Origin of the sequence: Pseudomonas sp. SWRI111, assembly GCF_014268555.1 — a bacterium.
Taxonomy (GTDB): domain Bacteria; phylum Pseudomonadota; class Gammaproteobacteria; order Pseudomonadales; family Pseudomonadaceae; genus Aquipseudomonas; species Aquipseudomonas hamedanensis.
Genome location: NZ_JABWQQ010000008.1, coordinates 1 through 54822, shown reverse-complemented (window position 1 = coordinate 54822; position 54822 = coordinate 1). Strand labels below are relative to the sequence as shown.

General features: G+C 61.3%; 57 protein-coding genes (1 of these 57 only partly in view). 20 read left to right on the top strand and 37 right to left on the bottom strand.

Features of this window, described 5'->3' with window-relative positions; translation table 11 throughout:
* Positions 1-163, top strand: the 3' portion of a protein-coding gene (locus HU755_RS11845) for a PLD nuclease N-terminal domain-containing protein (protein WP_186547970.1). Its footprint begins 65 nt before the window's first position; only the last 163 of its 228 coding nucleotides appear in the window; its start codon lies beyond the left edge, outside the window; its stop codon occupies positions 161-163.
* Between the two features lie 33 nt (positions 164-196).
* Positions 197-1126 carry a ZIP family metal transporter gene (locus HU755_RS11840; protein WP_186632726.1) on the top strand — a complete coding sequence of 310 codons (930 nt, stop codon included), beginning with the start codon at positions 197-199 and terminating at the stop codon, positions 1124-1126.
* Here the strand turns inward: HU755_RS11840 and HU755_RS11835 are convergent.
* The 5 genes from HU755_RS11835 to HU755_RS11815 all read right to left on the bottom strand — a co-directional run bounded on the left by HU755_RS11835 (position 1123) and on the right by HU755_RS11815 (position 4319).
* Entirely contained in the window at positions 1123-1362 is a 240-nt protein-coding gene (locus tag HU755_RS11835; RefSeq protein WP_186621436.1) for a hypothetical protein, read from the bottom strand. The genes HU755_RS11840 and HU755_RS11835 overlap by 4 nt on opposite strands.
* Positions 1359-1613, bottom strand: a complete 255-nt coding sequence (locus HU755_RS11830) for a DUF6555 family protein (RefSeq protein ID WP_186632723.1) — start codon at positions 1611-1613, stop codon at positions 1359-1361. Before HU755_RS11830 ends, HU755_RS11835 begins: the two co-directional genes overlap by 4 nt.
* A gap of 184 nt (positions 1614-1797) precedes the next feature.
* Positions 1798-2349, bottom strand: a complete 552-nt coding sequence (locus HU755_RS11825; protein WP_186547962.1) for an ATP-dependent Clp protease proteolytic subunit — start codon at positions 2347-2349, stop codon at positions 1798-1800.
* A gap of 89 nt (positions 2350-2438) precedes the next feature.
* Positions 2439-2702, bottom strand: coding sequence for a hypothetical protein (locus HU755_RS11820; RefSeq protein ID WP_186547959.1), 264 nt, complete (start codon positions 2700-2702; stop codon positions 2439-2441).
* A 204-nt stretch (positions 2703-2906) separates the two neighbouring features.
* Complete coding sequence (locus tag HU755_RS11815) at positions 2907-4319, bottom strand: saccharopine dehydrogenase C-terminal domain-containing protein (protein WP_186632720.1); 1413 nt, start codon at positions 4317-4319, stop codon at positions 2907-2909.
* A gap of 190 nt (positions 4320-4509) precedes the next feature.
* Between HU755_RS11815 and HU755_RS11810 the strand changes: the two genes are divergently transcribed.
* The gene (locus HU755_RS11810) at positions 4510-4740 is read left to right on the top strand and encodes a hypothetical protein (protein ID WP_186632717.1); all 231 of its coding nucleotides are present in this window, start codon (positions 4510-4512) and stop codon (positions 4738-4740) included.
* Between the two features lie 55 nt (positions 4741-4795).
* Here the strand turns inward: HU755_RS11810 and HU755_RS11805 are convergent, their stop codons facing one another.
* Positions 4796-5326 (bottom strand): DUF4142 domain-containing protein, encoded by a 531-nt coding sequence (locus HU755_RS11805; protein ID WP_186632714.1) that lies wholly within the window; start codon positions 5324-5326, stop codon positions 4796-4798.
* Here HU755_RS11805 and HU755_RS11800 point away from each other — a divergent pair.
* Genes HU755_RS11800 through HU755_RS11790 form a run of 3 tightly spaced genes read left to right on the top strand, consistent with a single transcriptional unit; the run spans position 5325 to position 7857 of the window.
* Positions 5325-5531, top strand: a complete 207-nt coding sequence (locus HU755_RS11800; RefSeq protein WP_186632711.1) for a hypothetical protein — start codon at positions 5325-5327, stop codon at positions 5529-5531. The genes HU755_RS11805 and HU755_RS11800 overlap by 2 nt on opposite strands.
* Positions 5532-5533: 2 nt before the next feature.
* Positions 5534-6898: an iron-containing redox enzyme family protein gene (locus HU755_RS11795; RefSeq protein WP_238349987.1), complete on the top strand. Its 1365-nt coding sequence runs from the start codon at positions 5534-5536 to the stop codon at positions 6896-6898.
* A gap of 14 nt (positions 6899-6912) precedes the next feature.
* Complete coding sequence (locus HU755_RS11790; RefSeq protein WP_186632705.1) at positions 6913-7857, top strand: class I SAM-dependent methyltransferase; 945 nt, start codon at positions 6913-6915, stop codon at positions 7855-7857.
* A 469-nt stretch (positions 7858-8326) separates the two neighbouring features.
* On the opposite strand, the gene HU755_RS11785 is transcribed toward HU755_RS11790, so the two are convergent.
* From HU755_RS11785 to HU755_RS11770, 4 genes are all read right to left on the bottom strand, one after another.
* Positions 8327-9646, bottom strand: a complete 1320-nt coding sequence (locus tag HU755_RS11785; protein ID WP_186632702.1) for an SDR family oxidoreductase — start codon at positions 9644-9646, stop codon at positions 8327-8329.
* 102 nt (positions 9647-9748) lie between these two features.
* Positions 9749-10009 (bottom strand): metallothionein, encoded by a 261-nt coding sequence (locus HU755_RS11780; protein WP_186632699.1) that lies wholly within the window; start codon positions 10007-10009, stop codon positions 9749-9751.
* Between the two features lie 75 nt (positions 10010-10084).
* Positions 10085-10438 (bottom strand): general stress protein, encoded by a 354-nt coding sequence (locus HU755_RS11775; protein ID WP_186547943.1) that lies wholly within the window; start codon positions 10436-10438, stop codon positions 10085-10087.
* A gap of 324 nt (positions 10439-10762) precedes the next feature.
* Positions 10763-10939, bottom strand: coding sequence for a general stress protein (locus tag HU755_RS11770; RefSeq protein WP_039764047.1), 177 nt, complete (start codon positions 10937-10939; stop codon positions 10763-10765).
* A 349-nt stretch (positions 10940-11288) separates the two neighbouring features.
* Here HU755_RS11770 and HU755_RS11765 point away from each other — a divergent pair, with 349 nt between their 5' ends.
* Entirely contained in the window at positions 11289-11459 is a 171-nt protein-coding gene (locus tag HU755_RS11765) for a general stress protein (RefSeq protein ID WP_186632696.1), read from the top strand.
* A gap of 21 nt (positions 11460-11480) precedes the next feature.
* On the opposite strand, the gene HU755_RS11760 is transcribed toward HU755_RS11765, so the two are convergent.
* Both HU755_RS11760 and HU755_RS11755 read right to left on the bottom strand, forming a co-directional pair.
* A complete protein-coding gene (locus HU755_RS11760) occupies positions 11481-12599 on the bottom strand; it encodes a carboxylate-amine ligase (protein ID WP_186632693.1) in 1119 nt (372 codons plus the stop codon).
* A 38-nt stretch (positions 12600-12637) separates the two neighbouring features.
* The gene (locus HU755_RS11755) at positions 12638-12886 is read right to left on the bottom strand and encodes a hypothetical protein (RefSeq protein ID WP_186619355.1); all 249 of its coding nucleotides are present in this window, start codon (positions 12884-12886) and stop codon (positions 12638-12640) included.
* Between the two features lie 231 nt (positions 12887-13117).
* On the opposite strand from HU755_RS11755, the gene HU755_RS11750 reads away from it, so the two are divergent.
* On the top strand, positions 13118-14002 hold the full coding sequence (locus tag HU755_RS11750) for a manganese catalase family protein (RefSeq protein WP_186547935.1): 885 nt from the start codon (positions 13118-13120) through the stop codon (positions 14000-14002).
* A gap of 101 nt (positions 14003-14103) precedes the next feature.
* On the top strand, positions 14104-14613 hold the full coding sequence (locus tag HU755_RS11745) for a ferritin-like domain-containing protein (protein ID WP_186547933.1): 510 nt from the start codon (positions 14104-14106) through the stop codon (positions 14611-14613).
* A 49-nt stretch (positions 14614-14662) separates the two neighbouring features.
* On the opposite strand, the gene HU755_RS11740 is transcribed toward HU755_RS11745, so the two are convergent.
* On the bottom strand, positions 14663-15649 hold the full coding sequence (locus HU755_RS11740; RefSeq protein ID WP_186632690.1) for a ribonuclease Z: 987 nt from the start codon (positions 15647-15649) through the stop codon (positions 14663-14665).
* 242 nt (positions 15650-15891) lie between these two features.
* Between HU755_RS11740 and HU755_RS11735 the strand changes: the two genes are divergently transcribed.
* The 4 genes from HU755_RS11735 (at position 15892) to HU755_RS27685 (ending at position 20104) form a co-directional block, all read left to right on the top strand.
* The gene (locus tag HU755_RS11735) at positions 15892-17490 is read left to right on the top strand and encodes a histidine kinase famiy protein (RefSeq protein ID WP_186632687.1); all 1599 of its coding nucleotides are present in this window, start codon (positions 15892-15894) and stop codon (positions 17488-17490) included.
* A gap of 161 nt (positions 17491-17651) precedes the next feature.
* On the top strand, positions 17652-18686 hold the full coding sequence (locus HU755_RS11730) for a M42 family peptidase (protein WP_238349984.1): 1035 nt from the start codon (positions 17652-17654) through the stop codon (positions 18684-18686).
* Positions 18687-18858: 172 nt separating this feature from the next.
* On the top strand, positions 18859-19785 hold the full coding sequence (locus HU755_RS11725; RefSeq protein ID WP_186632681.1) for a Gfo/Idh/MocA family protein: 927 nt from the start codon (positions 18859-18861) through the stop codon (positions 19783-19785).
* Between the two features lie 190 nt (positions 19786-19975).
* Complete coding sequence (locus HU755_RS27685; protein WP_264082156.1) at positions 19976-20104, top strand: hypothetical protein; 129 nt, start codon at positions 19976-19978, stop codon at positions 20102-20104.
* Between the two features lie 150 nt (positions 20105-20254).
* Here the strand turns inward: HU755_RS27685 and HU755_RS11720 are convergent, their stop codons facing one another.
* Entirely contained in the window at positions 20255-20881 is a 627-nt protein-coding gene (locus HU755_RS11720) for a helix-turn-helix domain-containing protein (protein WP_186632678.1), read from the bottom strand.
* Between the two features lie 46 nt (positions 20882-20927).
* Here HU755_RS11720 and HU755_RS11715 point away from each other — a divergent pair, with 46 nt between their 5' ends.
* Positions 20928-21623, top strand: a complete 696-nt coding sequence (locus HU755_RS11715) for a B3/4 domain-containing protein (protein WP_186632675.1) — start codon at positions 20928-20930, stop codon at positions 21621-21623.
* 684 nt (positions 21624-22307) lie between these two features.
* Here HU755_RS11715 and HU755_RS11710 read toward each other — a convergent pair.
* On the bottom strand, positions 22308-23045 hold the full coding sequence (locus tag HU755_RS11710) for an SDR family oxidoreductase (protein WP_186632672.1): 738 nt from the start codon (positions 23043-23045) through the stop codon (positions 22308-22310).
* A 115-nt stretch (positions 23046-23160) separates the two neighbouring features.
* On the bottom strand, positions 23161-24042 hold the full coding sequence (locus HU755_RS11705) for a helix-turn-helix domain-containing protein (RefSeq protein ID WP_186632994.1): 882 nt from the start codon (positions 24040-24042) through the stop codon (positions 23161-23163).
* 259 nt (positions 24043-24301) lie between these two features.
* Here HU755_RS11705 and HU755_RS11700 point away from each other — a divergent pair, with 259 nt between their 5' ends.
* Together HU755_RS11700 and HU755_RS11695 are read left to right on the top strand one after the other, a co-directional pair.
* Positions 24302-25066: an SDR family NAD(P)-dependent oxidoreductase gene (locus tag HU755_RS11700; RefSeq protein ID WP_186547916.1), complete on the top strand. Its 765-nt coding sequence runs from the start codon at positions 24302-24304 to the stop codon at positions 25064-25066.
* Between the two features lie 160 nt (positions 25067-25226).
* Positions 25227-26144 (top strand): AraC family transcriptional regulator, encoded by a 918-nt coding sequence (locus tag HU755_RS11695; protein ID WP_186547914.1) that lies wholly within the window; start codon positions 25227-25229, stop codon positions 26142-26144.
* A gap of 24 nt (positions 26145-26168) precedes the next feature.
* On the opposite strand, the gene HU755_RS11690 is transcribed toward HU755_RS11695, so the two are convergent.
* The 6 genes from HU755_RS11690 to HU755_RS11665 all read right to left on the bottom strand — a co-directional run bounded on the left by HU755_RS11690 (position 26169) and on the right by HU755_RS11665 (position 32237).
* Complete coding sequence (locus tag HU755_RS11690; protein ID WP_186632669.1) at positions 26169-28604, bottom strand: TonB-dependent siderophore receptor; 2436 nt, start codon at positions 28602-28604, stop codon at positions 26169-26171.
* 100 nt (positions 28605-28704) lie between these two features.
* Positions 28705-29673 carry a FecR domain-containing protein gene (locus HU755_RS11685; RefSeq protein WP_186632666.1) on the bottom strand — a complete coding sequence of 323 codons (969 nt, stop codon included), beginning with the start codon at positions 29671-29673 and terminating at the stop codon, positions 28705-28707.
* On the bottom strand, positions 29670-30176 hold the full coding sequence (locus tag HU755_RS11680) for a sigma-70 family RNA polymerase sigma factor (RefSeq protein ID WP_186547908.1): 507 nt from the start codon (positions 30174-30176) through the stop codon (positions 29670-29672). The genes HU755_RS11685 and HU755_RS11680 overlap by 4 nt, the downstream gene beginning before the upstream one ends.
* A gap of 90 nt (positions 30177-30266) precedes the next feature.
* Positions 30267-31196, bottom strand: coding sequence for a LysR family transcriptional regulator (locus HU755_RS11675; protein WP_186632663.1), 930 nt, complete (start codon positions 31194-31196; stop codon positions 30267-30269).
* A gap of 94 nt (positions 31197-31290) precedes the next feature.
* Positions 31291-32001: an SDR family NAD(P)-dependent oxidoreductase gene (locus HU755_RS11670; RefSeq protein ID WP_186547904.1), complete on the bottom strand. Its 711-nt coding sequence runs from the start codon at positions 31999-32001 to the stop codon at positions 31291-31293.
* 26 nt (positions 32002-32027) lie between these two features.
* Positions 32028-32237, bottom strand: coding sequence for a 4-oxalocrotonate tautomerase family protein (locus HU755_RS11665; protein ID WP_186632660.1), 210 nt, complete (start codon positions 32235-32237; stop codon positions 32028-32030).
* Between the two features lie 646 nt (positions 32238-32883).
* Between HU755_RS11665 and ycaC the strand changes: the two genes are divergently transcribed.
* The gene (gene ycaC / locus HU755_RS11660; protein WP_016774235.1) at positions 32884-33513 is read left to right on the top strand and encodes an isochorismate family cysteine hydrolase YcaC; all 630 of its coding nucleotides are present in this window, start codon (positions 32884-32886) and stop codon (positions 33511-33513) included.
* Between the two features lie 50 nt (positions 33514-33563).
* Here ycaC and HU755_RS11655 read toward each other — a convergent pair whose 3' ends face one another.
* The 9 genes from HU755_RS11655 to HU755_RS11615 form a co-directional block, all read right to left on the bottom strand.
* The gene (locus HU755_RS11655) at positions 33564-34301 is read right to left on the bottom strand and encodes a Fic family protein (protein WP_186547899.1); all 738 of its coding nucleotides are present in this window, start codon (positions 34299-34301) and stop codon (positions 33564-33566) included.
* Positions 34298-34561, bottom strand: coding sequence for a hypothetical protein (locus HU755_RS11650; protein WP_186632657.1), 264 nt, complete (start codon positions 34559-34561; stop codon positions 34298-34300). The genes HU755_RS11655 and HU755_RS11650 overlap by 4 nt, the downstream gene beginning before the upstream one ends.
* Positions 34562-34888: 327 nt before the next feature.
* A complete protein-coding gene (locus HU755_RS11645) occupies positions 34889-35587 on the bottom strand; it encodes a tRNA (adenine(22)-N(1))-methyltransferase TrmK (RefSeq protein ID WP_238349982.1) in 699 nt (232 codons plus the stop codon).
* A gap of 126 nt (positions 35588-35713) precedes the next feature.
* Positions 35714-36763, bottom strand: a complete 1050-nt coding sequence (locus tag HU755_RS11640) for an NAD(P)-dependent alcohol dehydrogenase (RefSeq protein ID WP_186632654.1) — start codon at positions 36761-36763, stop codon at positions 35714-35716.
* Between the two features lie 105 nt (positions 36764-36868).
* Positions 36869-38134, bottom strand: a complete 1266-nt coding sequence (locus tag HU755_RS11635; RefSeq protein ID WP_186632651.1) for an FAD-binding oxidoreductase — start codon at positions 38132-38134, stop codon at positions 36869-36871.
* Positions 38124-39716 (bottom strand): aldehyde dehydrogenase (NADP(+)), encoded by a 1593-nt coding sequence (locus HU755_RS11630; protein WP_186632648.1) that lies wholly within the window; start codon positions 39714-39716, stop codon positions 38124-38126. The genes HU755_RS11635 and HU755_RS11630 overlap by 11 nt, the downstream gene beginning before the upstream one ends.
* A gap of 62 nt (positions 39717-39778) precedes the next feature.
* On the bottom strand, positions 39779-40726 hold the full coding sequence (locus HU755_RS11625) for a dihydrodipicolinate synthase family protein (protein WP_186632645.1): 948 nt from the start codon (positions 40724-40726) through the stop codon (positions 39779-39781).
* Between the two features lie 54 nt (positions 40727-40780).
* Positions 40781-41707, bottom strand: a complete 927-nt coding sequence (locus HU755_RS11620; protein ID WP_186632642.1) for a 4-hydroxyproline epimerase — start codon at positions 41705-41707, stop codon at positions 40781-40783.
* A gap of 22 nt (positions 41708-41729) precedes the next feature.
* A complete protein-coding gene (locus HU755_RS11615) occupies positions 41730-43352 on the bottom strand; it encodes an APC family permease (RefSeq protein WP_186632639.1) in 1623 nt (540 codons plus the stop codon).
* Positions 43353-43572: 220 nt separating this feature from the next.
* On the opposite strand from HU755_RS11615, the gene HU755_RS11610 reads away from it, so the two are divergent.
* Positions 43573-44343, top strand: coding sequence for an AraC family transcriptional regulator (locus HU755_RS11610; RefSeq protein WP_186632636.1), 771 nt, complete (start codon positions 43573-43575; stop codon positions 44341-44343).
* Here HU755_RS11610 and HU755_RS11605 read toward each other — a convergent pair.
* A complete protein-coding gene (locus HU755_RS11605) occupies positions 44340-44936 on the bottom strand; it encodes a LysE family translocator (protein WP_186547879.1) in 597 nt (198 codons plus the stop codon). The two genes, HU755_RS11610 and HU755_RS11605, sit on opposite strands and share 4 nt — an antisense overlap.
* 54 nt (positions 44937-44990) lie before the next feature.
* Positions 44991-45827, bottom strand: coding sequence for an AraC family transcriptional regulator (locus tag HU755_RS11600; protein ID WP_186632631.1), 837 nt, complete (start codon positions 45825-45827; stop codon positions 44991-44993).
* A gap of 1028 nt (positions 45828-46855) precedes the next feature.
* Between HU755_RS11600 and HU755_RS11595 the strand changes: the two genes are divergently transcribed.
* A complete protein-coding gene (locus HU755_RS11595) occupies positions 46856-47152 on the top strand; it encodes a hypothetical protein (protein ID WP_186547875.1) in 297 nt (98 codons plus the stop codon).
* Positions 47153-47231: 79 nt separating this feature from the next.
* Here the strand turns inward: HU755_RS11595 and HU755_RS11590 are convergent, their stop codons facing one another.
* From HU755_RS11590 to HU755_RS11580, 3 genes are read right to left on the bottom strand one after another with little or no spacing between them, the layout of a single operon-like run.
* On the bottom strand, positions 47232-48470 hold the full coding sequence (locus HU755_RS11590; protein ID WP_186632629.1) for a nucleoside permease: 1239 nt from the start codon (positions 48468-48470) through the stop codon (positions 47232-47234).
* A gap of 42 nt (positions 48471-48512) precedes the next feature.
* On the bottom strand, positions 48513-49595 hold the full coding sequence (locus tag HU755_RS11585) for a sugar phosphate isomerase/epimerase (protein WP_186632626.1): 1083 nt from the start codon (positions 49593-49595) through the stop codon (positions 48513-48515).
* Complete coding sequence (locus HU755_RS11580; RefSeq protein WP_186632623.1) at positions 49582-50775, bottom strand: Gfo/Idh/MocA family protein; 1194 nt, start codon at positions 50773-50775, stop codon at positions 49582-49584. The genes HU755_RS11585 and HU755_RS11580 overlap by 14 nt, the downstream gene beginning before the upstream one ends.
* Positions 50776-50954: 179 nt before the next feature.
* Between HU755_RS11580 and HU755_RS11575 the strand changes: the two genes are divergently transcribed.
* A complete protein-coding gene (locus tag HU755_RS11575; protein ID WP_186632620.1) occupies positions 50955-51965 on the top strand; it encodes a LacI family DNA-binding transcriptional regulator in 1011 nt (336 codons plus the stop codon).
* A 54-nt stretch (positions 51966-52019) separates the two neighbouring features.
* Here HU755_RS11575 and HU755_RS11570 read toward each other — a convergent pair whose 3' ends face one another.
* Positions 52020-54404 carry a DUF3772 domain-containing protein gene (locus HU755_RS11570; protein WP_186632617.1) on the bottom strand — a complete coding sequence of 795 codons (2385 nt, stop codon included), beginning with the start codon at positions 54402-54404 and terminating at the stop codon, positions 52020-52022.
* Positions 54405-54822: the final 418 nt, after the last annotated feature.

Genomic DNA, 54822 nt, shown 5'->3' with positions numbered 1-54822 from the left:
GGCCATTGTCAGTGTGTTTCGCAGTGAAAAAACCGTGGGTGTGAAAGCGGCGTGGGCCATCGGCCTGATTGTGTTTCCGGTGCTGGGCCTGATTGTCTGGGGCATTGCCGGCCCGCGCGGGGTCAAGGAAGGGCCGTCGTCGCCGGAACACAGCAAGGGCTGATCATCGATTCACTTTTTGCCAACAGGGGGCTTCATGTCGCAACCTGCATCGTCTTTCGCCGCACCGCTGCGCGCCTGGCTGAGTCAGTTGTCGCGCAGCGGCTGGGGCGCGCTGTCGTTCTGGCTGACGCTGGTCATCGTCACGGTATTGTTGCTGGTCAGCGGTTACACCGGCCTGGTCAGTGCCAACCGGGATAACCTGCACTTTGCTGCGCTGGGCGGGCTGTCCGGGTTTGCCGCGACGGCGGTGGGCGCCATGGTGGCGCTGGTGCTGCGCGATGTGGCAGCGCGGACACAAGACACCATGCTCGGTTTTGCCGCCGGCATGATGCTCGCGGCCAGTTCGTTTTCCTTGATCCTGCCGGGCATCGAGGCGGCGCAGACGCTAACCCAGAGTCCGCTGCTCGCCGCCTGCGTGGTCGTGGTCGGCTTGGGATTGGGCGTTGCCTTGATGGTCGGGCTTGACCGCTTCGTCCCCCACGAACACGAAAAAAGCGGCCGGCGCGGGCCGCAGGCCGAGCGGATCAATCGGGTCTGGTTGTTCGTGCTGGCCATTACTCTGCATAACCTGCCTGAGGGCATGGCAATCGGCGTGAGCTTCGCCGAGGGCGACATGAGTGTCGGCCTGCCGCTGACCACGGCCATCGCCATTCAGGACATCCCCGAGGGGCTGGCGGTGGCCCTGGCGTTACGTGTCACGGGAATCTCGGCGATTCGCGCCGCTCTGGTCGCTGTGGGGTCCGGGCTGATGGAGCCTTTGGGCGCGATCATCGGCCTGGGCCTGTCCAACAGCTTCGCCCTCGGATACCCGGTGGCCCTTGGCCTGGCGGCGGGGGCGATGATTTTTGTGGTGTCCCACGAGGTCATTCCGGAAACCCACCGCAACGGCCATGAAACCCCCGCCACCCTGGGCCTGATGCTCGGGTTTGGCGTGATGATGTTCCTCGACACGGCGCTGGGTTAGCGCCGGGGCTGCCGGCGCAACTGCATCCACGCTTGATATGCCTCGGTCCGCTTGGCATCGGCCATCGCTTTGGCTTCGTTGAAGCGTTGCCAGGTCTGCGCATCGCGGCGGCTGTCATTGAACAACCGGTAGGCGCTTTCTTCGAGCCGGTCCGCTTCATAGAACAACGCGTTGATACGCGCCGGTTCGTCCTCTTCCACGTGGGCGCGCGAGTCGTTTGACGTTGTCGAAATCATGATGACGCCTCCGTCCAGTCCAGTGCCGCCGTCTCGCGCCATTTCACCTCGGTGATGCCGAACCGTTCGGCCTGGGGCTTGGAGACGACCTTGAGCGGTGGTTTCCCGGGTTTGGGTATGGGCGCAATACCGGCGTCACAACTTGCCCAGTGCCACGCCGCCGCGTTGCACATGCTTTTGCTGCGGATGACGAACGACTTCGCTTGGCCGTGCAGCTTGTATTCGATGGTGAAGATATCGGTGTGCCCCATGCGCTACTCCTTACGCTCATAGGCAAGTGAGTGAAGGCGCAAAGAAAAAATTCCAACGATTTCATGAACGGCATTGCCCGGCAAAAAAACCTCACGGCAAACCCCCCATAGCCAGCGTCGGGCGCTGCCATGAGGCGTATGCAATCGGGTGTTGGAGGTCTGCCGCGTGCGTTGAAGCGAGGGCTTAGCTGTGAATGATCGAAGTCACCGATTCGGCGCTGATCATCGGCGGTTCGATGGCGTGAATCAGGCCACAGAGCAGCGCTTGTGACGGATCGATGATGCGCGGGGCGGCGGTCAGGTACTTTTCCGTTTCCAGCCGTTCCCGTGCCTCGGTGGTGCGCTCGGCGACGATCCGCGCATACAGGTACAAGTCGTAATCCAGGCTCATGGCGTATTCCGACATGCGCGAGTGGTCGACCGCGCCCTGCAGATGCCAATGGAACGGATGGAAGAGGAATTTGCTGTGGGTACAGGCCGACCGATGACGGCCGGCGAGAAAAACGATGTTGCCCATCGATTCCACCGTGCCCAGGTTATGGGTGTGTACCGGAATCGGCAGCGACAAGAGGAAGTTGTACATGGTGAAGCCATAACTGCATTCGCCGCCCATCGTCGCAATGTTGACGATCAGCTTCGAAGCGTTTTGCTGGACCGCGGCCGAGGCTTTTTCGATCAGGTGCCCGCACGTGGAAGCATTGATCGGGCCGGTGAAATGAATGACGTGGACTGGCATAAATCACCTCGCAATTGAAGGGGCTGGCGCTTGCGCAACTGGGTGGTGTTTAGCGAATGCTGGCTGCCGGTCAGGCAACGGCGCGGCGCTCATGAGCCGCGTTCGCAGACCGGCCGGGTGTGCGTTGCGCTTGAATGGCGTTCTGCTTGAGCGATGCCCTGGCTGCGTTCGTAACAGCAGCGCCGCGTGATCGGTGTGGCAACGGAAACGGCCAGTGCCGGGGTTTCGGCGGTGTCCGGCGGGGTATCGCTGAGCACGTGAGCCGGTAGTGAACACACTTCCATTTCATGGGCCGGTTCTTCGGCTTTTTCCAGTTGCGGGGCGCATGGCCGGGATTCGATCGAAGCTTTCATGGCGGACCTCGAAGGGAAGGGGCCACGCGCCCGATCCCTGTGTGGCGGTTGATGGGTGTCCGCCGCGGGTCAGATGGCCTACCGTGACCTGATCGCAACAGACACTACTTCCGATAGCCGTCAGCGCGAAAATGTTTTGAAAGTTTTGCCTTGGCCCGATAGGCGGTCAGCGAGTCCCAAGAATTGCCCGTTATAGGGCGCCGTTCAGGTGAAACGCAGGTTGCGAAATTGCCACGGATCCTGTTCATCACCTGGCGGATCAATGCCGACATGGCGCTGCGCAAGCGGCGTCCAGTCGCTGTAAAAACCTTGCAGAGGGCCGAGATAAGGGCGGCACAGTTCGAGGATTTCCCGGTGCGGCAACTCATCCGGTTCGAGGATGCCGCGCCGAGGGTTGCGTATCGTCCAGACCACTCCGGCCATGACCGCCGCAGTGACCTGCAGTGACGTCGCGCTGTTGTGCGGACAGAGCGCGCGGGCCTGATCGATGCTCAAGGTCGAGCCATACCAATAGGCGGTTTTCCCATGACCGAGCAGCAACACGCCGAGTTCGTCGCGCCCGCCTGCGATGTCATCGTCGAGCAAGCGTTGCTGCGGTTGTGGTTGCCATTGGCGAGCGGCAAGTTCATGCAGTGACAACAGCGCATCGTCACAGGGCCGGTAAGCGTAATGCACGGTCGGCCGGTAATCGGGATGCGCGCCTTCGCCGACGGTCAGGTATTCGGCGATGGAAATAGCCTCGCTGTGGGTGACCAGAAAACCGAGGGTCGGCCCGACGCCCGGGGTCCAGGTGCGCACTTGCGTCGCGGCACCCGGCCGTTGCAGGTAAATGGCGGCCTGGCTGCCGTAGGGGTGTCGTCGGGCATCGGCCGGCAATGCGCGCTCGTGACTGCCCCAACCGAGTTCCGCCGGCTGGCACGCTTCGGCGATAAAGCCTTCAACCGACCAGGTGTTGACGAACTCGCCGGGCTCTTTGCGCCGGGCGGCATATTGCGAATCGTATTCAGCGATGTGAATGACCTTGACCTTTAACGCTTGGGCGAGCCGTGCCCAGTCTGCCCGCGAAGTACAGACCGAATGCTGCTGGCCGATGTCCGCCGCCAGATTTTCCAGTGCCTGCTTGACCAAATGCGAGACCAGGCCGGGGTTGGCGCCGTGGGTGAGAATCGCCGTGGCGCTGTCCTGAGCGCCACGCAACGCCAGAATGCCGTGACGCAGGGCGTAATTGGTGCAGGCCTGGGGTGGCTGTTCGGCACTGTCATACCCGCCGGCCCAAGGCTCGGTGCAGGTATCGAGATACAGCACGTCGCGCGTCTGGCAAAAAGCGAGCAATGCCTGGCTGGACACTTCGATGGACAGGTTCAAGAGAAAATCGCCGGCGCGCAGTTTCGGCTCCAGGCACGCGTGGAAGTTGTCTGCGGTCAACGCTTGTTGCTCGACCTGCACGCCATAGTCACGGGCCGCTTGCTCGGCGGCCCCGGACGGACAAATCACCCAGACCTGCGCTGGATCGAGTTCGATGTGACGCAACAGCAGCGGCAAAACGCCACGGCCGATGCTGCCATAGCCAATGATGATCAGACGTGCACAAAACGGTTGGCGTTGGACGGCTGGCATGCGCTTCTCCCGATAGGCGGCGGGGCAGAAAAACCTAAGTCTTTTTATTGCGACCGCATCGGCGCATGACCGTGCCGTTGCATTGCGCCAAGGGGCAGCCGCGGCAAAAAAAACGAACTGCGGCAGTAGCGCGGGCGTCCATGGTCAGGACGATCCACGAACCCGTATTCACCGGTTGAGGAGGCTGCACATGAACGATTACCCCATGGACGAAACCGATTCCGATCACCGCCACCGTCAGTTTGGCCAAGCCCTCGGGCTGGACGCCGACGAAGTCGAACTGTGGGTCAGCTCGATAGAGGAGGACGGCAGCGGCATGGGTTATGTGGTGCACTTTTCCAGCGAGACGCCGGCCGACGTGTTGGCCAAGGTGCCGGGGCTGGGCGATGACCTGACCATCAATATCGGCCCGATCGATTGAGACGGCGGGCGAGGTGACGCGGGCGTTGCCTTCGATAGCGGCGACCGCGCCAGCCTCACGGCTTGGTTGACTTCAGGGCGCCCGCCGAGGGTTTGAGTTGTTCCTGCAAATCCTTGGCCTTTTGCGCCTGCTTCTCGATGCCTGGCAGCTCGGCGTTGGCGAAGGCCTTCAACTGCGGGTTCTCCGAGGACATCGCTTCCTTCTTGAACAGCATCAGTTTGCGTTCGAGGGTCTGCGCCTGGCTGTCGATGTAGACGCGGTCGAACGATTCGTCGCGGGACTCAAGCCGCAGGCGCTTGGCTTTCGAGGCGACCGAGGGTTGCGCCGGCACGTCCATGCGCAACGCTTGGCCCAGTTTCTGAAGCTGCGGATAGACGCGGTCGTGGTCAGCGATCATTTGCCGGGCAAAGTCCCTGACGTCCGGCAGTGCACTTTTTTCCAGGGCGATGCGCGCGCTGTCGTTCTGGAACAGGCTCTGTTCAGCGGCTTCTTCAACGAAGGCATTGAGCGTGACCGCGTAGCACAGCGTGACGGTCTGAAGGCTCAGGAGCAGTGCGGCGAGGCATTTGGTGGCAAGCGTTTTCATGGGCGCATCCCTTTGCGGTTCAGCTTTGGGCAGGGGTCATGAGGTTCGATTGAGCGGCTGGGCGAGGATTCAGAAAAATCGGCGCATCAGCGACAAGCGGCGCAAAGCGCATGTTCAAGGCAAAAAAAAGGAATTATTTTTTCCGGGTTCGACTCTTTTGTTCATGAACAAACTGCTCGCACAAGGCGAAGGTGAACGGCCATGACGATGATCGAAACCGCGATCAAGACCTCTTCCACGACGCGTACTTTTCAGGCGGCCTCGTATCGTCAGGAATATGAGCGGCTGCTGGCCCGGGACTCACAGGCCAGTCGGCAAGCCCGGACGCTGCTGCAAGGACAACTGCGCCGCGCGGCTGAGCTGTCAAGCGATCTGCCTGCGACCCCTGAAGAGCTTGAACAGTGGGCCCAGCATCGTTGCGCGGCGGTGGCCGCGCAATACGCTGAATATTTGCAGGCGCGCCAGCAGGGCGGCGAGCGGCGCTACTTCCGCAACCGCTCCCACGCGCTGTATTTCATTCAGCATGTGGCACCGACCAAAGTGGTGGACGGCGCTTGGCTGGCCGGGATTGCCGCGCACTGGCAGGACCCGCGTTTCGACCATTTGCTCGACACTTACCTGGAAGAATTGGGCGATGGCCTGCCTCGGCAAAACCATGTGCTGATCTACCGCAAGCTGCTCGCCGAGCACGATTGCGACGACCTGCGTGGCCTGAGTGACGACCTCTATTTGCAGGGCGCGTTGCAACTCGCGCTGGGCCAGTGCAGCGATGAGTTTCTGCCGGAAGTGATCGGCTACAACCTGGGTTACGAACAGTTGCCGCTGCACTTGTTGATCAGCACCTATGAGCTGCGCGAGCTGGGTATCGATCCGCAGTATTTCCGCTTGCACGTGACCATCGACAACGCCAGTACCGGTCACGCCCACAAAGCGGTGCAGGCGCTGTTGCAGTTGCTGCCGCTGGGCGCCGAGCGCGAGGCGTTTTATCGGCGCGTCAGCCTGGGGTATCGACTCAATGATCTGGGCAAAGGCTCGACCGATGTCATCCAGGCGTTTGATCTGGAGCGGGAAGTGATTGCCATGCTGGAACGCAAATGCGTGTTCGGTCAGCACATGCACTCCGATTATTGCCGCCTCGAAAATCGCACGATCAATCAATGGCTGGCGGTGCCGGGGCAGATGGGCGAGTTCCTCGCGGCATTGCAGCGCAAAGGCTGGATCAAGCGCGGCGAGCCGGTAGAACAGAGTCGTTTCTGGCAACTGATCGATGGCAGCGAGGCCGTGATGTTCGGGGTGTTCAGCGGCTATGAAAAACAACTGCTGCGTGACTGGATCACTGACACGCAATACGCCCCGCGGACCCGGCCGCACGTCGCGGCTCAGGCCCCGGGCGCGGCTCAGGACGAAATTGAGGATGCAGAGCTGCTCGCCCTGCGCGAACAGCTCGAACCGCTGGCGCCTGGCGAACAGATGCAAGCCTTGTTGCCGTGGCTATCGGCCCGGCGTCACTGGCGGCCGGCGGGGCTGTTTGCGACCCGGCGTTTTGTCGAGTTGCGCGGGCAACTGCGCTGATTTCAGGAGGAAACATGTCAGTACAACAAACGGCGGATCGGGCGTTGCTCGATCTGGGCAAGCGCTTGCTCGACAGCGGTTATCAGTTCATCACCCCCTCACCCTTGACCCATGAGCGCTACTACCAGCGCGTCCCGGTGCCTCAGGCGCGGGATTGGCGTGATGTATTCGGTTGGTCGATGCCGTTCGACCCTGAGCTGTTCAGTGAAGAGGATCGGGCGCTGCTCGATCGCGCCGGAGTGATCGAGCGCCAAGACACGTTGTGGCGCAGCAGCGTGCGCTGGTCGCGGCTCGGCGAGCTGTTGTTTGTGCATTCGGCTTGGCCGACCAGCGACACCGACGCGGTGTTTTTCGGCCCGGACAGTTATCGCTTCGCCCAGGCGATCGACGCGCAGTTGCAAACACGCTTCGCACCGGTCAGACGCGCCGTCGACATCGGCTGCGGCAGCGGCATCGGTGCGGTCGTGGTGGGCCGTTCGCGGCGCGATGCCGAGGTGCTCGCGGTGGACATCAATCCGCGGGCGCTGCGCCTGGCGGCGGTCAATGCCGAACTGGCCGGGGCGAGCAACGTCAGCGTCTATCGCAGCGATGTCCTGGCCAGCGTAGAAGGGCAGTTTGATCTGATCGTTGCCAACCCGCCGTACATGAACGATCAGCAGCAGCGCGCCTATCGCCACGGCGGCGGCACGCTGGGCGAAGGCCTGTCGGTGCGTATCGTGCGCGAGTCGCTGCCGCGCCTGGAAGTGGGCGGCACTTTGCTGGTGTACACCGGAGTGGCGATCGTCGCGGGGCAGGATCCGTTTCGTCAGGCGATCGAGCCGATGGTATCCGGCGAACAATACGCCTGGACCTATCGCGAACTCGACCCGGATGTGTTCAGCGAAGAACTGCTCAAGCCCGGCTACGAACGCGTCGAACGCATCGCCGTGGTTGCCCTGACCGTGACCCGAGAACGCTGAGCGCGGACAATCTGGTTTTTTCAGGATGGGAGTGAGCTTGCTCGCGAAAGCGGCATCCCAGGCGACATGGATGTTGAATGTTAGGGCCTCTTCGCGAGCAGGCTCACTCCCACAGGGACCTTCGGGTGTCAGTCAGGTCTGGGTCATGTCCCCGGTTTAATGTAGGAGCGAGCCTGCTCGCGAAAGCGGTATCCCAGGCGACATGGATGTTGAATGTTAGGGCCTCTTCGCGAGCAGGCTCGCTCCTACAGGGGCCTTCGGGTGTCAGATAGGTCTGCGTCATGTCCCCGGTTTTGATGTAGGAGTGAGCCTGCTCGCGAAGGCGGCATTCCAGGCGACATGGATGTTGAATGTTAGGGCCTCTTCGCGAGCAGGCTCGCTCCCACAGGGGGCCTCGGGGTGTCAGATAGCTCTGCGTCATGTCCCCGGTTTAAATGTAGGAGTGAGCCTGCTCGCGAAGGCGTTTCGGTTATCGTGTGCGGGAGCGGGTGAGTGCGAGCAGGCATCCGCCCACGAGCAACGCCGCGCCAGCGACCCACAGCGGTGATGCCTGGGCTTTGGCCGAGCGCCAGCCGCCTTCGACGCGACGCTCGCCGCCGGGTGGATTGAACAGGTTGCCGGACGAAGTTGCCGCCGCCGGACTGCGGTTGAATCCCCATCGCGTCAGCCAGCCCGATAGCTGCGGGAAGCCCGGCAGTACAAAGTGCGCAGCCCGCGCCAGTGTGGCTGCGGCGCCGACGGTGGTGCTGGGTTTCGGATGGAGTGCACAGTGGACCATCGCTCGGGCTACCCGGTGCGGGTCGTAAACGGGAGGCGGGGGCTTGAGCGCGTGGCCGGTAAAATTGGCGCCATCGCGAAAGCCCGGGGTGTCGATCACCGCTGGATAAATATCGCATACGTGAATGTCCGGGCAGCCGCTCAGTTCACCGCGCAGCGCTTCGGTCAAACCGCGCAAGCCGTACTTGCTCGCCGAGTACGCGGCCGCGTACGGCTGCGCCACCCAACTGCCCAGCGACAAGGTGTTGATCAAAACGCCTTGCTTCTGCGCCTTGAAATACGGCCACACCACATAAGCGCCGCGCAGATATCCGAGCAAGTCGGTCTGCAGCACTTGCTCATGCACGTCGAGCGGCGTCTGCTCGAAGCTGCCCACTGCGCCGACCCCGGCGTTGTTGATCCAGATGTCAATCCGGCCATCGCCAAACTCAGCTGCCTGGCTTGCCAGCGCCTGCATTTGCGCGCTGTCGGTGACATCGGTGCGGACCGCCAGCGCCGCCGCGCCGCGTGCGACACACTCGTCGACCACCTCGGCGAGGGCGACCTCGTCGCGCGCAGCCAGGACCAGCCTGGCCTGTTCGTCGGCGAACGCTTGCGCAGCGGCGCGACCGATGCCGCTGGAGGCTCCGGTGATTACCACGAGTTTGCCGGACAGTCGCGTTTTACGCTGTTGATTCGGTGGCGAATCATCGCGGCTATGCGGCGCCGCCGCCTCGGGTTCGGCTGTGGTCGGGTAGGGGATTTCATTGAGCGCAAGGCGCTGACCGTCACCGAGCGTCAGCGCCAGGTCCTCGATCTGGCCGACGCGTCGGTCGGGGTAGATCGGTTCGCCGGTCGGGTCGAGCTGGTCGTAAATGAAATCCTGGCCTTCGAGCCAGCCCACGGCCGTCTGCAATTCCGGGCCGAGGTAATATTTGCCATCGAGAAAAAAACCGGGGAACTGCGGCGCACGTTCAACGCTTTCAATGGCATAGCACGTCCCCGGCTTCATGCCGGTTGCTGGGGCGATCATGGGGCATTCCTCCACGGCTGGTTGGGCGCCGCACACCGGGCGCACAGCGTTGTTCCACCGCCATGAGGTGCGGCTGTGCGCCCTCACGATGTGCACCGAACGTCAGGGTGAGATCGGATCGCTGGCGGGAAAGGTTTCCTCGACCGCTTCGTCGAGTTTCGAATCGCTGACGCTACGCTCGCCCAGCTTCACGCTTCGTTCGCAGTGACAATCGGCGGCCGGGCAGGGCTGCCCATCCGGGTGCAGATCGGCGCAGGCCTGGCTGCAAAAGCGCTTGCCGTCACGCTCGAATGCGCTGTCGCGGGGACAGTCGCACGTGCATTCCGGACACGCACAGCCAGGGTTTGGCGGGTCGGTTGACATGAGGACCTCCTGATAAGCGGGTTCGGCGGTTTGCTCAAAACGGCAGGGGAGCGAGGCTCCCCTGCAACCGGCGCATCAGCTATTGCTGTTGCGCCCACCCCCATGGCTGTTTTCGCCGCCCTTGCGTCCGGCCTCGGATGCTTTTTCACGGTCATTGGCGAAGTTGCCGCCGCTGTTCTGGCCGCCTTTGCTGCCGGCTTCGGCTGCGCGTTGCGGATCATTTTTGAAGTTGCCGCCACTGTTCTGGCCGCCCTTGCTGCCGGCTTCGGCTGCACGTTCGGGATCGTTCTTGAAGTTGCCACCACTGTTTTGGCCACCTTTGCTGCCAATCTCTTGGTAGAACTCTTTGTCATGGGAAGCCGAAGTGGCTTCGCCACCTTTTTTACCCGCTTCGTTAACCGACATGCCGCCTTGTTTATCTTGTGCCATTTCAACTTACCTCATGTTTGTATGGGCAAAAAGTCGAACTTTGAGTGCTATAAAGATAGCGCCCTTGTTGTTCGCCAAGTGCCATGAAGTTGCGTGTTGCCGTTTTGCTTATAACGGTTGTCGCCAAGTTGTTTTATTGCTGCATAACTGTCTTGCCGTTTGTCTGAACAGGAAGGTCATGGTTGGCGACGGGCTTGTTACGTTGCCAGCAGTGGCGGCGCAACTCACCGCGTTGCATCCGCTACCACCCCATGACCGGGTTCTGCCTATGACCTGTCAGCCATTGATCGCAAAGGGCAGCCAGGCTGCCCCGATTTCCCTTGCTCAGGATTTGCGACCACCGCCGTGGCTGTTCTGGCCTCCTTTACGACCGGCTTCGGATGCTTTCTCCCGGTCGTTGGCAAAGTTGCCGCCGGAGGCCTGACCGCCTTTTTTGCCCGCCTCGGATGCTTTCTCGCGATCGTTGGCGAAGTTGCCCGGATTTTTATTACCAGTAGTCATGATAGTTCTCCAATATCGATTGACGTTTCGCTAGTTGTCCGTTTGTTGCTGCGGACAATTATTCCGATAACGCGACGGTGAGAAACGTTTGAAGATTTTTTATCAGACCCGATGAACGGTATCGGTTGCAGAGAAACTTATACAGCGCACCGAATTCGCTGCCGCTTCGTATAATTTTTTATGATATTAAAATGCTGCTGTCAGTGTTATCGCCGCTTCGCTTAATTAACCTTTTGTCGGCACAGGTGACGCTCGGGTGGGGGCGGCAGAGTTGCAGTGCTAGTGTTTTGTCAATGCCCAATGGTCGGGCGTTATAAGCAACTATGAAAGATGAACGGGAGCAACAGCCATGACTGAGAAACATCGAAGCGAGCACTCTTTCGCCGATGATCCGCAAAAGATCAAAAGCGCAGGCAAAAAAGGTGACCCCACGGCCAACGTCAAGCTGGATCGAGCGGAGAAGGCGCGCGTTGGCGGGCAACACAGCCACGGCGGTAGCCGAGCGGGCAAGGGTGATTGACGCGGCGTGCCCTTTGGCGCCTCAACCCGCCGCGGTTTCCTCAAGCAACAGCGCGGTCACCCGTGACAAGGCCGAGCGGGCACCGTGCTGCTTGAGGGCCTGATTGAACACAGCCAGTTGCCGGTCGGCGCTGGTGCCCTCGGCGATGAGGTTGCTGGCGTGTTCGAACAGCAAGGGCATACGCAACTGCCTGGCCGTTTCGGCAAATTGCAGTTGAGCCATCCCTAACCATTGTTCAGCGGTGCACTCGGTGCCGCTGCCCGGCACGATGAACCTGCCATGGATACCAAAGCGTTTGGCGCGCCAGTGGTTCTCTTCAAGTATCGCCCGAGCGCGCAGGTCATAAGTCGCGCCGGGTTGCGCTTGTTCCATGGCGTGGGTGACCAGTACGCGGAACAACCCGGCGAGCGTCAGCGCATCCTCAACCCGCGGGCAGGCGTCGGTCATGCGTAACTCAAGCGTCGGGTAACGCACGGCGGGACGGATGCCCCACCAGCATTCGCTCGGTTGATGAATCGTGCCGATCTCGCTGAGAAACGCGATGTGCCCGTCGTAGTCGCGCTGATCGACAAACATCGGCGGCACGCCCATGCGCGGCCACTCGCCGCAGGCCACTTGTCGATAACTCATGAAACCGCTGTCGGCGCCGTCCCACAGCGCAGAGGAACAACTCAACGCCAGCAGCAGCGGCGTCCACGGCAACACTTGGTTCATTACCCGGATGCGATCGAACGGCGGCGGCACTTCGACGTGCACGTGCAGGCCCGACAGCACGCTGCGCCGCGCGACGTGGCCGTAGTCCTGAAACAGCTGGATAAAGTGCGCTTCGGCGGTGGGCACCTGATCGCGCCAATCGGCCAGCGGATGACTGCCCGCGCAAAGCAGCCCGAGCCCGAAAGGCTCAAGTGCTGCGCTCAGGGTCTGGCGTGCGCGGCGCAGATAGTCGCTGGCCTGACTGAAATCGGTGAACACTGGTGAGGCCACTTCAATCTGGCCCTGAAACATCTCGCTGGCGAATGCGTCTCCCATGGCCGCCTTGCACGCCTCAATCGCCTCGGCTGGAGGACGGCCGACCATCTCGCGGCTGTGCAGGTCGGTGATGAAATATTCTTCTTCGATACCGAATCGTGGATCGCTCATGGGAGGGCTCGCAAGGCTGGAGGGCAGGGCAATGGCGGTCAGTGATAGTCATTACCGGCAATGGCGCGCAGGTAGGCCTGATCCGCCTCGATGCGCAAATCGCGCCACTCGCTCCAGGTGACGATGCCGCGCCGATCCATTTCATCGCACTGACGCAGCAACTCTTCGTGATAGCGGTCCGGGCACTCCATGCGCAGGGCCTGATCGTCCAGGGTCTGGTGCCAGGTGTCGAGCGCCTGCAAGCGCGTAACCTGGGCCGCCGTGAGCAGATGTTTGAAGGCATTCATGGTGTCGGCTCCTGGGGTGTTTTCACTGGGAGCCGCGCGCCTCGTCAGTGGTTCAAAGCAAGTGACCAGGCGCAGCGGAGCGCGCCGTTTCGCTTGTTCGGCAGTTCCAACCATTTGTCTTGAAGCGTGATTTTTTTTGAAATTTCCTCAGCGCCCGTGCTTCACAACAGGGTAGGCCGTTGTTTAACCGTGGACAGCGCCGCGCTCAACTCAAGACTGAGGAGATTTGTCATGTTTCTACATAACAAGCGACTTCAATACACCGTTCGTGTTGCCGAGCCCAACCCGGGCCTGGCTAACCTGCTGCTTGAACAGTTCGGCGGTGCGCAAGGCGAACTGGCGGCCGCATCGCGCTATTTCACCCAGGCCCTGTCCGAAGACGATCCGGGACGCAAGGATTTGCTGATGGACATCGCCACCGAAGAACTCAGCCATCTGGAGGTCATCGGTTCGATCATCGTCATGCTCAACAAGGGCGCCAAAGGCCGGATGGCCGAGGGCGTGGAGGAGGAGGGTGAGTTGTATCGCTCGCTCAACGGCGCGGGCAACGATTCGCACATTACCAGCCTGCTCTATGGCGCCGGCTCGCCATTGACCAACTCGGCTGGCGTGCCCTGGACGGCGGCCTACATCGACACGATTGGCGAGCCTACCGCGGACATGCGTTCCAACATTGCCGCTGAAGCACGGGCGAAGATTGTTTATGAGCGCTTGATGAACGTGACGGATGACCCGGGCGTGAAAGAAGCCTTGGGTTTTCTCATGACCCGGGAAATCGCTCACCAGTTGTCGTTCGAAAAAGCCCTGCATGCGATCCAGCCCAACTTCCCTCAAGGCAAGCTGCCCGGCATGCCTGAATTCACCAACGTTTACTTCAACATGTCGCAAGGCACCGAAAGCATGCGCGGCCCATGGAACCAGGGCGATGATTGGGAATTCGTCGAAAACCCAACACCGGCCGTCGATGGCGGAGACGGGTTGGCCACGGTGCAACTGGACAGCGCTGACGAGGCGCTGCTGGAAAACATGAAAATGCGGACCATGTCCGACCCCAACAGCGAGCCGGTCACCGGTGCGGATCTGGGTTCCGGCACACAGGCCAAACCCGCCCTGTGACCACGCTGAAACCGCACGCATCGCTGCGGTGTGCCGGGCGCGTCGGCACCAGCGGGCGCCCTGGCCGATCACTGTGAACTCATCAAGAAGAGGATTCGATAATGGCTACTCCACAGGAAAACCTGCTCGACTGGTTGCGTGACGCCCACGCCATGGAGCAACAGGCCGAGCAGATGCTCAAGGCGCAATCCAAGCGCCTGGAACATTATCCGCAGCTCAAGGCGCGCATCGACCAGCACATCGAGGAAACCCTGGGCCAGCAGAAACTGATCGACGAATGCCTGCAACGTCTGGGCGGCGAGGCGTCGACCATGAAGGACCTGGGCGGCAAACTCATGGCCTTCGGTCAGGCAGTCGGCGGCACCTTGATGAGCGATGAAGTGATCAAGGGCGCCATGGCCGGATACGTTTTCGAGAACATGGAAATCGCCAGCTACACCGTGCTGATCGCCGCGGCGCAAGCGGCGGGCGATACCCAGACGCAAAAGGCCTGCGAGACGATTCTGCCGCAGGAAGTCGCCATGGCGCAGTGGTTGCTCGATCATCTGCCGCAACTCACCGAAGCGTTCCTGCAACGCTCGGCCGATCCCGACAAGGAAGCCAAGAAGTAACGTTGTACCCTGGCGTCCGTTCCTCCCGGGACGGACGCCGCCCCCTTTCTCAACGGCTGTCGCGCGGTTGCCGCTCGATAACCTCCGGTTGTAAATCGCCACAACGGTCCAGGTGATAGCGCTGCAAATCGCGGGCGAGAATCAAGCGGCCGTGATAGTGGGCCGCCGCTTCCTGACGAACGTCTTCAATCGACGGACTCAACGCCGGATTGGCCTGGTAGCGCGCACTGAAATGCGTCAACACCAGATTACGCACGCCCACGGTTTCGGCGAAGCCGGCAATCGCGGCGGCGCTGCTGTGCCCATAGCTGGCGCGGGTGCGGTCGATGGCCGCTTGCACGAACGTCGCTTCGTGCACCAGCACATCGGCGCCCACGGCCACTTCGGCAAGGCGTTCCGGCTGGTCGTTATCACCGCAGACAATGATCCGTCGCGCCGGCCGCGCACTGAGCAAATAGTGTTGCGCGCGCAACCAGCGCCCGGCGTATTCGACATCCTGACCATGGGCCAGTTGGCCCCAGAGCGGCCCGCGCTCGATCCCTTCGGCGGCCAGCCGCTGTACATCCAGACGTGGCTCGGGATCAGTTTCGGTGAAGACATACCCGTGGCACGGCACACGATGGGACAGCTCGACGGTGGTCACCTGCACGTTGCGATGGCGCCAGTCGCCGAGGGTCTCGACGGCGTGCAGGTGGATGTCGAACGGCAGGTGCGAGTGGGTGACGGCGAGGCTCAGCCGCAGCCACGGGTGCAGCGCGGTCGGCAGGATCACGTCCAGCGGCCGGGTACGCCCGGACATGCCGGCGCTGGCCAGCAAGCCCGGTAGACCGAGGCAGTGATCAGCATGCACATGGGTAATGAAAACGGCGCGCAACTCGCTCAGCGATAACGGCGTGCGCAGCACTTGATGCTGGGTGCCTTCCCCGCAATCGATCAGGTACCAGCCCCTGCCCGCGGCTTCGAGCAGGGCGGTGGCGCTGACGTTGCGCTGGCGTGTCGGAACGCCGGCAGAGGTGCCAAGAAACAACAAGTCCACGTGGGTTCTCCATGAAGGGATGCGGGTGATGCTTGCGCCAACAGCGGCGTGGCGGTGTTTCTGCAAGCGTCTGTCTGCCGTTCGACAACCCGGGCGCCTGTTCGGATCAACACAACATCCATTATCCGACGACGATGCAGGTCGCGGGGCGACCAGCGGTTTCGCCTGTAACGCCCGCAAGCGGCACTCCGGCCGCCGCTTGCGGTCACAACGACACGTGAGCGATATACAAGGAGATTGCCTTGCGCAAACAGCCAAAGCCGGTTCTGAACAGTGCCGATGTGGCCAGTCTTTCGCACAACAGAAAAGGCCTGTTCTTCGCGGCAGTGCAAGTCAGCCGCACGGCCATGATTGTCACCGATCCCGGGCAACCGGATAACCCCATCGTGTTTGCCAACGAGGCGTTCGCCGAGCTGACGGGCTTCGCCCAGGACGAGGTGGTGGGGCGCAATTGTCGCTTTCTGCAGGGTGAGCAAACCGACAGGGCGGTGTTGCAGCGGGTCCGGGAAGCCCTGGAAAACCAGCATGAAATCTGCGTCGAAGTGCTCAACTACCGCAAGGATGGCTCGACGTTCTGGAACGAATTGTTCATAACGCCGATATTCAACGAACACGGCAAACTGGTGTATTTCTTCGCGTCGCAACTGGACGTCAGCCGCCGCCGCGATGCCGAGAACGGCTTGCGCTACGTGCAGAGCATGGAAGCGCTGGGGCAACTGACGGGCGGCATCGCCCACGACTTCAACAACTTGCTGCAGGTCATGATCGGCTACATCGACTTGATCCAGCACACCGCCAAACGCCCGAGCGCCGACCCGCAACGCATTGTCATGGGCGCCGGCCACGCACGCGCCGCCGCTGAAAAGGCCCGGCTGCTGACGCAACACCTGCTGGCGTTTTCGCGCCGGCAACGACTCGAAGGCCGGGTAATCAACCTCAATGCCTTGCTCGAACGAGCAACCGTTGCCGGCCTGGACGCGCCCGAACTGGAGCCGCGTTTCGACTTTGCCGGCGACCTGTGGAACTGCCGCCTCGACCCGGCCCAGACCGAGATGGCGTTGAACCATTTGCTGTCGAATGCGCAGGACTCGTTGCACGGCCACAGCCAGCCATTGATCACGGTGCAGACCCGCAACGTCACGGTGTCGACGCCAGTGTACGACGAGCAAAATCCAGGCCTCGCCCCGGGGCGCTACGTCAGCATCGCAGTGATTGATAACGGCGTCGGGATCCCGCACGAGGATCTCGACAAGGTGATGACGCCGTTCTTTACCACCAAGGAAGAAGGCAGCGGTCGTGGCCTCGGCCTGTCGATGGTCTATGGTTTCGCCAAGCAATCCGGCGGGGTCGCGCGCATTGAGTCGACGCCGGGCGTGGGCACGGCGGTGCGGTTGTATTTCCCTGCCGATGACAGTCAGGTCTGGGTCGAAGATCAGATGCTCGACGGCGCAAGGCTGAGCGGCACCGAGCGCATCCTGATTGTCGAGGACCGCAAAGAGGTTGCGGAGCTGGCCGAAGTGATGCTTGCCGATTACGGCTATCGCAGCGTTATTGTCCACGACGCCGCCGAGGCGCTGGCACTGCTCCAAACCACGCGCTTCGATCTGGTGTTCAGCGATCTGGTCATGCCCGGGTCGATGAATGGCGCGGCCCTGGCCCGTGAAATCGATCGCTTGTACCCCGCGACGCGCATCCTGCTTACCTCAGGCTATTCGCAAGACTCGCTGGAGCGCAGCGAAGTTGGCGGCGAGGAGTTCGAGCTGATCGCCAAACCCTACCGTCCCGGTGAACTGGCGCGAAAAATTCGCGCGGTGCTCGACGCTCCGAACAAGCCCGGCTGAATTTTTGCCGTTGATCCGGCCCTAACTTCTGAGCGCTCGGGACAGGCCCGAGGCATCACGCAAGGAGTCAAGGCATGTCGCAGACCCCGACGGACCCGGCACGGGCCGCGCACCGTGCAGAGGAACACGAAGATACCCACGCGTTGTTGCAGCGCTTGCTGATGGCGCGCGGCCCCGGGGGCCAGGAAGACGAGGTGCGGGCGATCTGCCAGGCGCACCTGATGCGCTATTGCGACCAGACCTGGACCGATCCGGCCGGCAATGTCATCGGCCTGCTCAAGGGCCATCAGCCCGACCCGGAGTCCCGGCAGGCGGTGCGCATCATGGGGCACATGGACGAGATCGCCATGGTGGTCAAACGTGTCGAGCCTGATGGCACGTTGCGCGTGGTTGCGCTCGGCGGTGCGAACCCGGTGAACTTCGGTGTCTGTCCTGTCGATATCCTCGGTGACAACCAGACGCTTGCGGGCGTGTTGTCGTTTGGCTCGATGCACGCGACCACGGGTTCGCCGCAAGGCCAGGATGTCATGAGCGGCGCGGTGCAATGGAAGGACGTGCACGTCATCACCCGCAGCGATCCGCAGGCCTTGCACCGGATGGGCGTGCGCCCCGGCACGCGGGTGGTCCTGAGCCAGCATTGGCGCGTGCCGTTTCGTGTCGGTGATGCGCTTGCCGCGCACTTTCTCGATGACCGGGCGCCGGTGCTCGCCATGCTGCAAGCCGTCGCGCAATTGAGCCAGCGCCGTGAGCCGTTGCCGTTCGATGCGTTTTTTGTGTTCACCACCCTGGAAGAAGAGAGCAACGCCGGCGCGATGTACGCCGCCGCGCATTTACCGGGAGACACGACGATTGCCGTCGAAGTGGGCCCGGTCATGAGCGAGTACGGCACGCAGCTGAGCGTCGATCCGATCATCGATACCGGCGATCAGAAGGGCTATTACTCGCGAGAGGTGGTGATGGCGCTGGCCGATGCCGCCAGACGTTGCGGCTACGTGCCACAGTTCGCGTTACTGGTGGATTTCGCCTCCGACGCCAGTGCAGTCATGAGCGCCGGGATCAGCGCGCATGCCGGGTGCCTGGCGATACCGACGGAAAACACCCACGGTTTCGAGCTGGTGGTGGACGGCGCAATCGAGGCCTGCGCGGCGACGTTGGTGGCATATCTGACTTCGGTGCAAAGCGACGCGGCAGGTTAGGGCGGCGTGGTGCCTGATTCTGCGCTTTTGGTTGTCCGTGTATCGCTGATAACCGATCTGCAGTCCAGCGAGAGCAAAGTGGCAGAGCGTGCAGTGGAACGAGTATTGACCCGCGTTTGCAGGTAATCTTTCGCGTCATCGACAAAAACAAAACAGACAACAGGAGTCACTGATGCAACCGATTCGTCTCGGTCTGGTCGGCTACGGCAAGATTGCCCAGGATCAACACGTCCCCGCCATTCTCGCCAACCCGGCATTCCGCTTGGTGTCCGTCGCCACTCAAGGCCAGCCTTGCCCCGGGGTGGAGAATTTCCAGTCGCTGGGCGAATTGCTCGACAACGGCCCGGCAGTCGATGCGATCGCCTTCTGCACGCCACCGCAAGGACGCTTCGCGCTGGTCCGGCAAGCGCTGGCGGCGGGCAAGCACGTGCTGGTGGAAAAACCACCTTGCGCCACTCTCGGGGAGGCCATGGCCTTGGTCGATCAAGTTGCGCAGCAAGGTGTCAGCGGCCTGTTTGCCTGGCATTCGCGTTACGCGCCGGGCATCGCTGCTGCCCGTGACTGGCTCTCGACGCGCACCTTGCAAAGCGTACAGATCGACTGGAAGGAAGACGTGCGCAAATGGCACCCGGGCCAGGCCTGGATCTGGCAGCCCGGTGGGCTGGGCGTATTCGATCCGGGCATCAATGCCTTGTCGATTGCCACGCACCTGCTGGCGCTGCCGCTGTTCGTCGCTGCTGCCGAACTGCGCGTGCCGAGCAACTGCCAGTCGCCGATTGCCGCGTCGATCAAAATGTCCGACGCGCAACAACTGGACGTTCGGGCCGAGTTCGACTTCGACCACGGCCGCGACGAACTCTGGAGCATCGAGATTCGTTGCCTTGAAGGCGTCCTGCGCCTGGACAACGGTGGTGCGCTGTTGAGCATCGACGGGGTGCGTCAGACCGTCTCGGAAGAAGGCGAGTACGCGGCGGTGTACCGTCATTTCCAGCAACTGATCGGCGACAAGGCCAGCGATCTGGATCTGCAGCCGTTGCGCCTGGTGGCGGACAGTTTCTTTGTCGGCAGCCGCGAGCCGGTTGCGCCGTTTTACGACTGACAGGGTTGGGTAAAGGGCGGCGAGGGCGTAAACGCTTTCGCCGGCCACACCTGTTCGCTGGCCCTGCAAGCTTGAGCGCATTCGTCGCCGGGCACTGATTGAATTCGAACTCCGGCGCGGCAGGCGCCTCCATTCAAGTGAGGCGTTCGCGCTCCTCGCGCGAGACCGTAATCAGATCGGAGATTTCGACATGGACACTGATGAAAATGAAAACAGCGACGTGCCACTGCCGCCTGACGATGAGGCACCCGTCGACGAAGACATGGCGGATGTAGACGCGACCAATTCTGTGGCAACCGAACATCCAAAGCCTGAATGATCGCTCGCTGCGGACACTGGGCTTACCACTGCGGTGAATGAGCCGGTCTCTTCGTGAGCAGGCTCACTCCCACAGGGATTTTGGCGGGTGATCAGGTATGCGCCGCGCCGACGGACCTGGGGGCGCGGGCGGTCAGTTCGCCGGCCGCGGCTAGGGTGAAGGGTTTTCCCTGGCATACTGATGCAGTTCTGTCACCGACATCGTGAAGACCAGTTTCGACCGCCCGAGGTTGGCATACCCATGCGCCACGTCCGTCCGCGCTACCGCCGAACACCCAGGTCCGACAATCAGTTCAGCATCGCCCACCTTCAAATGCAGCGTGCCTTTCTCGACATGAAAAAGCTCTGTGGTGCCATGCGGATGCCCGGCTGAAGAGAACGACTCGCCGGGAAGCAGCTCCCAGCGCCACAGCTCAAGCATGTTCGGGCCGCTGGTGCCGGCGAGCAGTCGCGCCGATCCGCCCAGCTCACCGGTCCACAGCGTCGGAATATCCTGACTGTCGATCAGGTGCGCTGCCGGCGTATCGGCGACGTTGACGAAGTCCGCCACGGACAACCCCAGCGCCGCCGCGATTTTGCACAGGGTCGCGATGCTCGGATTGGCCGAGCCTTTCTCGATCTCGACCACCATGCCTTTGCTCACGCCGGAGCGCCGCGACAGTTCGTCGAGCGTGATGCTTTGTTGTTTGCGCGCCTGTTTGAGCGTACGGGAAACCGCGGCGCTGACGGTCTGGACGTCGGCGCCGGCCTCGGTCGATATATTGACTTTATTGGTCATTGATCGCTAGCATCTTTGCAAATTCAGGTATGAGGGGGATTCTGGGATGCTGTCTGTCGTGCCGTCAATCGATCCGGCTGTTGCGCAACTGGCGCCGGGGTTCAGAGCGCTGAGTATTGTCGTGCAGGCCGCGCCGATTACTCAGGCTTATGTGGCGGGTGAAGCCCTGGCCAAAGCCTGCCAGAGTGTCGCCACCGGTGGTCCGGCGTGGGCGCCTGCGCACTTGCAGGCCTGGGCCGATGTGTTCCGCCAGTTCGGCGCCAAGCCGCAGCGTACACCCTGTTCGGCCGAAGCGCTGCGCAAGCGTGTGCTACGTGACGGCAACTTGCCGAGCATCGATCCGGTGGTCGATTTGTACAACGCCATCAGCCTCGAGTACGCGATTCCCGTGGGTGGCGAGAACGCTGAAACTTACGTCGGCTCGCCGCGCCTGGTCGTCGCCGATGGCAGCGAGCCGTTCGATACGATGAAAGAAGGCCAGCCCGCGCATGAATTCCCGGACGCTGGCGAAGTGGTCTGGCGCGACGATCAGGGCGTGACCTGCCGGCGCTGGAACTGGCGCCAGGGCGTGCGAACCCGCCTCGATGCGCAGGCGCAGCAGATGTGGTTCATCCTCGAAAGCCTGCCGGCCATGCCGCTGGAAGCGCTGACCGAAGCCGGCGACAAGCTCATCGAAGGGTTGCAGCAGATGATGCCCGGCGCTGAAATCGAAAGCATGCTGATCGGGCCGGGGGCGCGTTAGGTCAAACGGCGTGCGAACCCGTTTCGTCAGCAGCAACGCGATTCCCTGTGGGTGCGGGCTTGCCCGCGAAGGCGGCGGCATATTCAACATGTTTGCTGACTGATCCGCCGCTTTCGCGAGCAAGCTCACTCCTACAATGGTCCGTGTTGACCATTGATTTGGTGGTGCCACAAAACCCCTGTGGGAGCGGGCTTGCCCGCGAAGGCGGCGGCACATCCAACATCTTTTTTGACTGACCCTCCGCTTTCGCGAGCAAGCCCGCTCCCACACTGGTCCGGGTTAATCAGTGATCTCGTTTGTGGGGCAGGATCCCTGTGGGAGCGGGCTTGCCCGCGAAGGCGGCGGCACGTCCAACATCTTTTTTGACTGACCCTCCGCTTTCGCGAGCAAGCCCGCTCCCACACTGGTCCGGGTGAATCAGTGATCTCGTTTGTGGAGCAGGATCCCTGTAGGAGCGGGCTTGCCCGCGAAGGCGGCGGCACATCCAACATCTTTGCTGACTGATCCACCGCTTTCGCGAGCAAGCCCGCTCCCACAATGGTCCGTGTTGACCATGATTTGGTGGTGCCACAAAACCCCTGTGGGAGCGGGCTTGCCCGCGGAGGCGGCGGCATATTCAACATCTTTATTGACTGACCCACCGCTTTCGCGAGCAAGCCCGCTCCCACAGATTGACTCCCGGCCTCAGTAAGGGCTAGCCGTCGGGCGCACGATCAGTTCGCTGACGTCGACGTCCGCCGGTTGTTCGACGGCGTAGGCAATCGCGCGGGCGATGGCTTCGGCGGGGATGGCGATCTTGCGGAAGGACTGCATTTCAGCGCGGCCGCTTTCGTCGGAAATGCTGTCGGCCAGTTCCGATTCGGTCACGCCCGGGGCGATGACGGTCACACGGATATCGCCGCCGACTTCCTGGCGCAAGCCTTCGGAAATGGCCCGGACCGCGTACTTGGTCGCGCAGTACACCGCAGCGGTGGGGCTGACCGCATAGGCACCGATCGAGGCGATGTTGATGATCTGCCCGGCGCGCTGGCGCTGCATCAACGGCAGGGTGGCGGCGATGCCATGGAGTACGCCACGGATGTTGACGTCGATCATGCGGTTCCACTCATCGACCTTCAGCGCGTCCAGCCGCGACAAGGGCATCACGCCAGCGTTGTTGACCAGCACATCGACGCGGCCGTAGTGCTCGACGGCATAATCGACAAAGCGCTGCACATCCTGCTGATCGGTGACATCCAGCGCCCGGAACTGCGCGTGGCCACCGGCGCTGTTGATCCCTTCGGCAATGACCGCCAGACGCTCGGTGCGCCGCGCGCCCAGCACGACTTTGGCGCCACGGCTGGCGAGCAGGCGCGCGGTGGCTTCGCCGATGCCGCTGCTGGCGCCGGTAATCACGATCACTTTGTCTTGAATGTTCAGCATGATGTCGTCCTCTTCAGTGTGCCCGGGAGTGGGCTTGAAAGAAGATTAAGCGGCCTGATTCATGCCTTATTAATCGATTCCTCCACGGCATTTGCCCAATTCTGCTGCATCGCTTTCAGGCACTGCGCGGTGCGTCGCGATAGACGCTGGGGGTAACGCCGACTTCGCGGCGGAACACTTGAGAGAAGTGGCTGGGGCTGGAATAGCCGACCTCCAGGCCAATGTCGATCACGCTGCGCGCAGTCTCTACCAACAGATGCCGAGCGCGGCCCATGCGCAGGCGGATGAAGTACTGCGAGGGCGATAGACCGGTGGCGCGTTTGAAGGTGCGGCTGAAATGGTAGTCGCTCAGCTCGGCGATGCCGGCTAAATGACTGAGGCTGAAATCCTCAGCCAGGTTCACGTTCATGGCTTCGATCACCCGGCGCAGTTTGTAGGCGGGCAGGGCGTTGTCGCGACGGGGGTTGCTGTCCGGGTCTAGATAATGACGCAGCAGATGGATCGCCAACGCCTGGGCCAGACTGTGCACCAACAGTGCGCTGGGCTGGCGCTGTTCGGTCAGCTCAATGCGCAGTTGATTGAGAATGAAACTGACCTGCTCGTCACGCGCGCCGGACACATCGACAAACGTCACCGCGCCGGCCTGCTCGCCGAACGCTTCACGGGCCGCTTGTTCGATCAGGCCCAGACCGAGGTAAAGGTGCATCACTTCGAAGGCTTCGCAGCCTTCGGTCTGCCAACGCATTTCATAGGGTTCGCGGGTATTGGTCAGGAAAAAATCGCCAGCCGTGACCCGGCTCGCCTGCCATTCGCCACCCAATGAACGTTCCTCGACCCGCGCGGTGCCGGCCAATACCAAAACCAGTAGCGGTTCGGCCACGCATGGCACGCGGATCGGCTCAAGCAAAGTCTGATGGCGGAACAACTGCACCACCGCATCCTTGATCTGCGGCCGGGGCGTGGTCGTTTCCGCGACACCGGGCAAGTGCGCCGGCATGGCTTCGGCAGCGATGCGTGCGGGTTGGCTGACTGTCGGCGCTGCAGGACTGGCAGAGGGCACAGGACGCTCCATGAAAAGCTTCGGCCGCGGATGATTTTTGAAGGTTAGGGCGGTTGAAAAACAAACGCCAGCGCAAAACTCCGACAGTCCCGGCAAGCACCCAAAAGCCCGGCACCGGGCATTGCGCGACAGTGAAGCCGTGTTGACGACAGCGCCGTATCGGCGCCACACCGATTCGCTATCGAGGAAAAAAACCATGACTGATATCAACCACACCCTGCCACAAGAAGTCGCCGGCAAAATTGCACTGGTCACTGGCGCGGCCAGTGGCATCGGCAAGGCGATTGCGCTGATGCTGCACACCCGCGGCGCCAAGGTGATCGCTGAAGACCGCAACCCGGCCGTCGAAGCACTGGCCCGTCCCGGTCTGGTACCGCTGGTGGCGGACATTACCGAAGATGGCGCCGCCGAACGCGCGGTGGGCCTGGCCGTCGAGCAGTTTGGGCGGCTGGATATTCTGGTCAACAACGCCGGGATCATCATCAACAAAGCGGTGATCGACATGAGCCGCGAGGACTGGGAAAAAATCCAGGCGGTCAACGCCACGGCAGCCTTCCTGCACTGCCGCGAAGCGGTCAAGGCGATGATCCCGAACAAGTCCGGTGCCATCGTCAATATCGCCTCCTATGCCTCGTACTTCGCGTTCCCGACCATTGCCGCCTACACCGCCTCGAAAGGTGCGCTGGCGCAATTGACCCGCACGCTGGCGCTGGAAGTCATCGAACACGGCATTCGTGTGAATGCCATCGGCGTCGGCGATGTGGTGACCAATATCCTCAATGACGTGGTCGAGGACGGCCCGGGATTCCTCGCGCAACACGGCGAGGCGGCGCCCATCGGTCGTGCCGCACAACCGGAGGAAATCGCCGAGATCGTGACTTTTCTCGCCTCCGAGCGTGCCAGTTTCATGGTCGGCTCGGTGGTCATGGCCGATGGTGGCATGACGGTGACGGCGGGCTGATCGCCGCGCAAAAAGCCTTGGGAGCGTGAAGTCGCGCTTCCGAGGCTCTTACGCAGAATCAGGCAAATCTGCAGCATCTTTGATCTAGCCGCCGCTTGGTAAAACTGGCTAATCTTCATCCGCAGTTGACCCACCATCGTCTGCTTTCGAGGCCCTTTTTATGGATAACCACGACGCTTCCATCCTCCACGACACGGCGGTGTATCGCGCCGAGCTGGTGCGCCTGCTGACCCAGCGTTTCGACGCGCCGGGCACCTACGAAACCGCAATTGCGCCGCTGCACGTGATCCGTCTCGATGGGCCGTCCGAGTTGATCCATGTCGTGCATCGTCCGGCGCTGTGCCTGATCGTGCAGGGGCGCAAGGAAGTCGGGCTGGGTGACGAACGCTTTCTGTACGACCCGCTGAATTATCTGGTGGTGTCGGTGACGTTGCCGGTGTCGGGCCGGGTGATCGAAGCCTCGCCCGAGGCGCCGTACTTTTGCGTACGGCTGGATTTCGATCCGGCGCAACTGACGCAACTGATTGCCGAATCGCCGCTGACCGGCATCCCGCAGGAAACCGGACGCGGGATGTTTCTCGACAAGATCGATGTAACCCTGCTCGACACCATGCTGCGTCTGGTGCGTCTGCTGGATAACCCGCGCGACATCGGCATGCTCGCGCCGATGGCGTTGCGCGAGCTGTATTACCGCCTGCTGCGCGGTCAGCATGGGCACTTGCTCTATGAAATCGCCGTCAGCGATTCACAGACCCATCGTGTCACACGGGCTATCGACTGGCTGAATAAACACTTCACCGAGCCGCTGCGCATCGACGCCTTGGCGCAGGTAGCCAGCCTGAGCAACTCGGCGCTGCACCATCGCTTCAAAGCCGTGACGGCCATGAGCCCGCTGCAGTATCAAAAACAGTTGCGTTTGCAGGAGGCGCGGCGGCTGATCATCAACGAAGGGCTGGACGTGTCCAGCGCCTGCTACCGCGTCGGCTACGAAAGTGCGTCGCAGTTCAGCCGCGAGTACAACCGCCAGTTCGGTTGCCCGCCGTCGAAGGAACTCAGCCGCCTGCGCCAGACCGGTTGACCACCGCTACGTTGAGGTGCGGATTCAGAACGTCGGTGTGTACTTCACGCTAAACATCACATTGCGCGGATCGCCGAAGTTGTTGTTGCCGTTAAGCTGGTTGTAAGCGGCGGTGTAGTAGCGCTTGTCAAACAGGTTGTTGGCGTTCAGTGCCAGGCCGATTTCTTCGCTCAACTGGTAGCCCAGACGAGCACTCCATACCGTGTAGCCGGCAACGTCATAGGTGTGTTCATAACCGAGCGTATGGCTCTGGGTGGTAAAACCCAGTCCTGTGCTGACACGGTCCCAGTTACCGCTCCATTGGTAATCGCCCCATACCCGCAACATATGCTTGGGCGTCCAGGTGCTGAAGACTTTGCCTTCGTTGGCCGGGTCGTCAAGGTACTGGGTGGTGTTGTAGGTGTAGCCGGCGAACAGTTGCAGGCCCGTCAACACTTCGCCGCTGATTTCCGCTTCGATGCCCTGGCTGCGCACCTTGCCGGCGGCGGTGGAGCAATACCAGCCGTCGCAGGCCATACCCGAGGCCAGGTCGTTGACCGCACGGTTTTCCTGGTCGTAACGGAACAACGCCAGCGAGGTGTTGACGCGGCCATCAAGCAATTCGCCTTTGAGACCCACTTCGTAGTTGCTGCCGACCACCGGTTTGAGCGTCTGGCCACCTGCATCGCGATTGGTCTGCGGTTCGAACACATCGGTGTAGCTGGCATATACCGCCCATTCGCGACTCAAGTCGTAGACGATGCCGGCGTAGGGCGTAACCACGCCGGTTTCCTTGGCGGTACTGTCAGGGGCGGGGGTGACGACATTGCTGAATGCCATCCGGGTTGCCGACTGATAGCTGAAGTCATATCCGCTGACCCGTGACCCGAGAACCAGCGTCAATGGCTCGATCGGTTTGACTCGCCAGCTGCCATACAGGCCTTTTTGCCTGATCTCGTACTGGCTCGGCGTGGCGCGGCCGCCCGGGGTATTGAGCAAGCCTTCATAGCTGATGGACGGGCGGTCGTGGTTAATGTCGAAGATCGTGTCAGTGGCGCTGTTATTGAAGGTTCGGGCGAATTTATCGTCGGAGGTGTATTTGGCGTAGTTGCCGCCAATCATGACTTCATGAGCCATGGACAGCGCTTCGAAGTGGCCGATGAGGTTCATGTCCAGACCGAGTTTGCTCGCGTCGAAATCCGTGACGAAGTCGGCGTATTGAATGCCGCTGCCGTCGGCCTTGAGGCCATTGCCGCTGGTTTGCAGCCGCTGGTTTCTGCCCTGGTTGGTTTCGCTCATGTGCACCGCGCCGGTCTTGAAGGTCCAGTCGTCGTTGAATCGGTGCTCCAGATCGGCATACAGCGTTGTCACCTCGATGTCTTGATGGTTCCAGCGTGCGCCGGTATAGGTCGAGCGTGGCACGTTCACAGGCTTGCCGTCGCTGTAGCGGGGCAGGCCGCGGATCATCGGGCGGGACTCGTTATCGGAATGGCTGACGGCCAGGCCAAGGGTCGTGTCGTCGCGCAGGTCCATATCGAGCGCGCCGTAGAGCGAATGGGTTTTGCTCCATTCGTAATCGATGAACGACTGGCTCTGGTCTTCGTCGGCGACGAAACGCCCGCGCACCGTGCCGCTCTGGTTCAGCGGCCCGCCCGCATCCAGTTGCAGGCCGTAATGGTCCCACGAACCGGCCTTGGCGGTGACGGTCACGGTCGGTGCGTTTTGCCCGCGCTTGCGCACCAGATTGATTGCGCCGCCCGGGCTGCCGGCGCCCTGCAACAGGCCTGAGGCGCCGCGCAGCACTTCCATGCGGTCGAAAAAAATCAGGTCCTGGGTCGCCCAATTGCCCAAGGCATAAGTGTTGCGCGGGATCGGCACGCCGTCGTATTGCCAGTCATCGATCTGAAAGCCGCGCGAGGTGAGGATCATGCCTTGGCCGACACCCTGAACGCCGACCAGGCCGGTGGTCTTGTTGGCCGCGTCTTTGAGATCGGTGAGGTCCTGATCGTCCATTTGCTTGCGGGTCATCACCGTGACCGATTGCGGAATTTCCTTGAGCGTGTGTGTGCCTTTGCCGAGGGTCACGGCCCGTGCGGCGTACGAGCCGGAGTGTTCGGTGGTGGCGTCGTAGCTGCGTTCGACGATAGTCGTCGCACCCAATTGCAGCACATCGCTGGCGGCCACCGGTTCGACGCTGAAGTTACCGTGCCCGGTGATGCGCAGTTGCAGGCCGCTACCTGCCAGCGCCTGTTCCAGCGCCTGCTGCGCCGGCATCCGGCCAATCACCGCGGGCGCTTGCTTGCCTTGTACCAGCACAGGCTCCAGCGAAATGATCTGCCCGCTCTGGGCGGCAATCGCATTGAGCGTGCGCGCGAGCGGGCCGGCCGGCAGGTTGAAACTCAGCTCCTGGGCCTGTACAGGGCTCACTAGAGCAGCGAGGGCGACGGATACGCAGAGGGAACGGGGCCACGTGTTGAGCACAACAATCTCCTGATTATGTGGAAGTGTCAGGAGATAGGTGCGATGAGAAATGAAAACCGGACACGAACAGGAATGATTTTCATCAAAACGTTATTTCCGGTCACTTTTTGCTGATCAACGTCAGCCAGGGCCCGTAGTGATCGACACGAATCGGCAGGGTTTCGGTCAAGGCGACAAACGACCGGTCGGCGTCGTCCAGCGGGAACACACCTTGTACGCGTAACCCGCGAATCTCCGGTGCCACACGCACGAGACCGCGACGGTAGGGGCGCAAGGCATCGACCACCTGCTCGAGGGATTCGTCCAGCACACTCAATCGCCCGTTCAACCATTCGACACGGTTGCGCTGATCATCGCCCGCCAGTTTGAGACTGCCGGGGTAGAGCAGCGCTGCCTGGCCCTCTTTGACTACCTGCGTGGTGCCGTCGAAGAGCCGCGCCTGGACCGAATGCTGCAAGACCACCAAGCGACTGGCGTCGGCCTCCTGCGCAACCAGAAAGCGCGTGCCCAGTGCGCGCATTTCGCCTTGGGCGGTGCGCACGATCAGCGGCCTTTGCGGATCGGGTGCGACATCGATCACCAGTTCGCCATGGCGCAAAATGACCAGTCGCTGTCTGTCGTCGAAACGCAGGTCCACAGCACTTTGAGCGTTCAGGCTCAGGTGACTGCCGTCTGCCAGATCGAAGGTCTGACGCTGGCCGCGTCCGGTGTGCAAGTCAGCGAGCAGCGACTCGCCGAATCGACTGCGGGCACCGAGCCACAGACCGCCGCCGGCCAAACCCAGCCCGGCGAACACGCGCAAGACGTCGCGCCGCGAAGTGTGCGGTTGCAATAAGACGTGTCGGGCTTCGCTGGCCTGTCCAGGCAAGCGCCGATCCAGCGCGCGCACGGTGCTTAATGATGGGCCAAGCCGCTCCTGCAGGTTTTTCCAGGCCTGGCCGTGAGCCTCGTTCAGTGCCAGCCAGGCGTCGAAGCGTGCCTGTAGCGCGGCATCCGGTGTGCCGGCGTTGAGCTTGACCATCCAGTCCAGGGCTTGCTCAATCACCGGGTCCAGGCGCGGCTTGCTCATGGTTGCACGTCGCTCAGGTAGCACTGGCGCAGGGCCTGTTTCATATAGCGGCTGACGGTACGCTCCGACAGTCCGAGTTTCTGCGCAATCGCGACGTAACTCATACCGTCCAGTTGGCTATAGAGGAACGTTGCTTTGACCAACCTCGGCAATCCGTCGAGCGCGCGGTCGATGGCGACCAGTGCTTCCATCAGTTGCAGTTGTTCTTCCGGGGAGGGCGCGAGTGCCTCGGGCAGGGCGGACAGGCGCTCGAGGTAAGCCAGTTGCAGTTTGCGCCGCCGGTGACGATCGAAGATCAACCGGCGCGCGATGGTCGACAGGTAAGCGCGCGGTTGCGCAATGGTGTCGGGATCGACCCGCGCGGCCAGCAATTGGCAAAAGGTATCGGCGGCGGTGTCCTCGGCGTCGGCACGATTGCCCAGATGCCGGTTGATGTGCTGAAGCAACCAGCGATGATGATCGCTGAAGAAGAAACCCAGCTTGCTGGACGGAGAAGATGGCACTGGCGGGCTTTCCAGATGTTAGTGAGAATCCGTCTCAATACTACCGGGGAGCCACGCAACGGCGCAATCAGTCTGTCGCCGGACGGGTCGTTATCCTCGGCGTCCCGCCCATTCGTCGCGAAATCCCAACAGAAAATCGACAAACGCCCGCACCCGCTGCGGCACATAGCGGCCGTGCGGGTAGAGCAAGGTATACGGCCGCGAACGCCCGGCGTACGGCTGCAGCACTTCAACCAGCCGACCATCGGCCAGTTCCTGCTCGACGATAAACCGGTAAGTTTGAAAAAGCCCAGCGCCGTGTTTGGCCAGGGTGACGCCGCCGAGCACATCGTCGGAGCAGGAATAACCACCGTCCGAAACCACTTCACGATCCCGACCGTTTTCCTGAAACAGCCAGGAAATCCGCCGGCCACTGCTGGGCAATTCGAACTGGATGCACTCATGCGCGATGAGCTCGTCGAGGGTCTGCGGGGTGCCGGCCTTTTGCAAATACCCGGGGGAGGCGACCACCACCAGGCTGGCGTCTTCCAGTAGCCGCGCGATCAGGGTCGAGTCTGGTTGTGCGCGGACGCGGATCGCCAGGTCATAGCCTTCTTCGACGAAGTCGATATTGCGATTGCCCAAGTGCACGTCGACCGTGACCTCTGGGTACAACGCACGAAATGTCGGCAGCAGCGGCAGGATGCGGTGATGGCCGTAAGTGGTCGGCAGGCTGATGCGCAATCGCCCTGACGGCGAGGTTTGTGCGCCCATGACTTCCTGCTGGGCTTCGACCAGTTGGGTCAGGGCTTGGCTGCATTGCTCGAAGAAGGTGCGGCCGGCGTCGGTCAAGCGAATGCTGCGGGTGGTTCGGGCAAACAATCGCGAACCCAGGCGTTGCTCCAGACGCAAGATCGACCGACTCACCGCCGCAGGCGTGACCCCGGCCAGTTGCGCAGCGGCGGTGAAGCTGCCAGCTTCGGCGGCCAGGCAAAACAGTTCGATACTGCCTAACTGCAAGTCTTCAAAATGGCGTTTCATTGCGGCTCGCACCAAGGATCGACGGACGTTCATCCTCTGTGTACCACAACGAACGATACCGCCGGTACACACCGGCGGTATGGCAGGGTTTTGATCAATGACCGGCGCTCTGGCCGCCATCGACGTGGAGGATCTCGCCAGTGACGAAATTCGCGCTATCCAGATAGAGAATCGCTTGCACGATATCGTCGATTTCACCCATGTGCCCGACCGGGTGCAGGCTGCCCAGCGCCTGATGGGTTTCCTCGGCATGCATCGGCGTTTTGATGATGCCCGGTGACACCGCGTTGACCCGAATACCGCGCTTGGCGTACTCGATGGCCAGGGATTTGGTCGCCGCGTTGATGCCGCCCTTGGTCAGCGAGGCGAGTACCGACGGCACGCCATCAATTGCATGGTCGACCAGGCTGGTGGTCACGCTGACGATGTGGCCGCTGCCGTGCTTTTCCATCTCGCCGACGGCCAATTGCGAGATGTAGAAAAAGCCGCTCATGTTGATTGCCACGACCTGTGCATAGTCCGCTTGGCTGTAGGCGGTAAATGGCTTGGCCAGAAAAATCCCGGCATTGTTGATCAGCGTATCGACGCGACCGAAGCGGGCCACGGCGGCGCGAATCACCCGCTCGGCGGTTTGGGGATCGGCGATGTCACCGGCGACGGTCAGAACGTCCGGGTCACTCGATTCTTTGATCGAACGCGAGGTTGCGACCACTTGATGGCCGAGAGCGCGAAATGCTGCAACCAGACCTGCACCAATGCCTTGCGAGGCGCCGGTGATGACAACAACTTTTTTGGATGTGCTCATGATGGTTTCCTCAAGGATATAAAGGGTTAAAGGCCGGCCAAGTTTTTGCGGTATTGCGTGGTGGTCATGCCGGCATAACCCCAGTTATCGGTGTCCACTTCGTCGATGACGATGTGCGTGAGCTTCGGGTCCTTGTTGAGCACGCGCTCCAGGGTCTCGGTGAATTCCTTGATCACCTGGGCTTTCTGTTCGGCGGTGACGCCGTCGCGGGTGATGCGTACGTTGATGAAAGGCATGGGAAGTCGCTCCAATCGCTGACCCGTCGGGATGGCGGGTGGCTGTTGGAGTGAACTTTAGGAAGTTGCGAGGAGTTGATAAATGGGGGCGGAGGTACATCATTTGTACTGTGGTGTATCTAATGGGCTGCACCCCCAAGCCTGCCTTTGTAGGAGTGAGCTTGCTCGCGAAAGGGCCGGCACATCCAACATCGATGTCGCCTGACACTCCGCCTTCGCGGGCAAGCCCGCTCCCACAGGGTTTTGCATTCACTCGCATATCTGCGTCTCAGCGCAGATCCACTGTGGGAGAGGGCTTGCTCGCGAAAGGGCCGGCACATCCAACATCGATGTCGCCTGACACTCCGCCTTCGCGGGCAAGCCCGCTCCCACAGGGTTTTGCATTCATTCACACATCTGCCATTCAGTGCAGATCCACTGTGGGAGCGAGCCTGCTCGCGAAAGGGCCGGCACATCCAGCATCAGTGTCGTCTGACACTCCGCCTTCGCGCGCAGGCTCACTCCTACAAGAGGCAATTTTCGATTGTCCTGTTTGAGTGGACGGTGTAACGCTTTTCAGCCGATTTATCCCTTTGCTGTGCGTCAGTAATCTGTACCCAACTTGAACGCAACAACAACTTCAGACAATCAAAAAGGGATGCACACCATGACCACTCCAACCTACAACCGCCTGAACAAAGACGACGCAATCGTGCTGCTGGTTGACCACCAGACCGGTCTGATCTCGCTGGTGCAGGACTTCTCGCCGAACGAGTTCAAGAACAACGTGCTGGCGCTGGCCGACCTGGCGAAGTTCTTCGACCTGCCGACCATCCTCACCACCAGCTTCGAACAAGGCCCGAATGGCCCGCTGGTGCCAGAGTTGAAAGAGATGTTCCCGGACGCGCCGTACATCGCTCGCCCTGGTCAGATCAACGCTTGGGACAACGAAGATTTCGTCAAGGCGATCAAGGCTACCGGTCGCAAGCAAATCATCATTGCCGGTGTCGTGACGGATGTGTGTGTAGCGTTCCCGACCCTGTCGGCGCTGGCGGAAGGCTTTGATGTGTTCGTGGTCACCGATGCCTCCGGCACCTTCAACACCACCGTGCAGCAAGCCGCGTGGAGCCGTATGACTCAGGCCGGTGCACAGATGATGAATTGGTTCTCGGTGGCCTGTGAGCTGCACCGCGACTGGCGCAACGACATCGAAGGGCTGGGCAACCTGCTGTCGCAGCGGATCCCCAACTATCGCAACCTGATGAACAGCTACTCGGCGCTGACGCAGCAGAAGTAACTTCACCAGCAACGCAAAAGCTTGCTTTTAACAGCAGGCTTTTTGCGTTTTCACTCGATTGGCTGCGTTCTGTAGGTTTTATACAACCGCTGGATTTCGGGATTGTCGAGGTTGGCGTAAATGATCCCTTCCTTATCCAAGCCGTCCAGCCCCTTAATACCGCCAATGACTTCAGGCCAATCCTCACGGCTGGAGATGTCTACGACATAAGGCTTCAAATAACTATCCAAATGGCCTCTGAAGGGATCGCGGATTTCGTCGCTGAGCGCCCGTAAATAAGCATCTTTGTTGGTCTTCGACCAATCGATGGCAAACTTGCCTCGATAGCACAGTTCCATGTAAACGAGCAGAATCGTCCGTCCGTTTCCATCCAGAAACGGATGAGCAGAAGCCAATTGGCCCATCACCTCGCCAGGTCGGTCTCGAAAGCGTTTTTTGTTCGCGGCGAGCTCAAGCGCATACTCGATAGACCTTTTAATCAGTTCAGGTCGTTCGAAGGGCGTGTGATGCGGATCGTCTTGCGATCCTTTGAAAACCGCCAAATGGGGAACCAGTACATTCCTGTCTTTGCCTGCCCAAGGGTAGAAGCCGGAAAAAAGGATCTCGTGGGTTTTAAGTACCGCTTTGTAGTCAATAGGTCTTTTTTTTGCCAGATACGCAAGGACTTCTTCGATACTGGCCTCGAAAGCCAGATGTTCCGATTCCTTGACTTCAACAGGGTCTTTCAACTGAAGCGAGTTGCGAAGGTAACCCTCAGTTGCGAAATCGCCGAAGGGGTCGAACGTCATGCGCGAAGTTGCTCTTTCGAACGCCTCTTTTCTTGAAGGTAACGTCCCTGCAGGGTCATGATTTCTGCCTTGTTCAATACACCCTTTCTTTTCAGATTGACGAGCAGTTGCTCGACACTGTCGAGTTCTACCGCATCGCCGGCTAGCCGCGTAATGGTCAATGCCATACGACTCAGTCCGTCACGCTCGGCGCCGACCTTGTGCTTTTTTGCAAGCTTGCGAACTTCGCTCGCAACGCTGTCAGTGGTTGATTCGGCCATTTTTAACCCCTCTTTTTCTCCATCGGAGCATAGCATGGCGTCGTTCCGGCGGAGAAACCGTCGAGCATGTCAATGGGTCGCCGCTGGTGCGAGAATTGAAAGAGATGTCCCCGGCCGCGCCGTACATCGGTTTTTTGTTTTTCCGGATGACGAAACACGGTCACCTGTAGGAGTGAGCCTGCTCGCGATAGCTCTGGACCAGGCAATGAAAATGCTGCGCGTGCCGACGCCATCGCGAGCAGGCTCGCTCCCACAGTTGACCGTGTTTCGTCAGGAAAAACGCAATTTCCTGTGGGAGCGAGCCTGCTCGCGAAGACGGCCGCACAGTCACCCGAGCAACTTGCTGATCCACTGCACCTCTTGGCTGATCGCCTGCACTTTGGCCTGCGGTAGTGCCTGTTGCGCGTGGGTAAGTTGGCTCAAGGTCTTCTGTCGCTGAAGTAGCTTGCGTCGCCATTTTTGTAGAAACGCCGGGCTGCGCTCCTGCAGTTGTACAGGGCCGAAATACAATTCTTCGGCGCTGTAAGTCAGCGGCTCGGCGGCACGCTCGGCAACAATGATTTCATAGTCGAAGCGGTCCTCATGCAGCACCTCTTCGCAAACGATCCGGTAGCCGTTATCCATCAGCCACTGACGCAGCGGTTGCTCGCCGCCGTTAGGTTGCAGAATCAGCCGTTCGTGGCCGCTGAGTCGGGCTTTGCCGCTGTTGAAAATGTCGCGGATGGTTTCGCCACCCATGCCGCAGAGGGTGATGGCGCTGATGGCGTCTTCAGGTCTGAACGCCGCCAGGCCATCGGCCAGGCGCACGCTGATTCGGCTGTGCAGATCGTTGTCGTTCACGGTGCGTTGCGCTGCATGGAAGGGCGTCGGAGCGACCTCGCCAGCCACCGCCGCGGCAATCATCCCGCGGCGCATCAGGACCACCGGCAGGTAAGCGTGGTCCGAGCCGATATCGGCCAGCCGCGCGCCAAGCGGCACGTGGGCAGCGACGCGCTCAAGGCGCATGGACAATGTCTGTTGGTTCAACGGCAACCCCTTCACCGGCGGCGGAAAAAGGGGTGCGACTCTGGCGAGCAACGCCGGCGCTGTCAAATCGCGCCGATGGAATCGCTTGCCCAGCGGCAGCACGGCGCTGCCGATGGGCGTTTGCGTTTAGCCCGCGAGCGTTGCGTTGTCGATGACGAAGCGGTATTTCACATCACCCTTGAGCATGCGCTCGTAGGACTCGTTGATTTGATCGGCGCGGATCAGCTCGATGTCGGAAACGATGCCGTGCTCGGCACAGAAATCGAGCATCTCCTGGGTCTCGGGAATGCCGCCGATCATCGAACCGGCGATGGTGCGGCGCTTCATGATCAGGTTGAACACGTTCGGCGACGGGTGCGGCGAGGCGGGCGCACCGACCAGCGTCAGCGCGCCATCGCGCTTGAGCAGGACGAGGAAGGCGTCGAGATCGTGCGGTGCTGCAACCGTATTGAGGATCATGTCGAAGCTCTTGGTGTGTACCGCCATTTCGTCGGCATTGCGCGACACCACGACTTCGTCCGCCCCCAGCGCCTTGGCCGCTTCACGCTTGGACTCGGAGGTGGTGAACGCAACGACATGGGCGCCCATGGCGTGAGCCAGTTTGATGCCCATGTGGCCCAATCCACCGATGCCGACCACGCCGACTTTCTTGCCGGGGCCGGCGTTCCACTGGCGCAGTGGCGAATAGGTGGTGATGCCTGCGCAGAGCAGCGGCGCGACGGCGGCCAGTTGCGCCTCGGGATGACGGATGCGCAAGACATAACGCTCGTGCACGACGATGTTTTGCGAATAGCCGCCGAGCGTCCAGCCCGGTGCGTCCGGGGTCGGGAAATTGTAGGTGCCGATCATGCCGTCGCAGTAGTTTTCCAGCCCGGATTCGCAATCGTCACAGTGTTTGCAGCTATCGACGATGCAGCCGACACCGACCAGATCGCCAACCTTGTAGTCCTTGACGTGCGTGCCGACGGCTGACACGCGACCGACGATTTCATGACCGGGAACGCAAGGAAACTGCGTGCCGGCCCATTCCGCGCGCACCTGATGCAAGTCCGAATGGCAGATGCCGCAAAAGGCAATGTCGATCTGCACATCGTGAGCGGCCGGTGCGCGGCGGTTGATCTGCATCGGCTCAAGGGGTTTGTCGCCAGCGTTGGCGCCGTAGGCTTGTACGAGCATCGGAGCATCCTCCATGGGTTGGTCGGATGTTTATTGTGGCCCTTATGTTCGAACGCGCCATTGTGCATTTCTGTGGAATGTTTGCCTGATTCTGTGAAACCGCTGTCAGAATCGATCCAGCGCGTAAGGCGCGATATCGGGCAAGTCGATGAGCTGGCTGGGCAGCGTCGGCGAAACCAGCCGCGCCACCATCTGCGCCGTCACCGCCGCCTGCGTCAGCCCCAGGTGCTGATGCCCAAACGCAAGCAACACTTTGCCATTGCAGACCTGGTCGATGACCGGAAGCGAATCCGGCAGCGACGGGCGAAAACCCATCCACGGGGTAGCGCCGTCAGCGTTCAGGTCGTTGCGAAACAGGCCTTGACTCAAGCGCTGCAACTGCCAGGCGCGCGCCATGTTTGCGGGTCGTTCAAGCCCGGCGAACTCGACCGTACCCGCGAGGCGCAGGCCTTCGCTCATCGGCGTCATGATGAACTTGCGTTCCAGCGAGGTGACGGGGAAGGGCAGCCGGTGATGTTCCCTGGGCAGCATCAGGTGATAGCCGCGCTCGGTGTCCAGCGGCACGTTCTTGCCTGTTAATGCGGCGGTGAGTTTCGCCGAATGAGCGCCACAAGCGATCAACACGCGGCGCGCCTTCAGCTCTCCGGATCCGGTAAGCAACGCCACACCGCTCTCCTGAACATAACCGCCCTGAACCTGCTGCTGGACGAATCCTACGCCACAGGCCCTGGCCGCTTCGACCAATGCGACGACGACTTGGTATGGATCGAGGAAATGCCCGGTGCGCGGGAAAAACAAGCCGCCTTGAACCCGCTCGCTGAGCTGCGGCGCGGTCTCGCGTATCGACTCGGCCCGCCAGTAATCGATCGGGACCTGTTGCTGACGCAAACGTGTCTGAAGCGCTTCAATGGCCTGGCGCGACTCGGCACGTTCGAAGACCAGCAACGAGCCGTCGACCTTGAGCAGATCGGGACGCTGAATATCAGCGAGCAACTGCTGCCACGCGTCGAGGCTGCTTTCGTTGAGTGCACGCAAGCCTGCGACGGTTTTCCGGAAAGGCTCAGGACGTAGGTTCAGCAACAACCGCGTGAACCACGGCAAGGCGCGCGGCAGGTATTTCCAGTCCAGGCGCAGCGGCCCCATCGGGTCCATGAGTATGGCCGGCAAGCGTTTAAGGATTGACACGTCGGCAATCGGAAACACCTGTTCGGTCGCCAGATGCCCGGCATTGCCGAACGAGGCACCATGGCCGGGCGCCTGCTGATCGATGACTACCACGCGCAGGCCCTGCTGCGCGAGACGCAGTGCGCAAGCCACGCCGATGATCCCGGCGCCGACCACAGCGATGTCGTGCGAAAGGTTATTCGCCATGGCTTGCGTCTTCCCGTTGGCCGTCGAGCAAGCGCCGCAGGTGCAGCGGATTGGTTTTTTGCAGCGCCGTGGGCAACAACTTGTCGGGGAAATCCTGATAGCACACCGGCCGCAGGAATCGCTGGATCGCGGCAGTGCCGACCGACGTGGTCCGCGCGTCGGATGTTGCCGGATAAGGCCCGCCGTGAACCATGGCATCGCACACTTCGACACCGGTCGGCCAGCCGTTGACCAGCAGGCGCCCGGCCTTGCGTTCCAGGGTCGGCAGCAATGTGCGGGCCAGAGCAAGGTCAGCGTCATCCACGTGCAAAGTCGCGGTCAGTTGACCTTCTAAGTGTTCGCAGACCTGACGGATTTCTTCGTTATTGCTGCATTGCACCACCAGCGAGGCGGCGCCGAAGGTTTCGGCGTGCAGGCGATGATCGGCGAGAAAATCGACGGCGTCGGTGATGAAGACATGTGCCTGACACCGGTTCGGACCGCTGCCGGTTTGACCCGCGGCGACCGTGCGTGCGCGGAGATTGTCCTGCAACGCCGTCACGCCCGCTGCATAGGCGCTGAAAATGCCCGGCGTCAGCATGGTTTGCGCCGCGCTGTGGGGAATCAGTTCGCTCACCGCGCGGAGAAACGCATCCAGCGCCGGGCCTTTTTGGGCGATCAGTAATCCTGGATTGGTACAGAACTGCCCGGCGCCCAGCGTCAGCGATGCGACAAACCCTTCGGCCAGCGCCTGCGCCCGATTGTGCAGGGCTGCCGGAAACAGCAGCACCGGGTTGATCGAACTCATTTCCGCGTACACCGGAATCGGCTCCAGCCGCGCTTGCGCCGCTTGCATCAAGGCCAGTCCGCCGGTGCGCGAGCCGGTGAAGCCTGCGGCTTTGATGCGCCAGTCGCTGACCAGCGCAATGCCCACCTGATAACCGGAATCGAACAGCAATGAAAATACGCCCTCGGGCAACGCGCAGTCCTTGATCGCTCGGGCGACCGCGCGGCCCACCAGTTCGCTGGTACCGGGATGCGCGCTGTGGGCCTTGACGATCACCGGGCAACCGGCGGCCAGCGCCGAGGCGGTATCACCGCCGGCCACGGAAAAGGCCAGCGGAAAGTTGCTCGCGCCAAACATCGCCACTGGCCCCAGTGCAATCTGCCGTTGCCGCAGGTCCGAGCGCGGCAGCGGCTGGCGTTGTGGCTGCGCCGTGTCGACGCGCACATCGAGCCACTCACCGGCGCGCACCGTTCGGGCGAACAGGCGCAGTTGCTGGCAAGTGCGGCCGCGCTCGCCCTGAAGACGTGCCTGGGGCAGGCCGGTTTCGGCGTGGGCGCGCTCGATCAGTTCATCGCCAAGCAGCTCGATGTGCCCGGCAATGCATTCAAGAAATTCGGCACGGGCAGCAAGGCTGGTTTCGCGATAGGCGTCTTGCGCTGCCCAGGCCAGCGCGCAGGCTTGTTCAACCTGCTCGGTCGACGCGCCGGCATAGGCCGGTTCCAGTGTCTGGTTGGTCGCCGGGTTGATCCCGTAGACGGCTTGGCGTTCGCCCGCCACCGATTGTTGGCCGATCAGCAAATTGCCCGTCAAAGTCATGGTGTCTTCCTGTGAAAAGAGGGGGCCTGCCGCGAATCGTGATGCTCCACGGCAGGTCGCGGTCAGGCGAAGTTCTGTTCGGCCGACCAGTTTTCGTACCAGTGACGGAACAGCGAATACTGCTTCTCGGCGTAGCGCCGTTGCGAGTCGCTCAACGTGTCGGTCTCGTTGAAGTGCAGGGTGTATTCCTTGTCCCCGTTGAGCACCATCAGGTGCTTGTAATACAGCACCAGATCACAACCTTCATCGAACGATGACAGCACCGCCAGCGCCGATTCCAGTTCCCGCGCCTGACGTCGTGCCTTGGCATCGCCTTGCGCCGCTTGCTTGCTCAGGGCCACCAGTTGCAGCACTTCGCGCGGCAGGGCGTTGCCGATGCCAGTGATGGCGCCGGTGGCGTTGCAGTTGACGAAACCGTGCACCACTTGGGTGTCGACGCCGACCATCAGCGTCACGTCGTCATCCTTGGAGGTGATGTTTTCTGCCGCGTAACGCAAATCCGCAGCACCGCCGAATTCCTTGAAGCCGATCAGGTTCGGGTACTCGCGGCGCAGTTCGAAAAACAGATCGGCGCGGGTGGCGAAGCCGTAGTAAGGGCTGTTGTAAATCACTGCCGGCAAGTTCGGTGCGGCTTGCAGAATGGCGGCAAAGTGAGCCTTTTGCGCCGTCGCCGAAGCCCCACGGGACAGCACACGCGGAATGACCATCAAGCCTTGCGCGCCGACTTTCGCTGCATGGGCTGCGTGAGACACCGCCTCACGGGTGTTCACCGCGCCAGTGCCGACTATGGTCGGCACCCCGGCGGCTACCAGCCGCGCCACGCCTTCCTGGCGCTCGGCCTCGGTGAGCAACGGCCAGTCGCCCATGGAGCCGCAATAAACCACGGCGCTCATGCCGGTATCGATCAACTCGCGACCCTTGGTCACCAGCGCATCAAAGTCGGGTTTACGCTGGGCCGTGCACGGGGTCATCAGGGCCGGCATGCAACCGGTGAAAATGTTGTCGCTCATGTTCTAACTCCTTGGCATTTGGTTTTATTCGAGGTGAAAGATCGGCGCGGCGGCTCAGATGCCCCACGCGAACGGGTCGCTTTCGTCGATCAACAGGGTGCTGTCGGCGGTCATGTAGGCGCGGCCGGTGATGAACGGGCGGATGCGCTCGCCTTCCCATTCAAAGCGGCCTTCGAACTGGCTACCGGTGATGCTCGCCTGTACCCACGGCGCGCCGGGTTGCAGTTTGTCGTCGGCGGCCAGGCATGCGAGTTTGGCGCTGGTGCCGGTGCCGCACGGTGAGCGGTCGTAGGCTTTGCCGGGGCACATGACGAAGTTGCGGCTGTCGGCGCTGGCGTCGTCGGCGAACAGTTCGATGTGGTCGATGACCGCGCCGTCTTCGCCATGAATGCCCTGGTCTTCCAGCGCTTTGAGCATCGCCCAGGTGTATGCCGTCAGGTGTTCGACGTTGTCCATGTGCAAGGTCTGGCCATGCTCGGAGACCAGATAAAACCAGTTGCCGCCATAGGCGATATCTCCGACCACGCGGCCAAATCCGGGCACGTCCACCGGGACTTGTTTGCGATAACGCCAGGCGGGCACGTTGCCCAGAGTGACCGAACCGTCGTCATGCAATGTGGCGCTGACCTGACCGACCGGTGTGTCGATCTTGTGCACCCCCGGTGCGATCCGTCCCAGATAGTGCAATGAATTGATCAGGCCGATGGTGCCGTGGCCGCACATGCCCAGATAGCCGGCGTTGTTGAAAAAAATCACCCCGCACGTGGCGTCCGGCGACACTGGCGCGCGATACAGCGCGCCGACCAACACGTCGTTGCCGCGCGGCTCCAGCAGACAGGCGCGGCGCCACTGATCGTGCTGGTTGCGCAGAACATCGCGCTGCTCGGCCATGCTGTTGCCGGGCAGCTCGGGGAAGCCGCTCATCACCAGGCGCGTCGGTTCGCCGCCGGTGTGGGAATCAATCACGTGTACTCGTTTCATGAACATGTCCCGTTGGGTGAATTCAGTAGGCGCCGGCAGGGCGTGTATTGACAGTGGCGGAGGGCATGGCGGCTTCGCTTTCGTCGTCCTCGTCCAGACGCAAGAGGTGCGCTGGCACACCGGTCGCCGCGCCCCAGTAATAAATCCCGGTGGCGCAAGCGGCGACGACGATCGTGTCGAACGGATGAGCGAGGATGCCCAGTCCGCCGAAGGTGCCGAGTTTCGACAGCACGATGGTCACGGCGTAGAAGGCGATCAGCCACGCCGACGAACGCACTTGACGCGCCAGACTCAGGTGAGCGGTCGGCACGAAACGGCCGCAGAGCAGATACAACACAAACATCAGGATTTGCAGGCCAAGCAGCCACGACACGGTGTTCCAGCCCGACCAATAGACGATCAGCGCGGCGATGATGAACGACACCGGTCCGAGCACGCCCATGCCCTTGACCCGGAACGGGCGTGGCATGTCCGGCGCATTGCGACGCAGCGCGGCGACCGACACGGGCGCCACGGCGTAGCTCAGCACCAGTGCCGCGGAAACCACATTGATCAGCGCTTCCCACGACGGAAACGGCAGGGTCCAGAACACCGACAGGGCGAAGGTCAGCCACAGCGCTGGGCGCGGAATGCCGGACTTTTCGTCGATGCGGGTGAAGACTTTGAAAAACGTCCCGGTCTGTGCCCAGCCGTAGATCACGCGCGGCGTAGCGTTCATGTAAATGTTGCCGCAGCCGCTCGGCGAGATCACCGCGTCGGCAACCACCAGCCACGCCAGCCAGCCCACACCGAGCGCCAGGGCGATGTCGCGATAAGGCAGGGCGAATTCCTTGCTGATGCCGGCCCAGCCGTTGGCGAGCATTTCGGTGGGGATGCTGCCGAGAAACGCCATTTGCAGCAGCACGTAAATCAAGGTCGACAACAGCACCGAAAGAATCAGCGCGATGGGAATGGTGCGCTGCGGATTTTTCACCTCGCTGGCCACCGAAATGATCGGCGTCAGGCCCAGGTAGGCAAAGATAATCCCGCCGGCCGAGACCGCCATCTCGACGCCTGACAGACCGAACGGGGCGAAGCCTTGCACCTGGAAGTTCTCGGGTTTGAAGAAGGTGAACAGCACACCGATCACCAGCAACGGCACGATGAACTTGAAAACGCTCACCAGGTTGTTGGCTTTGGCGAAGGTCTTCACGCTGCGATAGTTGAGAAAGAAAAACACACAGAGCAGGCCGAACTGCACCAGCCAACCGAGGATCGTCGGATCGTTGCTGCCGGCCTTGGTCAGGTCGGGAAACCACGCCGCCGCATATTGGCGCGAGGCAACCACTTCGATCGCGACCAGACTGGAAAAGGCAATCAGGGTGATGAAACCCATCAGATAACCGAGCAACGGCCCGTGGGAATACACCGGGTAGCGCACCACACCGCCGGCACGGGGCAATGCCGCGCCCAATTCGCAATAAACGATGCCCAGCAGCAATACGGCGAAACCGCCCAGCAGCCAGGAGAAAATCCCCGCTGGCCCGGCGATGGCGGACACATGGCTGGCCGCGAACAGCCAGCCGGAACCGAAGATCGCTCCGAGTCCGATAAATGTGAGGTCGATCAGTGAAAGCTGTTTTTTGAACTTGCCTTGGCCTGACATGGCATCGCCTTCTTGTGAGTTATTGGATAGGCAGTTGTGTCACCGGGACAGCCAGACTTTGAACCGATCGACATGACGGCGATTGATGTTTTGCACAGCGATCGATGACGAAATCAGCACAATCGCCGCGACGAATGGGCGGCCTCGACAGCGCGCCGACGTTGCTGCAATCTGCTCGCGGACGCTTTTCCGGCGGTTCATCGCAAGGGGGATGGTTTAGATGCAGCCTGGATTTTCGATCCTGTGCCAAGGTGCTGACGGCCTGCGGCCGCAGACCCTCGAAGAGATGGTCATCAGCGTCGCGCCGCTGTTGCCGATACTCGATGTGATCCCCAACGCGGCGATTTTCATCAAGGATTTGCAAGCGCGCTATGTGCTGGCCAACCGCACGCTGGTGCAGCGTTGCGGCCTGAAGGACTTGCGTCCGTTGCTCGGCAAGACCAGCGCACAAGTGTTCCCGGCGCAATTGGGGCCGGGCTATACCGAGCAGGATCGTAAAGTGCTGGAGGAAGGTTTTGTGCTGGAGGATCAGCTCGAACTGCATTTGTACGGTAGCCGCGAACCGGGCTGGTGTTTGACCCACAAACGACCGATCTATAACCGTGAGGGAGTGATCATCGGCTTGGCGGGGATTTCAGTGGATCTGCAATCAGCCACTGAAACCCATCCGGCGTTCGAGCGACTGGCCGCTGTCGACGCGCACATCCGCGCTAACTTCAACCGGCGCGTGACCCTCGGTGAACTGACACGGATCGCCGGTATTTCCGTGGCGCAACTGGAGCGCTACTGCAAGCGGGTATTCCACCTGACGCCACGGCAAATGATCCAGAAGGTTCGTCTGGAACACGCGCATCGATTGCTGCACAGCGACTTGCCGATTACGGAGGTTGCGCTGCAATGCGGTTACACCGATCACAGCGCTTTCACCCGTCAGTTCAAGGCGTCGACCGGCTTTACGCCGCGCGAGTATCGCCACGCCACCGGTCATTAGACCAACACGGCCAGCCAAGCGGAGAGCAGCAGGAGAACGGCCAAAACCGCGTTCATGCGCTTGAACGCCTGCGCTGAGCTGAGCAACCGCGCGCTGCCCACACCGAGCAACGCCCACAGCGTCATGCACGGCAACGACACCAGCAGAAACGCCAGCGACAACACGAGCAGCCGCAGCGTTTTGTCACCGCCGCCGACAAACACACTGACTACCGCTACGGCCATCATCCACACCTTGGGGTTGACCAATTGCAGCATGGCCGCGCTGAACACGCTGAGGCCTTGTTCTTGCGCGGCAGAAGGGTCCAGTGATGGCGGCGTACTGCGAAAGATCTGCCACGCCAGCCAGCTCAGCCAGAGCACGCCGCCCCAGGCCATTGCTTGCTGCACCCGGGGAAAACGCAACAGGGTTTCGCCAGCGCCCAGCCCGACCACCAGCACGATCAACGCCGCCGCCGCGCAGGCGCCGAAAATGATCGGTAACGTGGCGATCAGTCCGCGTCGCGCGCTGTGGCTCAACACCAGAATATTGGTCGGCCCCGGTGTGATCGAAGCGACGAAAGCGAACAGCAGAAAGGGCAGTAACGAGGCCATGGTGCAGATTCCTGAAAGTCAAAACAGGACACCATGATCGTCAGCGGGCGGGCGTCAGTCTGGAAGATTTGAGCAGCGTTTGCGGTAGTCCGCGGGGGTCAGTTGATAGGCGCGGCGGAACCAGCGGCCCAGATGACTCTGGTCGGCAAAACCGAGCACGCTGGCGACCTGCGCCGGCGTTTCGCCGCGCGCCAGCAACTGCCGAGCCTTGGCCAGGCGCAGCTGGATCAAGTAGGCATGGGGCGCCAGGCCGAAAGCGGCCTTGAACGCACGGGTCAGGCGAAAACGGTCCACGCTACAGGCTCGGGCGAGGTCGTCGAGGCCGATGTCTTCATAAGTGTGCGCGTGCAGATAATCGCGCGCGACTTGCGCAACCAGTGGCAGACGCGGGTCGAAGTCCTGACGCTTGCGCCAGTCGAGGTGGCGGGTAAGGGACGCCAGCAGGTCATCGATGGCGGTCTGGCGGACGATGCGCAGATCGCCTTCGTGCAACGCGTGGAAGGCTTGCACAATCGCCGTCGACAGGCGCGGGTCGTGGCTCAGCGTGTCGGCAAAACCCGGGTGGCTGTCGGCGGGCGCATTTTCAAACAGCGCGTGCAGTTCCCGTTCCAGCCAGTGTGGATCGAGGTACAGCATCGAGTAGGTAAAGCCGTCCTCGGTCGGCGCATGGCCATCGTGGATTTCCCCCGGTTCGAGCAGGAACACGTGGCCCGGCGTGCTGCGGTGGCGCACACGCCGGCAATTGAATTGCTGCACACCTTGCTCGGTGACCCCGACGAGAAAACTGTCATGCCAGTGCGGATCGTAGGCATGCCCACGGAAATGCGCACGAATCGACTCGATCCCGGTATCGATATCCTGGGAGAGGGAGATCCAGTTGCGTTTATCCATCGGAGCACTCCAAGGGCGGTTGAGCAGAGGCGCTCTTAAAATACCGCTTGGGGGAGGTGGGTGTTTAGAAGATTTGTGCAGGTGAGGAGGGGGCAAGTCAGAGAAGGTGTCTTGGTCGGGCGGGACGAGAAAACGCAGACGAAAAAAAACCGCCTTCGCGGGGCGGTTTTTTAGTAAGCCTCGATTTGCGGTCGAAGCCATGTGCTTCACCAGCCACCCTAACCAGGATTGCCATGGTATGGAGTTTTACCGTTCCTTGCAACGGTTGAACATACCTTCGAAACAAGCGCGCCTTCAGCCCTGCGAAGTATTTACATGTTTATGTTTGTTGAAGGTGGTCTGTCAGAAATAACATTTAACAAAGGTGTGGCGGCGTTTGATGAATAATGGCGTGAGCGGCGCTTTTGCCCTGGAGTTTTCAGGTTAATATGCCCGCGCTCAACTGATAGAGCGGCGGGGAGGCTTGGCTGGGGGCGCAAAAGGTTTTACGCCCTTCGACGCGGATTCGCACCCGTGCCGGAATGATGTCTCGAAGGGATTTCAACCGGCCGCCTCACCAGCCACTCTAACCAGTCGGCTGAAGGCACGCAGGGTCCGGTAAGTTTGCTGGAGGTTTGGCCGCCAGCCCTGGAGGCCAAAACGTATGAAGCTTTTGCTGCGTACGCTGAGCCTTGTATGGAGATTGTTGAAAGCCCTGCGCTTTTACGAGTTCCTGCGAGACCACTTTGACGACTTGAAGTAGAGGTCGTTTTGGTGGGGAAGACCCGTTTCGGTTTCGACCGATTCGGGTCTTTTTTTGTTTGAAAAAACTGTCAGAAATAGGATTTGTAAGTTTTCTGATCTCGACGTTGTAAGGCGTTTCGCTTGGACACGTAAGCATTAGTGTAGGTCGATCAAAGTTGCTCCTAATGCACGCAGCAATCATTGATTGCGTCAATAACGATCATTAAGTCAATGAAGTTCTCATATCTCCAGCGCGGCGTAAGATCGGCTCCATACCCAACCACTGCAACTCGGAGCACATCATCATGAAACGCCAGACTATCCTCGGTATCGCTTTCTCGGTTTTTGCACTGAATGCTTTTGCCGCCACCGAAACCGACCCACTGTTCAGCGACGCTGTCGCCGCCACCGAAACCGACCGCCTGTTCAGCGACGCCGTCGCCGCCACTGAAACCGATCGTCTGTTCAGCGACGCCGTCGCGGCGACCGAAACCGACCCGCTGTTCAGCGATGCCGTCGCCTCTGACGGTTCCGACCATCTGCAAGGCAATCGGGTCGCCGAAGGCGGTGCTGATCGTCTGCTCGAACGTCGCACCGCTTGAGCGTAACAATGAGCGTTGATCGCGAATGCCGCCTCAAACATCGGCGGCATTCGTTTTACTCGCGCATCACGATCCTCGTTTAAACCGCCGTCGGCAGCACAGCCTTGTCGCGATCGCGGCCCTTGAATGTCGCCCAGAAACACAGCAGCACCGCCACGGAAAAACCGGCGGGGAATAGCCAGATGCTTCTCCAGTCGTGACCCGCGCCTGACGTGAAGTGATCGGTAATCCGTCCTGCAATCCAGAAACCAATCAACATCCCCAAACCGTAAGTGGCCAAGGTAATCAAACCTTGTGCGGAGCTGCGGAAGCGTTCCGGCGCCTTGGCATCGGTGTAGATCTGCCCGGAAACGAAGAAGAAGTCATAGCAGACGCCGTGCAGCGCGATGCCAACCAGCAGCATAAATGCCTGATCGTCGTTGTTGCCGAAGGCGAACAGCACGTAACGCAACGCCCAGGCCGCCATGCCGATCAACAGGGCAATCTTGATGCCGAATCGATGGATAAACAGCGGCAGCAGTAGCATGAACAGCACTTCCGAGACCTGACCGATGGCCATCTTCGCCGTCGGATTGGTCACGCCGATCTCGGCCAGATACGGATTGGCATTCTGGTAATAAAACGCCAGCGGAATGCAGATCAGGATCGAGGCGAGGAAAAACACCAGATAGCTGCGGTCCTTGAGCAAACCCAGCGCATCGACCCCCAGCATCTGCTTGAGGCTTGATGCGCCTGCTGCGCTTTTCATCGGTGCCGTGTTCGGCAGGCTGAAGCTATAAATCCCCAACAGCAACGAAGCGACGGCTGACATCAGAAACGTATTGCGCAAGCCACCCGTTGCGATGCTTTGCTGGGAATCCCAGGCAAACCCGAAGCTGATCACCACGCCGGCAACAATCCAGCCCACCGTGCCCCACACGCGGATGCGCGAAAATTCCAGCGCCGGGTCTTTGATCTGGCGGAACGCCACGGCGTTGACCAGCGCCAGTGTCGGCATGTAGACCATCATGTAGCTCAGTACGTACGGGTAAAACGTACTGAAATCAGCCGCGCGATAAAGCTGATAAAGCAACACTGCACCGAGCAGATGCAGCACCGCCAGAATGCGTTCGGCATTGAAAAACCGATCGGCAATCAGGCCGATGACAAACGGCGCCAGGATCGCGCCCCATGATTGCGTGGCGAACGCCATGCCGATCTGCCCGCCGCTGGCGGCGAGCGTGGTCGCCAGAAACGTGCCGAGGGTGACGAACCAGCCACCCCAGATAAAGAACTGCAAAAACATCATCACGCTGAGTCGCGCATTCATTACGTTCATTTCAGATCACCGTATTGTTTTTATGTCGGTAACGCGGATGAATCAGTCGTCGGCCAGCCCGAGCAAGCGCCGGTTGGAAGCCGCATCAGCGCTGACCCCGGCGAAATCGTCGAAGGCCTTGGCGGTCTTGCGGATCATGTGTTGTTGAATAAACGCCGCGCCTTCGGCGGCACCTTGCGCGGCGTCTTTGAGGCAGCATTCCCACTCCAGCACTGCCCAGCCGTTGAAGTCGTATTGACACAGTTTGCTGAAGATCGACTTGAAATCGATCTGGCCGTCGCCCAAAGAGCGGAAGCGTCCGGGACGTTCGACCCAGCCCTGATAACCACCGTAAACGCCGGAGCGCGCGTCGGGGCGGAACTCTGCATCCTTGACATGAAACATGCGAATGCGCGCGCGGTAGCGATCAATAAACCCCAGGTAATCCATTTGCTGAAGCAACAGATGGCTCGGGTCGTAAAGGATTGCGGCACGCGGGTGATGATTCACCGCGTCGAGAAACTGTTCAAAAGACGCACCGTCATGCAGGTCTTCGCCGGGGTGGATTTCGTAGCACAGATCGACGCCGGCTTCTTCGAAGCAGTCGAGAATCGGCAGCCAGCGCTTGCCGAGCTCGGCGAAACCTTGCTCGACCAAACCCGCCGGACGTTGCGGCCACGGGTAGACGTAAGGCCAGAGCAGGGCGCCGGAAAAGGTCGCGTGGGCGGTGAGTCCGAGACGCTGGCTGGCGCGCGCGGCGAGTTTCAGCTGTTCGATGGCCCACTCGGTGCGCTCACCCGGTTTGCCGCGCAGTGCGGGCGGGGCGAAGTCATCGAACAGGCTGTCGAAGGCCGGGTGCACCGCCACCAGTTGCCCTTGCAGGTGCGTCGACAACTCACTGATGACCACACCCGCGCGGGCGCAGACGGCGATCAGCTCGTCGCAGTAATCCTGACTTTCAGCGGCGCGCTGCAGATCGATGAAGCGAGTGCCGAGGGTCGGTAATTGAATGGCCTTGTAGCCTTGCGAAGCCGCCCACTCGGCAATGTTGCCGAGCGTGTCGAAGGGCGCCTCGTCAGCGATGAACTGCGCGAGGAAAATCCCCGGGCCTTTCATTCCTGTAGCGTTTTGCTTAACCGTGTTCATGGTCCGCAACTCCTGTCAGGTGGCCGGGGATCTCGCTCCACTTTTCGTTGCCGAGGTGATTGGCGATGGCGGCTTCGATGAAGGCCATGCCGCGCAGGCCGGTCTCGATGCCCGGGACGCCCGGCGCCTGATGGTCTTCGGTGCCACCAAGAATCGCCTCGGCGAGGTCGCCGTACAGGTTGGCCATGGCTTCGAGGTAGCCTTCAGGATGCCCGGCGGGCAGGCGCATGCGCCGGCTTGCATCAGCACACAGCAATGGCTGGCCGACGCCTGAACGCAGAATGCGCATCGGCTCGTTCAACGGACGGTGAATCAAACTGGCCGGCTCTTCCTGACGCCATTCCAGCCCGCCCTTGTCGCCATAGACGCGAATCTTCAGCGGGTTTTCTTCGCCCGCGCACACCTGACTGGCGAGCAAGACGCCGCTGGCGCCCTCGGTCATTTTGAACAGCATCGCCACGTCGTCGTCCAGTTGCCGGCCCGCGACATGCGAGCCGAGCATCGCGCTGATGAACTGAATCGACTGGCCGGCAACGAATTCCGCCAGGGAAAACGCATGGGTGCCGATGTCGCCGATGCAACCGCCGATCCCGGATTGCGCCGGGTCGTCGCGCCAGCCGGCCTGCTTGTTGCCTTGCCCGGCGACGTCGGTGCTGAGCCAGCCCTGTGGGTACTCGACGAAAACTTTGCGCACGCGACCGATGACACCACTGGCGACCATTTCTCGCGCCTGCCAGACCATCGCATAGCCGAGATAGGTGTGTGCCAGCGCGTAGATTCGCTTGCTGCTGGCGACCACTGTATGCAGCCCTTGCACTTGCGCCAGATTCAGCGCGGCGGGCTTCTCGCTGAATACATGGAAACCGCCGTGTAATGCCTGGCTGGCAATCGGTGCGTGGAGATGATTGGGCGTGACGATGACCAGCAGCTGCATGCGTTGCTCAGCCGGCAGCGCAGCTTCGCGGGTGAGCAGGTTTTGCCAGTCGTCATAGCAGCGGTCGGCGGCCAGGCCCAGCGTGGCACCTGTGCGCTGATTATTCTGCCGGTCGCGGCTGAAGGCGCCGCAGACCAGTTCAAAGCGTCCATCGAGACCGGCGGCCTGGCGGTGGGCGCGGGCGATGAATGAACCTTCACCGCCTCCGACAAACCCCATTCTTATTTTTTTCGCGGCAGTGTGCATGGCGGTCGTCTCGGTCGCTGGATCTGAGTTTGATGGGTGATGTAACCGGTTACATCGTGGTCGAAATCTAGGCTTGAAATGGCCGGGTGTCAAATCGCGCTCAATCAGCAACTGCGTTTCGGTCGGGCGTCGCGTGCGGTAAGCTCCGCGCCTGATCGGCGTGAAACAACGAGGTGATTTTGTCCAATATTCGCGAAGTGGCTCGACTGGCTGGCGTTTCGGTGGCGACCGTGTCGAGGACATTGAAATCACCCGAGCGTGTATTGGCGCCCACCCGTGAACGCGTTTTGGCTGCGGTGGAGCAGGCGGGTTATCGGCCGAACCTGATGGCGGTGCAGTTTCGCTCGCGGCGCACCGGCAATCTGGTGATTCTGGTTCCGACCATTGCCAACACCTTTTTCGCCCGGGTGATCAGCGGCGCGCAGCAAGCTGCCCAGGCCGCCGGTTATCGATTGCTGCTCTGCGATACTCAGGGTCGCGAAGCGCTGGAACGACAATTCGCCGAGCTGGTGTATGCCTATCAGGCTGACGGCGTGATCCAGCTGCGCGCTTTTGATCCATTCGAAAACGTCGCAGTCGACGCCGATCTGCCACCCATCGTCAACGCCTGCGAAGTCATCCACGGCGGACGTCATCCAACGATCAGCCTGGACAACTTCGCCGCCGCCAAAGCCATGACCGAACACCTGCTTGCCCTCGGGCACCGGCGTATCGGCTTGATCAAGGGCTCGAAAAACAGTCCGCTGACCCGCGACCGATTGGCAGGGTACGCGGCGGCGCTGGCCGAAGCCGCCATCGCTTTCGACGAAACGCTGGTCTGCCATGGCAATTTCAGCCTCGACGCCGGATTTGCCGGGGCCGCGAAGATGCTCGCACTGGCCGATCGGCCCAGTGCGCTGTTTTGTGAAAACGACGAAATGGCCATCGGTGCACTGAAGCGCATCCGTCAGGCGGGGCTGCGCGTTCCTGAGGACATGTCGCTGGTCGGCTTCGATGACATTCCGATGGCGGCATACTGCGACCCGCCGTTGACCACCATTTCGCAACCGGCCGAGGCCTTCGGCGAGAAAGCCGTCGAGATGTTGATTGCGCTGATCGAGAAGCAAGCACTGGCGACCCGGCATGTGGTCTTGCCGTTTACCCTGACCCCGCGCAACAGCACGGCGCCATTCGGCGGGGCGGCTCGGTAGCGGGACAGCGACTCGGCCGGCCGGGGCTGCGAGTGAACGGTATGGGAAACTCGATCAACCCACCGCCGGCGGCGTTGCCAAGGCAATCCCGGCCACACCCAGGCGCCGGAGTATCTCGAACAACAGATCGCTTTTGGTCACCCCGACAATTCGCGGGCTGCTGACGTAGCCGGTCACGGTCAAGGTAATGCCCTCCGCTGACAACTTGCTGAAACGCACGAACGGCGCCGGTTTGTCGAGGATGGTTTCGTTTTCGCGGTAGGTGTCCAGCAGCAGGTCCTTGACAGCCTCGGGATCGATGTCCAGCGGGAACACCAGTTCCAGCGACGCTACGCCTTGAGCACTGCCACCGAGAGTGACGTTGCGCAGGTTTTGCGAGATCAGTTGCGAGTTGGGCACGATGACGATCGAGCGGTCGCTGAGCTGGATTTCCGTGGCGCGCACGTTGATCCGGCGAATGTCGCCCTCGACGCCGCTGATGCTGATCAGATCGCCGACTTTCACCGGGCGTTCGGTCAGCAGAATCAGCCCTGAGACGAAGTTTTTGACGATTTCCTGCAGGCCAAACCCGATCCCCACTGACAGCGCGCTGACGATCCACGCCAGGTTGGTCCACTGCACCCCCAGTGATGACAGGGTCAGCAGAATCACGAAGGCATAGCCGATATTGGAAAACAGCGTGCTCAGCGATGCGCACATGCCCGGGTCCATGTCGGTCTTGGGCAGGAACTCGTTGTCGAGCCAGCGGCGCAATGCGCGAATCAGCCAAATGCCGATCATCAGCGCCAGCAGGGCGTTGAGCAGATGACCAGGGACGATGTTCAGCTTGCGCAGTCCGGCGCCGCCGAGGATCGCCATGATGTTGGTTGCCAACTGCCCCAGCGTGGTGCCGATGCCGCCGACAAACAGCGCGATCACCGCCATCAGCAGCAGCCCCGCGCGGCTGACCCCGGAGAGCAGGATTGCAATCTGCTCCAGGCGCCGGTCGCCCATGCCGAGCAACTGCTTGAGCGCCTTGCCGCTGGCATGCCGGGGCGAAAAAAGGTGTTCGCAGGCGTCCTTGACCAACTGGATCAGCAAATAAAAACCTGACAGCACGATGTACGCCCACACCAGTTCATAACTGATGAAGCGTGCCAGCGACACGTAGCCTGCGAGCAGCGCAATGGCCGAGACAAACATCGAAACACTGGCGACGGTGTAGATCACCCCGGCGAACGTACTGTGTGCAGCCGACAGGTCGTTGGCCGCCAACAGCGCCTTGCGCACGCGGCCGACACGCAGCAGCAGCGTGGTGAAAATCACCAGCATCACCAGTGAGATCACCCCGCGCCCGGCGACCACGATCTGGCTGCTCATGCCCGTGGCGTTACTGACCTGCACCAGCGTCACCAGCACCAGCAGCGTGCAGGCGAGAATGCGCGGGTAGGGTTGCAGGGCCAGCGCCACCGGATCGGGCATCGCTGGCAGACGCCAGGACGGATGCTGGGTCGATAGCAGCGCGCGGCTGAGTCCGGTGATCAGTACGCAGGCATACACGACCTTTTCGAACTCCTCGGAAAACGTCTCCAACATCGGCGGCAAGGGCGCATGGCGGGTACACGCGTAAAACAGTAATTGCAGAGCAATCGCGGTGGTGACGATGGTCGCCATCGCCGAGGCAAACGCCAGCGCACTGCGGCGCAAACGTCCCTCCGGCACGCGATGGATACACACCCAGGTCAGCCAGCGATCAGCCAGGCTTCGGCCGGATGTCCAGACGAGCAACGCGAGCAGCACCAGCACGCAGGTGAAAAAGCGTTGCCCCGGGGCCCAGACGGTGGCGCCGGTGGTGCGCACCTGATCGACAAAGAAACTCAGTCGCTGGCGGTCATCCAGCGTCGGATTTACCAGCGGCGACCAGAAGTGCGGACTCAGCACGCTGCGGGTGCTCAAGGTCAGCTCGCTTTCCAGCAGCGTGCGGCGAATCCCGGCAATCTGCGTAATCAGATCCGCCGCGCTCTGCTTCAGCGTCGCCAGGTTCTTCAGCGTCCCGTCGACTTTGCTCTTCTGCTCCGCCAGCGCTGCGCGCTGCGCAACGATATCGGCCTGCTCGGCCGCCACTTCCGTTCCCGGGGCTGCCCCCAGTACACCCAACTGCACCGCCAGTTGCGCCTGCTGCGGCAACAACGCCGCCGACAATCGATCGACGTCGAGAATGAAGGCCTGCACGCGATCTTGCGGCCCTTCGAGCTGGTTGTAATTATTCGCGGCGGAGATTTGCTGTTTAAGCCCGTCAAGACGTTGCTGCAGGGCTTGCAGATCACTTTGCGAAATCACCGGCAGCGGCGCTGCGCTGCTGACGGACGGCGCCGGCAGATCGGCCGCCCACAGCGCAGAGCCGCTCGGCAGGAACACCAGCAGGGCGATGAAAAACAGCGGCTTCAATGGGTGGCGCATGGGCGGGGCGGCTCGAATGGATCACACAGCCTATGAGGTTAGGTGATCGGGCCGAATGAGGCGGAAAAGTTTCACTGACGCCTTCGCTGGCAAGCCAGCTCCCACAGGGTTTGGCGGTGCATGTGCAATTTCGGGCCAAACACAAATTCACTGTGGGAGCGAGCCTGCTCGCGAAAGCGGAGTATCAGCCACAGTTGCTCTGACTGGCCCGACGCCTTCGCTGGCAAGCCAGCTCCCACAGGTTTTGGCGGTGCATGGGCAATTGCGGGCCAAACACATATTCACTGTGGGAGCGAGCCAGCTCGCGAAAGCGGACTATCAGCCACCGCTGGTCTGACTGACCCGACGCCTTCGCTGGCAAGCCAGCTCCCACAGGTTTTGGCGGTGCATGGGCAATTGCGGGCCAAACACATATTTA

What these genes read in the sequence shown, in the direction of transcription:
- HU755_RS11570 (WP_186632617.1), bottom strand. Translation starts at nt 54,404, where the DNA reads ATGCGCCACCCATTGAAGCCGCTGTTTTTCATCGCCCTGCTGGTGTTC.
- HU755_RS11795 (WP_238349987.1), top strand. Translation starts at nt 5,534, where the DNA reads ATGATCGAAACCGCGATCAAGACCTCTTCCACGACGCGTACTTTTCAG.
- HU755_RS11685 (WP_186632666.1), bottom strand. Translation starts at nt 29,673, where the DNA reads ATGAGCAAGCCGCGCCTGGACCCGGTGATTGAGCAAGCCCTGGACTGG.
- HU755_RS11695 (WP_186547914.1), top strand. Translation starts at nt 25,227, where the DNA reads ATGGATAACCACGACGCTTCCATCCTCCACGACACGGCGGTGTATCGC.
- HU755_RS11790 (WP_186632705.1), top strand. Translation starts at nt 6,913, where the DNA reads ATGTCAGTACAACAAACGGCGGATCGGGCGTTGCTCGATCTGGGCAAG.
- HU755_RS27685 (WP_264082156.1), top strand. Translation starts at nt 19,976, where the DNA reads ATGGACACTGATGAAAATGAAAACAGCGACGTGCCACTGCCGCCTGAC.
- HU755_RS11625 (WP_186632645.1), bottom strand. Translation starts at nt 40,726, where the DNA reads ATGAGCGACAACATTTTCACCGGTTGCATGCCGGCCCTGATGACCCCG.
- HU755_RS11610 (WP_186632636.1), top strand. Translation starts at nt 43,573, where the DNA reads ATGCAGCCTGGATTTTCGATCCTGTGCCAAGGTGCTGACGGCCTGCGG.
- HU755_RS11655 (WP_186547899.1), bottom strand. Translation starts at nt 34,301, where the DNA reads ATGACGTTCGACCCCTTCGGCGATTTCGCAACTGAGGGTTACCTTCGC.
- ycaC (WP_016774235.1), top strand. Translation starts at nt 32,884, where the DNA reads ATGACCACTCCAACCTACAACCGCCTGAACAAAGACGACGCAATCGTG.
- HU755_RS11605 (WP_186547879.1), bottom strand. Translation starts at nt 44,936, where the DNA reads ATGGCCTCGTTACTGCCCTTTCTGCTGTTCGCTTTCGTCGCTTCGATC.
- HU755_RS11765 (WP_186632696.1), top strand. Translation starts at nt 11,289, where the DNA reads ATGACTGAGAAACATCGAAGCGAGCACTCTTTCGCCGATGATCCGCAA.
- HU755_RS11590 (WP_186632629.1), bottom strand. Translation starts at nt 48,470, where the DNA reads ATGAACGTAATGAATGCGCGACTCAGCGTGATGATGTTTTTGCAGTTC.
- HU755_RS11665 (WP_186632660.1), bottom strand. Translation starts at nt 32,237, where the DNA reads ATGCCTTTCATCAACGTACGCATCACCCGCGACGGCGTCACCGCCGAA.
- HU755_RS11670 (WP_186547904.1), bottom strand. Translation starts at nt 32,001, where the DNA reads ATGAGCACATCCAAAAAAGTTGTTGTCATCACCGGCGCCTCGCAAGGC.
- HU755_RS11775 (WP_186547943.1), bottom strand. Translation starts at nt 10,438, where the DNA reads ATGGCACAAGATAAACAAGGCGGCATGTCGGTTAACGAAGCGGGTAAA.
- HU755_RS11810 (WP_186632717.1), top strand. Translation starts at nt 4,510, where the DNA reads ATGAACGATTACCCCATGGACGAAACCGATTCCGATCACCGCCACCGT.
- HU755_RS11725 (WP_186632681.1), top strand. Translation starts at nt 18,859, where the DNA reads ATGCAACCGATTCGTCTCGGTCTGGTCGGCTACGGCAAGATTGCCCAG.
- HU755_RS11630 (WP_186632648.1), bottom strand. Translation starts at nt 39,716, where the DNA reads ATGACTTTGACGGGCAATTTGCTGATCGGCCAACAATCGGTGGCGGGC.
- HU755_RS11710 (WP_186632672.1), bottom strand. Translation starts at nt 23,045, where the DNA reads ATGCTGAACATTCAAGACAAAGTGATCGTGATTACCGGCGCCAGCAGC.
- HU755_RS11815 (WP_186632720.1), bottom strand. Translation starts at nt 4,319, where the DNA reads ATGCCAGCCGTCCAACGCCAACCGTTTTGTGCACGTCTGATCATCATT.
- HU755_RS11770 (WP_039764047.1), bottom strand. Translation starts at nt 10,939, where the DNA reads ATGACTACTGGTAATAAAAATCCGGGCAACTTCGCCAACGATCGCGAG.
- HU755_RS11640 (WP_186632654.1), bottom strand. Translation starts at nt 36,763, where the DNA reads ATGCTCGTACAAGCCTACGGCGCCAACGCTGGCGACAAACCCCTTGAG.
- HU755_RS11780 (WP_186632699.1), bottom strand. Translation starts at nt 10,009, where the DNA reads ATGTCAACCGACCCGCCAAACCCTGGCTGTGCGTGTCCGGAATGCACG.
- HU755_RS11675 (WP_186632663.1), bottom strand. Translation starts at nt 31,196, where the DNA reads ATGAAACGCCATTTTGAAGACTTGCAGTTAGGCAGTATCGAACTGTTT.
- HU755_RS11760 (WP_186632693.1), bottom strand. Translation starts at nt 12,599, where the DNA reads ATGAGCGATCCACGATTCGGTATCGAAGAAGAATATTTCATCACCGAC.
- HU755_RS11825 (WP_186547962.1), bottom strand. Translation starts at nt 2,349, where the DNA reads ATGCCAGTCCACGTCATTCATTTCACCGGCCCGATCAATGCTTCCACG.
- HU755_RS11720 (WP_186632678.1), bottom strand. Translation starts at nt 20,881, where the DNA reads ATGACCAATAAAGTCAATATATCGACCGAGGCCGGCGCCGACGTCCAG.
- HU755_RS11600 (WP_186632631.1), bottom strand. Translation starts at nt 45,827, where the DNA reads ATGGATAAACGCAACTGGATCTCCCTCTCCCAGGATATCGATACCGGG.
- HU755_RS11820 (WP_186547959.1), bottom strand. Translation starts at nt 2,702, where the DNA reads ATGAAAGCTTCGATCGAATCCCGGCCATGCGCCCCGCAACTGGAAAAA.
- HU755_RS11750 (WP_186547935.1), top strand. Translation starts at nt 13,118, where the DNA reads ATGTTTCTACATAACAAGCGACTTCAATACACCGTTCGTGTTGCCGAG.
- HU755_RS11615 (WP_186632639.1), bottom strand. Translation starts at nt 43,352, where the DNA reads ATGTCAGGCCAAGGCAAGTTCAAAAAACAGCTTTCACTGATCGACCTC.
- HU755_RS11620 (WP_186632642.1), bottom strand. Translation starts at nt 41,707, where the DNA reads ATGAAACGAGTACACGTGATTGATTCCCACACCGGCGGCGAACCGACG.
- HU755_RS11830 (WP_186632723.1), bottom strand. Translation starts at nt 1,613, where the DNA reads ATGGGGCACACCGATATCTTCACCATCGAATACAAGCTGCACGGCCAA.
- HU755_RS11835 (WP_186621436.1), bottom strand. Translation starts at nt 1,362, where the DNA reads ATGATTTCGACAACGTCAAACGACTCGCGCGCCCACGTGGAAGAGGAC.
- HU755_RS11700 (WP_186547916.1), top strand. Translation starts at nt 24,302, where the DNA reads ATGACTGATATCAACCACACCCTGCCACAAGAAGTCGCCGGCAAAATT.
- HU755_RS11650 (WP_186632657.1), bottom strand. Translation starts at nt 34,561, where the DNA reads ATGGCCGAATCAACCACTGACAGCGTTGCGAGCGAAGTTCGCAAGCTT.
- HU755_RS11785 (WP_186632702.1), bottom strand. Translation starts at nt 9,646, where the DNA reads ATGATCGCCCCAGCAACCGGCATGAAGCCGGGGACGTGCTATGCCATT.
- HU755_RS11755 (WP_186619355.1), bottom strand. Translation starts at nt 12,886, where the DNA reads ATGAATGCCTTCAAACATCTGCTCACGGCGGCCCAGGTTACGCGCTTG.
- HU755_RS11730 (WP_238349984.1), top strand. Translation starts at nt 17,652, where the DNA reads ATGGCGCGCGGCCCCGGGGGCCAGGAAGACGAGGTGCGGGCGATCTGC.
- HU755_RS11635 (WP_186632651.1), bottom strand. Translation starts at nt 38,134, where the DNA reads ATGGCGAATAACCTTTCGCACGACATCGCTGTGGTCGGCGCCGGGATC.
- HU755_RS11705 (WP_186632994.1), bottom strand. Translation starts at nt 24,042, where the DNA reads ATGCCGGCGCACTTGCCCGGTGTCGCGGAAACGACCACGCCCCGGCCG.
- HU755_RS11840 (WP_186632726.1), top strand. Translation starts at nt 197, where the DNA reads ATGTCGCAACCTGCATCGTCTTTCGCCGCACCGCTGCGCGCCTGGCTG.
- HU755_RS11595 (WP_186547875.1), top strand. Translation starts at nt 46,856, where the DNA reads ATGAAACGCCAGACTATCCTCGGTATCGCTTTCTCGGTTTTTGCACTG.
- HU755_RS11805 (WP_186632714.1), bottom strand. Translation starts at nt 5,326, where the DNA reads ATGAAAACGCTTGCCACCAAATGCCTCGCCGCACTGCTCCTGAGCCTT.
- HU755_RS11745 (WP_186547933.1), top strand. Translation starts at nt 14,104, where the DNA reads ATGGCTACTCCACAGGAAAACCTGCTCGACTGGTTGCGTGACGCCCAC.
- HU755_RS11585 (WP_186632626.1), bottom strand. Translation starts at nt 49,595, where the DNA reads ATGAACACGGTTAAGCAAAACGCTACAGGAATGAAAGGCCCGGGGATT.
- HU755_RS11580 (WP_186632623.1), bottom strand. Translation starts at nt 50,775, where the DNA reads ATGCACACTGCCGCGAAAAAAATAAGAATGGGGTTTGTCGGAGGCGGT.
- HU755_RS11715 (WP_186632675.1), top strand. Translation starts at nt 20,928, where the DNA reads ATGCTGTCTGTCGTGCCGTCAATCGATCCGGCTGTTGCGCAACTGGCG.
- HU755_RS11800 (WP_186632711.1), top strand. Translation starts at nt 5,325, where the DNA reads ATGGGCGCATCCCTTTGCGGTTCAGCTTTGGGCAGGGGTCATGAGGTT.